We start from the raw sequence: 57671 nt of genomic DNA on the forward strand, positions 1-57671 counted from the left end.
CGGTCCTTTGCCGCTCGGATCCCAGGCCTGGCTGAACAGGAGGGCGCCTTGGCGTTCTGTCAGGGATTGCGCAGCCATGATTGAGGAACTTCCGACCGCGCACATGTATTTCACGCCGTCGCGGTTCAGCAGTGTTTGTGCGACCTTCGTGCCCTCGGCGGCGGTCATTTTGTTGTCGTAGGTCACGCAATCAATGTTGTAACTCTTGCCCTTGACTTTGATACCGCCAGCCTCCTTGATCTCCCTAGCCGCCGCTTTGCACATGAACTCAGCGCCTTTGCCCCACGGCGCGCCGGCTCCCGAAAGCGGAGCAGAGACACCGAACTTGATTGCTTCCTCGGCGTGCGCTGCGAAGGCAGCGGTGGAGGCAACCGCGAGAAATGCGCGTTTGCTGAATGATTTCATTTCGTCTCCTTACTTGTGATACCGATGATTGTTTTTGAGAGCGGATCTGTTATGTCCGCTTTTCACAGCACTCAAAATTGGTTAAAAGCTCATGAGATTCGAGTTGAATCGACACCGGTCTGTTCAAGCCGGGAAGTCAAGCAAGCGTTGAGCGTCGACATCGTCCGTCTCTCTAGATTGGGTCTCAGAATAAGAGTGGCGGAGGGCGCGAACAATATGGTCGTGCAGGAAGAACCTTTGCTCTGATCGACAAGCTCTGGACGGCTGCAATCGGTCGGACCATACGGCACCGCTCGTACACATAGGCAACCCCTTACGTTGATGAACCTAACGGTTAACCCTTATGTTGTGACACAAGAGCCGAGAGGCGGCCAATGCGAGCCAAACCGGGGATCGCGAGACGTTCGAAGTAAGGGTCGCTTATTTCGGAAATCCGGTTGACCGATGGAGCAGCCCGATAACGTTCGAGGCTCAGTCGCAGCAAGGTCACTTCATGTGGACCCAAAGTCCATCGTCTATTCGGAGCCTCGTTTCGCACGGTGACCCGCCCACGTACCCGGGTGAAGACGGCTGCGTGGGCCTATGCCACTCGGCGCGCTTGATCGCCGGTATCTGGCCCACCATTCGTCGCCTCGGGTATACATCGGCCACGGTTATGACAGAACAACCGCTGGCTTTCTAGTTCGGCCGGTCAAGTCGACAAGGCGACAGAAGCACGCGGCTCTACCCGATTTTTGCGAAATCCGGGAAGGACCTTGTCCGGGATATGGGCTCGGGGAGTTCGACGAAATTGCACCGGCTTGATACGCTTAGCTCAAAGTCCGAGCAGACCTCGGAAAGAAATATCTGGAGACGAGACGCAAATGAACATGCTCGAAGAGTGTGCAGTTAAGAAGGCGATGAGGCGCCTCGTGCCCCTCGTAGTGATCTGTTACTTCGTCGCCTGTCTCGACCGAGTAAACGTTGGCTTTGCCGCGCTTGAGATGAACAAGGACTTGGGGCTCACGGCCGCCGCCTTTGGCTTCGGATCGGGCCTTTTCTTCCTCACGTATTTTGCCCTCGAGGTGCCCTCAAACCTGCTCCTCGCACGGTTCGGAGCACGACGCTGGATTGCGCGAATCATGTTCACGTGGGGACTGATGTCGGGTGGAATGGCGTTCGTTACAAACGAGACCAGCTTTTACACATTGCGCCTGTTGCTCGGCGCAGCCGAAGCAGGCTTCTTCCCTGGGATTGCGTTCTTCCTGACCTTATGGTTCCCGGCCGCATACCGAGCCCGCGTAATGGGGTATTTCCTTGCTGCGGCTCCGCTCGCCCTAGTATTTGGAGGACCGGTTTCCGGCGCGCTCCTCGGCCTGGACGGATTTCTAGGCCTGGCCGGGTGGCGCTGGATGTTTATCATCGAGGCGGTTCCAGCGTTAGTATTGGCGGGCGTCGTCCTCGTGTATCTCACGGACCGTCCCGCCGTCGCGGCTTGGCTAACGGACGAAGAACGCAAGGCACTAGCCGAGCGTCTTGCGATCGAAGAGCAGGATCGGCCGGTAGTCCAGCACGACCGCCTTTTCAAAGCGTTGTTTAATGCTCGCGTATTGTTCCTTAGCCTCGCTCATTTCGCGATCGTTCTATCCATTTACGGCGTCAGCTTCTTCATGCCGCGGATTATCAAAGAGTTCGGGCTAACCAACTTACAGACCGGGTTCGTATCATCGACGCCATACATAATTGCCGTGATCAGCCTCGTCTGGTGGGGACGACGTTCTGACGCAAAACTGGAGCGACGCTTCCACACTGCGGTGCCGGTCCTGTTCGCAGGCGCCGGCTTGGCAGCAGCGGCGCTGCTGGTCGATCCAACCGCCAAGATGATCGCATTCGGTGTGGCAGCAATGGGTAGTTTTGGCGCACTGCCGGCGTTCTGGTCTTTGTCCATGAACGCGCTTTCGACCAAAGAGGCGCCAGGTGCTATCGCGGTCATCGGTGCGGTGGGCAATCTGGGCGGCTTTGTCGGACCGTCCGTCATGGGTTTGGCGAAAGATCACACTGGTAGTTTCACTGCCGGTTTACTCTTGCTCGCTGGAACGGCCCTCGTGGCGGCTGTCATTGTGCTGGTTATCGGCAGCGGGCACCCGCCTCCCGGCGCGTACCGCCAACATGTTTCGCCGTCGAAGTGAAGCTCCGTATCGTGGCGACGTTGAGGCGAGGGCGTTGGATGCCGCAGTCTCATCACATCACCGTCCGTACCGTTGAACCGAACAATTGACGCCAGTATGCGTGTCTAAACGTGGTCCTGCCCAGCGCTCATCGGCCGGGTCTGCCGCGAGGTCGCGATGGGGTCGGCAGCGCGCTGACCTCGGCGTCCGTGTGAAGGTGATCACGTTGCTTCCCTAGTAGAAGTGGGAGTCCCTGCAGTGCGCTTTGCCGTTCAAAACGGCGAGAAACAGAACTCCTACAGGAGCAAGAGAAGAATGACGATCCTTAGACAACCCGAAAAGGACGAGCCTGTTCTCGATCCTGAAATTCCGATCATCGATGCACACCAACATCTACTTGATCGACCGGCGCTGCGCTATATGCTCGACGACTATCTAGCGGACGCTAACAGTGGTCACAAGATTGTTGCTTCGGTCTACGTCGAAACTCAAGCGTTCGCTCGCTCGGGTGGCCCGGAACTGCTGCGTCCAATTGGTGAGATCGAGTTTGCCAATGGCGTTGCGGCAATGTGCGAAAGCGGTACATACGGAAGATGCCTTGTCGGAGCGGCGATCGTCGGGCACGCCGATTTGAGGTATGGGGATGCGGTCGCTGACCTCCTCGATCGCGCGCAGGAGACCGCTCCTCAGCGCTTGCGTGCCATACGTCAGATCACAATTGAACATTCGAGCGACGCACCTTTTCGCTATATGACAAACCGCCCACCCGTCGGCGCACTGCAGGATCCGCAATTTCTTAAAGGCTTTGGTCAGCTTGCCCGGCGAGGACTGGCGTTTGACGCAGCGGTGTTTCATCAACAACTTCCAGATATTTGCAGTCTTGCGAGCAAGTTTCCAGATACCACTATAGTGCTCAACCACCTTGGCATGCCAATGCAGTTGGAATTGGATCAAGCCGGACGCATGCGTGTATTTTCAGAGTGGCGGGACAGTCTATTTGAACTCGCACGCCGGCCCAACGTTGTTTGCAAGGTCGGTGGGCTTGGCATGCCCTATTGGGATTTCGGGTTCGATCGCCGACCGAAACCTGTTGGGTATCGTGAACTGGCCGCCGCGTGGCGACCATATATCGAGGTAGGGATTGAGGCATTTGGGGCAGATCGATGCATGATGGAAAGCAACTTTCCTCCGGATCGACGCTCGTGCAGCTTCTCCTCGCTATGGAACGCGATGAAGTACGTCGTGAGAGATTGCACTCCGGAAGAGAAAGCTTCGCTGTTTCACGACACTGCCGCACGGATCTACCGTATGGCCATTACGAGCGGATGATGCAAGGGAGCTTACGGGGGGAAGGTACGTCTTATGCAGCGAGTCGCAACGGCCATTCAGGAGATGAGAGATCCTTATTCATCTGACCCGTTGCCGTGTGTACGAGTTCTAATTGGGGAAAGAAATGAATCGGTTTGACAGTCGCGTAGCGGTGGTGACAGGGGGTGGCAGTGGCATTGGTGAGGCGGTCGTCAAAGGCCTTTATGCCGAGGGATCTTCGGTCGTGGTGGTCGACACAAATGAAGCGAACGCCAAACGGGTGGCCGACAGTTTGGGTGACTCCAAGCGCGTCTATGCGGTGACCTTGGACGTGACGGACCGGGTCCGCGTGGAACAGGTAATATCTGATGCGGCTCTTCGATTCGGAAGACTCGACCTGCTCGTGAATTCCGCTGGCATTCGGGGAATAGGATCGGTCATGGATGTGGACGCGGAACAGTGGCGTCATGTCCACGCAGTGAATCTGGATGGGACGCTATACATGTCGCAATCGTTCACGCGGCTGGTTAGTAAGGGCGGGAAGCCCGGAGCCATCGTGAACGTCTCTTCGGTAGCCGGCATCATGGGCATTCCGAACCGCGCCAGCTATGTATCGTCGAAGCATGCCATCGTCGGTCTCACACGAGAAATGGCCATGGAAATGGGCCCGTTGGGAATCCGCGTTAATGCCGTTGCGCCGGGTATGATCCGCACCCCCATGACGGAAGCCTATTTCCAGGAGGAAGAGGGCGAGAGCCGGATTCGCGCGTACCATCCGGTTGGGCGCGCAGGTCTCCCCGAGGAAGTTGCGGCGGCGATTCTGTTTCTTGCGTCCGACGATGCAAGCTTCGTGACTGGCGTTACGCTCGCGGTGGACGGAGGCATTACGGCTGGTAGAGGCTGGTGAAGCGCCCTTCCTGGCCGCCTAAGTCAGCTAACCGCTGAGTCACCGATGACCTTTTAGGTTCCGCCTGCAATATTCGGCTGTCGCGGGCGAACGGTCTGTGGCGTGAGATGAAAAGCTAGGATGACATGGCTCGACTCCGACCGCTTTCATCGACCCGCTTTCGAATCGTTATGTCACACAGCTGGAGAGAGCGCACGCGAGCCTTCAACCTGAGGCACCTTCTAAGTGTCGAGCGAGGGATCGGATCTTGCCAAGCGTACGCGCGAAGATGGGTCGGGAGCCAAAGTCCTTACCAATACGTACAAGGGTTGAAGCTGACGATCGCGCTTAGAATGCGACGAGCCATGTCCACCAAATCACCATATTCGCTTGAATCGGAGGCAGGAAGTGACACAATCCACTCAAGAATTTACTAACACCGATACGGCTAACATGCTCAACGTCTGGAAGCCCGTTTCTTCGCTGGAGAACTGATTATGATCGATACCGGCTCTAGGTTGAGCGTTGTCCTCGGAGGGGCAAATGGCATCGGCGAGGCGTGTTGCCGCCTCATGGCAGAGCGTGGATGGCAAGTTGCTGTCGCAGATGTAGACAGCGACGCTGCGTCGAAGCTCGCCGCGGACATCGGTGGTAAAGGCTATTGTGTCGACGTACGTAGCCTAAACGCGCTCGAGCAACTAGCCTTGGACATTGAGCGCGAGCAAGGAAGCGTCTATTCACTTGTCGTCTCGTCGGGAGCATTTCAGGAGCGATTTTCGCCCGATGAGCTGCCTATTGAGCTCTGGCAAAAGGTGATGCAAGTCAACCTTGATGGAACGTTCTATGCTAATCGTGTTTTCGGAACGCGTATGGCTCGACAAGGGAAGGGTAGCATTGTCAACGTTGCATCGGCAGTTGCATATGGATCGTCGCCACTTCACGCGTACGGTCCGAGCAAGGCGGCAATCGTTAATCTCACGCGAACACTGGCAGGACAATGGGGCAAGTCCGGCGTCCGCGTAAATTCCGTATCCCCTGGCGCTACGGCGGTTGCGCGAGTGTTGGCCCGACCGACGGGTCGGTACGCGACTGATCTGAGTTCATGCATGGCATTAGGGCGTCGCGTGGAACCGCTGGAAGTCGCCGAAGGTATTGAGTTCCTTTCGTCCGACCGGGCATCTGCGATCACCGGCGTCGACCTTTTGATCGACGCCGGCCTTGTCACCGCCAATGGATGGTCACTCTATGGTGGCGTTCCAGATGCCGCGACGGATCAGTGACGGTCGAGGGGGATGGCTTTGCCTGAATGGACGAGCCGCAAAGAGGAGCGATCTGTCCGACACAGACACATAGCGGCGTTGCTCGGACGTCGCATCATGCCGCTAGTGATGGTCGCGTCAGTGGGCGGCGGGATACGTAGTATCCGCCGCGCATCGCAACCAAGCGGGATCGTTGCCGGTTAAGCGAGTCATCGCTCAGTGCATTGTTGCTCCCGAGAGAGACGACTGTGCTTCACTAGGTGCCGATCATCGGGATCAGACGCCCATTTCCTCAGAACCGTTCAAGGGTTGAGCGCCTACGCGTACCGTGCTCATAGAGATGATTCTCGATTGAAAGCGACGCGAGCGGACCGATTGATTGTTCACACACCCTCTCTCCTAACCTCTAACGCGTCCGCTAAGGACGACCTCACGGGTCGGATGCCGATTTATCTTGAGACCACCAATTTTCTATCGGAATCTTTTTCAAGGCAGGATGACAAGCGAATGCTAGAGAAGCTTAACGGTGATACACGGTTGTTCCCCATTATTGGGACACCCATTATTCATGTCAAAGCACCACAGCGCCTGACCAGCGGTATTGAGGCACGAGGCTACAATGGCATCTGCATCCCATTAGAGGTCGCCGATGAAGATCTTGAGGACGTGATGCGCGGCCTCTCTCACAGCGCAAACGTTGGTGGCGTGTTGGTTACCATGCCACACAAGTTCAATGCTTTTAAGTATTGTGGCACGAGTTCACGCACGGCGAAGCTCCTAAAGGGGGTGAGCGTAATGCGTCGTAATCAGGACAGGTCATGGCATGGTGAGATGTTGGATGGACTCGCTTTCGTCAAAGCGCAGGTCGATGCCGGAGCCCGGCCAAACGGTGCACGGGCGCTGCTGGTGGGCGCAGGTGCGGCGGGAAGCGCCATCGCCATCGCACTGCTCGAGGCGGGAGTTCGCGAACTGACCATTCACGACTCTAATGAAGCGCGCGTCGAGCAACTTATGACAATTCTTGCTGGCATCGGCGTAGGGCGGGTATCTGTCGGTTCCGCTGACCCGACCGGCTTCGATATGGTTTGCAATGCGACGCCGATGGGTATGACGGCCGGCGATCCGAGCCCAGTTGCGGTAGAACTGCTTAGCGCTTCCATGTTTGTGGGCGACGTTGTAGCAGGACATGGAGTAACTGCGCTTTTGCAGGCAGCCTTGGCCGCTGGTTGCAATACAGCCGATGGCGTACAAATGGTCGAGGCCCAACAAGAAATGATGCTCGACTTCCTGTTGGGAGGCTGAGTGCGACCGTCATGCAGCTCGCATTGGCGCGACAGTCAACTTGAAACCACAGATGTGTCGCCCAATGCAATGTGAGGTCCATTTCGGGCTGCGGTCGCGCGTTCTTGTAGCCGCTTTGGTCAAACACGGGTTTGATGGCAGTCCGAGTTTGGCCTCGGTTGGGGCGCTGTTGCCCGCCTGTGGTTGACGCCGCAAGAGCCCTTCCAACGTACCGAGCGATATGATCCGAGCGCGATCGAACGCTTGCAGAACGAGACTTTTCCCGCGATCGCGCAACAGGTCCGGCGCCGAGCACGCCGACGTATTCTTTTGGGACGAGTCTCGTTTTCGCGCCGATTCGGTACATGGCAAAACGTGGGTGCAGCGTGGCGGAACGCCGGTCGTCGAAAAAGCCGACGAGCGCCGAAGCATGAGCGCTATCTCAGCAGTGAATTCCAAGGGCGCTTGCTGGTTTGACACTTACGCCGGCGCGCTCACGAGGGAATTCGTTTCATCCTGTTTGTTGTGGATTCACAGTTACCATTTAACTAAAGATTGGCTCATGGATCGCGAGATTGCGAAGCGCTTGTACTGTCTGCTCACGTATCGGGAGACAGGCCACGCTGGTCCGGTGCGGGGGCGTTGCGGGATCTCGCGTCCGACGCTACGCAAATGGGTGACGCGGCATCGCGAGACAGGCGAGCAGGGTCTTCATTCACATAATCGAAGACCATTTAAGGTCCGAGCAGGAAAGGATCGGAGCCCGACCGGGCGACAATTCTCCGCACACGCGCGAAGGCGGAGGGACGCGGCGAAATCAGGGCGAACTGCGACTGAAAGGAAAGCCGTCACGACCCTCTGCGCGCCTAGGGTCGATTTGTTTAGCACCGCGGCGCCCCGCGCTTTCCCTGCCCATACGATGTCCACCAGTAAGACAGCGTGGCGGGCTTGAATCATCCTTGCGGCAAGGGTCGGCAACCTTGGATGTTGCAAGCGGGGGCATCCGACCACGCCACAATGAACGTGTCGAACGGCTCAAGAGTACCTTCGGCGGCTCCGTAACCCTTAGACTTTCGGTAGCATCGGAGTGGAGCTATCAAAGGTACTCCTCGGCTAGAGCGACACCGCGGATTTCTTCGACGGTGCCGCTGCGACGTATTTCCCCACTACGCATAACGTAAGCGCGATCGACGAGCTTCAACGCAGGTCTTGCCATTTGCTCGGTCATCAGGATGGTCGTGCCCCGACGCTGTAGTTCCCGGATCGCATCGCTGATTCGTTCGATCCAGATCGGCGCCAGACCGAGAAATGGCTCGTCGAGCAATAGCAACTTCGGCATCGTACTCACCGCCCGCGCCAGCGCAACAATCTGTTGTTGGCCGCCGCTCAATTGGTTTGCCGGTTGACGCGCACGTTCGACTACTAGTGGAAAAGTCTTACGTATCCACGCGAGGTTTTCCCCGACCTTCGCCACAGGATGGCCTAACGTACTTGACAGGACATTCTCAGTGACGCTAAGTGAGCTAAATACCCGGCGACCCTCCGGCGAATAACCTATTCCGAGTCGGGCACGCGCGGCACACGACATTCCCGCCAAGTCCCTCCCGTCGAACTGTATTCGACCGGAGACGTTGGGAACTAGGCCTATTACTGCATTAATAAGACTCGATTTTCCCGCGCCGTTCGATCCAACAAGCAGGACCGTTTCGCCTCGTTGAACTTCTATGGATACCTCATGCAGAGCAACTATGCCGCCGTAGCGGACTTTCAAGCTTTCGATGGTTAGCATTTTCAGTCCTCGCTTGCGCCTAAATAGGCATCGATGACGTCACGGCGCGACAATACTTCATCCGGGGGGCCCGCGGCCAACAGGCGGCCCGACTCAAGGACCACAACTTGCGGGCAGAGTCGCCGTACCAAGTCCATATCGTGCTCGACGATTAAGACACCGCAGCCGAGTGTTTGGCGCGCGTGCTCGACGAATCGATCCAATCGCGGACGTTCCCGTCGCTCAAGGCCAGCCACGGGTTCGTCCAGTAGAAGAAACCGTGGCCGGACCGCGAGCACCATAATCAAACCCAGCATCTTCTGAAGGCCATACGGCAACTTGTCACTTGGCTCATCGAAATGGCTCGAGAGTCCAAACTCTTCGAGCAGTCCGGCAAGCGCCAAATCTGGTCCTCCTTTGGAGGCGCTAAAGCGCTCCGCACGGAACAAGTTCTCCGCTACAGTGGCGCTCCGAAACGTATTGGTCTGCTGGAAACTTCGCACGACGCCGAGACGGCTAATGCTGTGGAACGGCATGTCGGTGATATCCTGATGCCCGAGAAAAACTTTGCCTGCAGACGGGGAAAGCATGCCGCAGACGACGTTGATCAATGTGGTTTTTCCTGCGCCGTTGGGACCGATTACCCCTCTTACTTCGCCTGCCGGCACTGTCAAGGAGATACCTTCGAAGACCTGCAACCCGCCGAATCGTTTCGCCATCGCTTCGACTCGAAGTGGCTCGTATGACCGACCTTCGCGACCGCACTCAGTATCGCGCGGGTAATTCATATCCGTTCTCCTTTCGCGTGGTCATTCGCGCCGCCTTTTGTCTGGTCGTCTACATCCTCCTTCAGATTACCATTCGCCCGTCCCATGAGCGTGATGAAAAGCCGCTGGCATCCGCCCACGATGCCGCCAGGCACAATCATGACGCAAACGATCAGCAGAAGCCCGAACAGCGCGGTGGAGTATTGGCCTTGGCTGCTAAACGCGTTCGACATTGAGATGAGCAGCACTCCCCCGATTACAGATCCAAGCATCGTGCGTCGACCACCGATGAACGCGTAGGCAATATAGTTAACGGCAGAGAATGACGCGAACGAACTCGCGTTCGCCGTTGATAACTGATTTACTAGCGCGAAGCCAGCTAGCCCCGACACTCCGGCCGATGTTACGAATCCGATGGTCCGATAAACGTGGACAGGAACTCCAAGACTCTGTGCCAGCGTCTCGTTTTCCTCTATCGAAGAAAACTCGGGCCGAAAGCGATCCGTCACGACAAACGTCACCAGCGCTGCGGCGACCCCGATCACAACCGTGACAAGCACCAGCATCGACTGAGACGCTAACTGCACGCCTAAGAAAGTCGCCGGCGGTAGAGCGGTTATGCCGTCGGCTCCGCCGGTCAATGTGGGTGTCTCAAAGAATGCAATCTGCAAGATTTCGTTGAAGATATAAGTAATGAAGATAAAATACGTACCTTTCAGCCTTAAAACTAGCGCCCCGAGTGGCAGTGCCAGGAGAACCGGCACGACAAAGGCGATCGCCATCAACAAAGCGAGATCAGTCGTACCCGACTTTGCGAGTATCGCCGCCGCATAACCGCCAATGGCCATAAACGCCGGCACGGTAAAAGCCAGCAGGCCTAGGCGCAGCATAATGTAGACGCCTAATGCCGCGACAATCCCGATTACCACTTGGTTGGTAAGAGAAAACGCCAGCGCGTTCGTCGTGACGAACGGTACAGCGACAAGAGGAACGAGTAATGCAACGGCCCAAAGGTCGAAAACAAACTCACTGCGTCGGTTGAGTTGCATGAGCTCAGGCCCTCCGCGCTTCACGGCCCATTAGGCCGGCTGGACGCACAAGAAGGATCAGCAACACGAGAATGAAGAGCGCAAGCGCCCCTTTCGAACCTCCGAGGTACACGCTCGAATACGCTTCAACCAAACCGACGACGAACGCTGCGATGGTCGAGCCGCCTACGCTGCCTAGTCCACCAAGAATCACCATGATAAAGGCCTTGGTGACAACCGATTCGCCTCCGTGCGGCTCTAGTGCAAGAATCGGCGTGACCAGCGCGCCGGTGAGTCCAGCGAGCGCAGTAGCGATGCCAAACGCCATCGGAAACATTCGTGCAGGAACAATTCCCTGAGCGGTCGCCACGGGTCGGTCATCCGCCATCGCACGCAATGCGATGCCGTACCGTGTCTTGAAGATGAGGTAATACACACTTGCAATTGCCAAGGTGCATATGACGAGCACGATAAGGTTCGCATAAGGGATGTAAATCCCTCCGCTGCGCATTACGCCCGACACGGGAAAAGTGAATGCAGCAGGTTCAGGCCCGTACACGGCGACGATCCCGCTGGACATAATTAGATAGATGCCGAGCGTAAGAATCATTGTTGCGATGTGATCGCTCACGTACTTGTCTACTAACACAAACTCGATAAAATAACCAAGGACGCCCGTCCCAATTGTGGCAAGCAGGACGGCAACAAAGTACGGAAAGCCGAGCGACTGCGTCAGCGTAAACGCGAAATACCCTCCGAGAATATAGAATCCGCCGTGAGCAAAGTTGATCACGCCCAGAATGCCGAAGATGAGTGTGAAGCCGATGCTAATTAAAGCATACTGAGTGCCCATACTCAGGCCGATAAGCCCCGTCGATATTAAACTTTCCATTTCCATACCTTTGGCGTAACCCGTATGTGCGGGGATCCTGATAGGTGGCCTCCTTTCCCGGCAGCCACGCGCGCATGAACCCAGCGACGAATTGGTCGGAACAAGGGCGGCGGCCGAATGGCAAGCCGCCATGAGTGGAGCGAAAGCATTCTGTCTTGACAACACTGCTGCTAGTCGAGAAGTTGTACTACTCGGCCGGAATATCGATTCTCTTGACCGGGATCTTCTTACCGTCAACTACCATACCGAATCCGATCGGAAATGCGAGTTCTTGGTTGATCCCATAATGGGCTTTACCACGCCAGCCGCCTTTCCCGAGATAGCGGGACTCTGGCGTCATCTTGCGCAACGCATCGGCGATTTTCTCGGCGTCTTGGTCGGTCCCTGCGATCGAGATGCCGTGCAACAGTTGCTCTGCCGCAACTGACATCACGGGGAAAAGCGGGTTTTCTGGTGCCGGAGATTTCATCAGCCGTTCGTAATCGACTTTCATTCTGATGACGCCGGGGTCATCCACCGGGCTGGTTTCAAGCCAATAGAAGGCTTTTAGCTTAGCTGCTCCGCCAGCACCCAGAAGGATTGGCGCAGACCCCGCACCGCCGAGATTACCGATTGCCCCAGCGTATCCGGCCTCAAGCAACTGCTTAATTAGGATAGCGGAATCCCCAGGAGGAACTGCCGAAGTCTCAATTGTATCGGGGTTGGAGTTCATCACACGCATCGCGAGCGGCGCAAAATTTGTTGTTCCTCGCTGATAGTATTCGAGAGAAGGTTTAACACCTACTTCGCCGTACATCATATTGAGAACCTTGCCGCTGTCCGAGCCGCCTTGGTCATTGGGGGCGATGATCATCACAGATTTGAATTTGAACTTGTCCTTCGCTTCTTTAATCAGCTTCCGGCCCCACGCCTCGGGTGTTTGCAACGCATGAAAGCCCATCGGGAACTCAGGGCTTATTGCCGAGTTCATATAGGTCGCGTTGAAAAAGACCTGTCCGTTGCGCTTGGCGACTGTCCGAAATCCAGTCGTGTCGGGAGAACTCGTCGGTCCGACGGTTGCGTGGACATTTTGACTAGCGAAATAATTGGAGGCGGCCGCACCGCCGGACGCTGTGTATAAGTCATCAAAGCTAAGGACTTTGACTTTGCACCTTCTGTCACCCATCTGCAAGCCATCAGCCTCGTTCGCCAACGCCGCATTAAATTCGGCCCCTGCCTTCGCTGACAGGCCCCACGATGCACCGCCGCCAGTCATTGGACCGACCGCACCGATCTTGACTTCACATTCCTGCGCCACCGCGGCTGTGGCCCCTATGCAAATTGCGAGCAGGATCGCCGGCCATGCAGCCGCATGAAGTGACTTACAACCGTTAATCATTGTCGTCTCCGAAAATTATTCTCGTTCTGTAGCATCACTAATCTCTCCGCGTCGCTCGCAAAGCGCAAATATCACGGGTGGCGGGGGAGGGAACGTGTCACGGTCTCTTCCCAACAAATTCTTCCCGGTGTTGACTCTCCTTAATTTCCGAATGGCTCCGGGTGCAGCACCGGATTGCTGAGCGCGTCTGGTGCCGCTCATCCTGTAAGGCAATATGTAGCCGCCGGTACAGCGCTCACCACTCAGTGCTTAGAGAATGTGCCGCTCCTTGGTAGAAATGCAAACCGGACTGGGCTGCGCCAGTTACCGATCATCCGGGTCATATTCCCATCTCTTCAAAGACCTTGCGAGCAACTTTAAACGAACTCATACCGGCTGGCATACCGGCGTAGACTGCAACTTGTAGCAGGCATTCGCGGACCTCCGCTTTGGTCACCCCGTTAGTGATAGCGCCACGGATATGCCCCGAGAGCTCATCCAGGCGATTCATTGCTGCGAGCATTCCTATATTCAGAATGCTACGGCTGCGGCGGTCCAGATCGGGACGTGTCCAAATTTCTCCCCATGCAAATTCGGTCACCAACTCCTGCATTGGCATGCTGAATTCGTCTGCACTCTTAAATGCTGCATCTACATAGCTCTCGCCGGCCACTTCCCGGCGCACCGCTAGGCCCTTATCGAAAAGATCCTTGTTCACTTTATCTCCATATTCGGGTGGATGAGTATCAAGCAACGCCTTGGTGGGCTCTGCTACGGTTCTTCGGTAGCAGCGTGCCTCGCGGGTGGATTCATAACCGGGACTCTGATTTTTTTGTTCAAGCTATCTTATCTAGCCAACGCGCGTGCGTCGATACCGGGCCGCATGCCAATGAAGCAAAGGTGCTTGCCAAAAACTGTGGAAGAGCTGGCCCGATCCCAGCTCTGCGTGCATGGGTCGCCGTCAGCGGGACGTGCCGATACATGCAGTACTCGGGATGGCTGAGCCACCGGGATTCGAAAAAAGACGTTAAGGTAAAGAGGTCAGGGTACGAGGATGACCTTGCTGGAATTCAACAAACTATCCTCACGACGTCCAGATGCGCAGAGTAACGCACAGTCTCGGAATGCTGCTCCCTAGGCGCCGACGTCTTCACCTGTGGTGCGGTGGGTTTCGTAGGCCATAATGAAGGGATAGGACGAGGTTTGTAAGAAGCCAAGACCCCACGAACTGGAGATCGCCTTGGGAGAGATCATTGCGCAGGCGATTCTCCACAAATCCTTGCGCAGCACCGAAGCGGGACGAACCATTGAGTCCAATTGCTTCAACCACCGGGCGGCTACTGTCGAGATACGAATGGCTCACCCGGTCAAGTCGTCATTTTCTGAGGGGGCGCGCGCCAAATATGCCCCTCATCTCGCGGCGTGCCGGATTCACGATCGATTCCGCGTAGGGCCGCCGGGCTGCAAGGTGTAAGGGGCGGCCGCAGTATGCGCCTCGTGGCAGCGCGTAATCCACAAAAGTCGCCTGCATGCGCAGTCCTCGTCAGCGCGCTCCGCTGTCGCACGCACCAAGCCGCCTCGGCAGGCTGACGTGGAATATGGCGTCGTTTTGGGCCGTTGCCTCATCATGCCGAGTCGGCCGTTGATGGCTTGTCGAGCACGATCGCTTTGGTTTCGAGGAAAGCCATCAGTCCCTCGGTGCCCCCTTCACGTCCGATACCTGACTGTTTGAAGCCGCCGAACCCGATCGAGAAGTCCGTGCGGGAGGCATTGTGACCTACGGAACCTGCACGGATCTGCCGCGCGACATGGAGCGCGCGCTGTTGGTCGTTCGTAAAGACTGCCGCATTCAGCCCAAAGATCGTGTCATTGGCCATCTCGATCGCGTGCGTCAGATCATCCGCGGGAATGACGCTCAATACGGGCCCGAAGATTTCCTCTTGCGCAATGACGGAACGGTTGTCGACATTGCCGAAGACTGTTGGCTCGAAGAAGAAACCCTTCAGCAGATGCGCTGGGCGTTTTCCTCCCGCGGCAAGCGTCGCCCCTTGTTCAATTCCTTTGGCGACATACTTCTCAACCGTTTCGCGCTGTCGTGCCGTCGCCAACGGACCAGCGGTAACAGCCGGGTCAAATGGGTCGCCCAGCACCATCGCACGTGCCACTTCGCTGAGCGCATCCACCATCGCATCATGCTTGGCGCGGGGTACGATTATGCGAGTCAGGCTGTGGCAAACCTGGCCGGAAAGATACCCGAAAAAGGATCCGCCGATGGTCTTGGCCGCTGTCGTAACATCGAAGTCGTCAAGGACGATGGCGGGGGACTTCCCACCTAATTCCAGCGTGACGCGCGCGACCCGTTCCGCGGCGGCAGCTCCGATCTTGCGCCCAGCGGCTGTTGACCCAGTGAATGTGATCTTGTCCACGCCGGGGTTGCGGATCAACTCCTCGGAGACGCCGCGGTCGGCGGTAACGACATTGACCACGCCCGGAGGAAGACCTATCTCTTCGCACATCTGTGCGAAGAGATAGGCTGAGCAGGGCGCCTCAGGGGAGGACTTGATGATTACCGTACAGCCTGCCAACAGTGCCGGCGCGATCTTGTATGCCATCAGCCCCGCCGGACCGTTCCACGGCATGATGGCCACGACTACGCCAACAGGTTCGTGAACACAATAAGCCTGGTGACCGGTTACGGACCTCCTCTCCTCTATGAACGGGAAGGTCGATGCCAAAGCGGTGTATTGCCGGAATGCTCCACTGAGGAACAAGCCGATGCGTGGCTGCGCCACCTTGAAGACGATTCCGGACTCGATTGACCAGACACGCGCGAACTCATCGTTCAACTGTTCGAAGCGTGCCGCGATCTTTTCCAGATAGCCAGCTCGTTCCACATGAGTCATGCGCGGCCATGCGCCTTTGTCAAAAGCTTCGCGAGCTGCTGTCACGGCGCGTGCGACATCGACGGATTGCGCCTCTGCCACGGTGGCAACGACCTCTTCGGTGCTGCAATTGACTACGTCGAACGACGCGGATGTCGACGGCTCCACCCATTGTCCACCAATAAACAGGCAGCCTGGATGTTTCAGGTTGATGTATGTCTCTGTCAATTATTTGCTCCCAAATCGAGGTGACAATGAGCGGTGGCGCGGCTCTGGCTTCAGAGGACGAAGAGGCCTTTCCGTCCGTCGACGTGTTGAAGGCCTGGTCGGCATCCTCCGCTTGGTCGGGCTCCCAGCGGTGAAAAACACATCCCATGAATTGGGCGACGAGTACATCGCTAGGTCCGCGCGTTGGTCATTGCGGCTCTGCGGTTCCTGGAGACGCTTCGAGCACGCTGATATCCACCGTGTGCTCGCACCGGAAGTCCACAAACCCATCGATGGGGAGATACTTCTCGCGAAGCGGGTCCAACGCGTGGTCGCGCCGATCCATGGCCCAGTGTTCGAATCGGGGCCAGCTTTTGCTTCGTAGGAAACGGTCCGGTTTCGCATTCGCATACCCGCCTGTAGTAGCAAGAATCGCCCGTTTAGACATGACGTTAGCTTTGCCGTACGCATCGGCTTGGTTGTTGCCCCGTCTTAACGCACGCAACTCTCCAACATATTGCTCGTCGAATTCATGCTGTACTTTACGGAAACGAATGGGCCACATATACCTGAGCACGGAGAAAGGAGCTTGCCGGGAAATGCAAAACACGAAGCCGTTGCTTTTGGTCCTATCGACACGGACTCAGCAAAAGGGGCGACGCAGATCCGATAACGATAGCGTTCTGGATGCGGATTCGGACAAGGCTAACGAAACGCGTATGAAACGATTGAGAGCGGAGCGCTCGCCATTTTTTGCTCGCGTAGGTGTGTTGTTCGGCCAAGATTTTGTAGAGGACGCGCTAACACCGCCGTCGCGACAGCGATCGCCCACGCGTCGTCGAGCAGGGTCGCTTTAACAGACCGTGACGCGATCTTGTAAAGTGCACGGCAGGGCACCGCCAGAAGGATTTTTGAAGTCCATTGTTCGGCCGAAGCGGTCGTTGGACGCCTTTCGCGCGAGAGACCGCAAGTCGTCCGAAAACGGAAGTCGCAGTGCGGAACACTATGCGTCATACCATTGAAATACTCAGTCTGGTTCGACCTGACTAGCAAGATATTGCTCGTCTGTTACGGGCTCCATCCAGTCTACATTCTTACCGTCGAGGAATTCGGTGATTGCCAGGTGCGACATTGCGGTTGAGGCAGTCGCGCCATGCCAATGTCGACGCTGGCACGGACACCACACAACATCCCCCGCGCGAATTTCCTTTTTAGGTCCGCCTTCGCACTGCGTCCAACCCACACCTTGCGTGACAACCAAGGTCTGACCAAGCGGGTGAGTATGCCAATTGGTACGCGCACCTGGCTCGAAGGTCACAAGGGCGCCTACAGAGCGAGCAGGCGCGTCCGCCTTGAAGGGACTGTCGATGCGTACGGAGCCAGTGAAACATTCTTTCGGAGCTATTTGTGACGGTATGCTGCCAACACGAGTGATCTTCAAGGTTTGTCTCCAAAGAAAACGATCAAGCTGAACGCTTTGCAAAGATGTCTTTCACTATCGCTGCGGCGGACATCGCGTTCGGCCATCCGGCATAAAACGCCAAATGCGTGATGGCTTCCGCGGCTTCGACCTGCGACATCCCGTTGTCCATTGCCTTGTTGACATGAAACGGAATCTGCGCGGACTGACCGACGGAAATCAGGGCAGCGACCGTACACAGGCTGCGGTCCCGGGGGGCCAGCGATGGTCGCAGCCAGAGATCATGAAATAGCGCTGTCGTAGTGTATTCGGCCAACGCCTGAAATGCCGGTCCGATCATCTGATCTACAGCCGCGGTGCGCATCGCTTCGAACGCGTTATCCACGTCGATCCTGGGCCCTTGTACTGGCGGCAACTGGTCTACCGGAATTCCGCGCTCCGCGAAGATTTCCTTCGCAATCGAGGCTGCCATCAACGCGTTCGCCCATCCAGCGTAGAACGCCAGATGCGCGATGATCTCGGAGACTTCAGCTGGTTTAACGCCATTGGAAAGCGCAAGCGACATGTGATGTTTCATCTCGATACCCTGATTGCGTGCAATCAAGGCCGAAACGGTGATGATGCTTCGGTCACGGGCCGACAGTTGCGGTCGTTGCCACATTCCCGACATCAGCAGGCTTTCTGTGTAGTGTCCAAGGACTGGCGAAGCTGCGCGAATATCGTCGATTGTCATTGCATTTTTACTGTTGAGGTTAGTCAGGAGTCAGTCGCTCACGCGACTGCTAAGCGTGAGCGACGGACCAAACGTCAAAAGCGGTCCGAGCTCTTTCATCACTTCAGCGACGTGCGGATTGTTCGCGTGTGTGTCGAGGGCATCCTGATTCGTCCAGCCATCGAAGATGAAGAACGTATTGGGATCATCTATCTTCTGGTGAAGGTCGTAATAGAGACAGCCTGCTTCGAGCCTTGCGGGCTCTACAAACTGAAGTGCGAGTTTCCGGACCTTTTCACGGTTGGCGGGTTCACACCGTAATTCGCACACGATGTGACGTTCTTCTGATTTCAGGTTTTGCATGGTCTGTGCCTCCAGTACACTCTTTTACGCTGTCACGGATTGAACGGGGGTGCTGCGCGCGCCGATCAGTTTTTGCCCGCGTAGACTCGCGTCATGCCGCCATCGACCACAAGATCGACGCCACGGATGTAGCTGCTAGCATCGGACGCCAGAAAGACGAGTGCATCGGCAATATCCTCTGCGGTCCCGACGCGGCCCGCCGGAATCTCCGTCGAAACCCGTTCGACATACGATGCGATGTGTTCATCGGTCATGTTCTGTTCATGGCTGTAGCCTTCCGTCGGCACCACGCCTGGGCTGATCGTATTGACCCGGATGTTGCGTGCCTTCAGGTCAGTGGTCCAGCTTCGGGCCAGCGACCGTACCGCTGCTTTCGTCGCGGCGTAGACTGCAAAGCCCGGAAGTCCCATGTCCGCCGTGATCGAGGCGTTCAGGACGACAGATGCGCCATGTCGAAGCACGGGAAGCAGGCTTTGCATGGTCAGGATGACGCCCTTGACGTTGATACTGAGTTCACTGTCAATCTGCTCTTCGGTCAGTTGTTCAAGTGGCGTAGCATGGCCGCCTCCGGCATTGGCGAAGAGGATGTCGAGGTGGCCATGCCCTGCCCGGATAGTCTCGGCTACACGAAGCATGTCGCTCTTGCTTGCGGCGTCAGCCTGGATCGAACGGGCGCTTGCCCCGAGCCTTGATGCTGCGACTTCGAGCGGGCCCGGCCGCCGCCCCGTGATATAGACGAATGCGCCTTGCTCGATCAGCCGTTTGGCTGCGCCGTATCCAAGGCCGGTAGTTCCGCCCGTGACGAGCGCAACGCGTCCCTTCAGAACCTGCGATTCCATGATCTGTTTCCCCGGCAAATGTCTGTTGCGTGGTGCGCGCGGCGGGAAAGCGGTTCGCTGCCGCCGTTGAACACCGGAATTCACCGGTTGACTGTCTTCATCATCTGCTCGTTATAACGGGCGCCCTGAACTGGTTGCTTCGCCAGGAGATCGCCAAGCTCCTTCAGGTCGTTATCGGTAAGCTCGACGTTAGCGCCGCCGATGTTCTCTTCAAGGCGGTGAAGCTTCGTCGTTCCGGGGATGGGGACGATCCACGGCTTTTGAGCCAGCAGCCACGCGATGGCGATCTGTGCCGATGTTGCATTCTTACGTTTCGCGATTTCCGCGATCAGACCGACCAGCCTGGCATTTGCATCGCGCGCTTCACCGTTGAAGCGCGGCAGGGTGCTCCGTACATCGCCTTCCTTGAAGGTCGTCGATTCGCCGATCTTTCCACCGAGCAGGCCTTTGCCAAGCGGGCTGAAGCAGACGAAACCAATGCCAAGCTCCTCGAGCGTCGGCAGGACTTCTGCCTCTGTGTCGCGAGTGAACATAGAATATTCGCTTTGAAGCGCGGTGACCGGTTGGATGGCATGGGCACGGCGAATGATGTCAACGCCGGCCTCCGACAGGCCGAAATGCTTCACCTTGCCTTCGGCGATGAGGTCCTTGACCGTTCCGGCAACGTCCTCGATCGGGACGTTCGGATCGACGCGATGCTGATAGAACAGATCCAGCACATCGGTCTTCAGGCGCTTGAGCGATTGTTCCGCCACCAGGCGGATGCGTTCCGGACGGCTGTCGAGGCCATCCTTCGTATTTCCGTTCCTGAATCCAAACTTCGTGGCGATTACTACCTTGCCTTTGTACGGTGCAAGTGCTTCGCCGACCATTTCCTCGTTCTCTACGCCATATGCTTCGGCTGAGTCGAAAAACGTCACGCCGCGCTCTGCAGCAGCACGAATCAGATTGATACCGTCGGACTTGTCCGTGGCCGGTCCGTACCCGAACGTAAGCCCCATGCAGCCCATACCGATGGCGGAAACTTCCAGGCTTTTTCCAAGTGTGCGCGTCTTCATGTAACCGTTCTCCAAAGTGATAGGAGAAATATATCTGCCTCGCAGTCAGTTGGTTAGATGGTATAAACTGCATACCGTTATAAGTAAAGCTAATACCGTGGCGCGCGATAACCTTCAAGACATTTCCGCATTTCTGGTAGTGGCGCGCGAGCGCAGCTTTACCCGGGCGGCGGCGAAGATCGGCATCTCCCAATCGGCGCTCAGCCAGATCGTGCGCGCATTGGAGGAGCGACTGGGCATCCGCCTTCTTACCCGCAATACGAGGGGCGTTGCACCAACTGAGGCGGGTAAGCAGCTGATTGAGACGGTCGGCCCCCATTTCGATGGGATAAACGCGGGGATCGCGGCGTTAAGCGGACTCAGGGAGAAGCCCGCCGGAACGGTGCGCATTACGGCTGATCAGCACGCTGCTGAGGATGTGCTGTGGCCCGGACTCGACAGATTCCTTCCAGAGTTTCCCGATATCAAGGTGGAGGTGATCGTTGACTATGGGCTCACCGATATCGTTACTGAGCAATACGACGCCGGGGTCCGGATCGGCGAGGTGATTGCCAAAGATATGATCGCGATTCCAATCGGGCCGGACATTCGCATGATCGTGGTTGGTTCTCCCGGTTATCTCGCGCGGAACGCGGCACCTGTCACACCTCAGGACCTGACGAAGCACAACTGCATCAATCTGCGTCTGCCGACCTATGGGGGTCTCTATGCCTGGGAGTTCAACCGGGAAGGACGTGAGCTGAAAGTACGTGTCGATGGGCAGCTGATGTTTAACAACATCGGGATGATCACGAAAGCGGCTCTTGCCGGGCACGGTCTAGCGTACGTTTCACAGGCGCGTGTCGCTGACCATCTGGCGAGCGGTGAGTTGATCCCGCTACTGGAAGACTGGTGCCCGTGGTTCTCCGGATATCACCTTTATTACCCTAGCCGGCGTCAGCCAGCACCAGCCTTTGTAGCGGTTGCCAACGCGCTTCGCTATACCGGCGTTGCGCCGGGGACATTTCCCAAGGCGAATGGCCGGAAGGTGAGCGGATGAGCGGTGGTCCGCTCTCCGCACAAGAAGAGACATCCGATCGTCTAATTGGCGGCTTGCGTGTCGTGGTGATGCGCACCCTTATGCGTTTGATCGGATTGCAGGGTATTGAGGAGTGCAGGCTCCATAAGCCGGACAAGGGAGCGGCGCAGGGTTCGCGTCAATGGGACGAAGCAGCATTGACGCAGCGCGTCGGAGAATTCATCGAGACGCGAACGCTACAACAGCCGTTTGTCTGAGTGGAGTGCTGATCGGCCGCCGTGCGTCGGTTTATATAATTTTGGTACCGCGCCTGGCCAGTCGAACTGAGGCTGGCAGACATGTCGGGAACAAGTTTGCATCAAGAGGCTTCGCAGTAAGGTTGTTCCCCACACCAACGCTTGAGGCGATTTTGTGACTTTTCCGGCAGACCCCAAGTGCAACGCCGAATTCAATACCGATGAAAGCGCGCTCGTTTGATGGCATCCATCCGCTGCGCTGACGGGGAGGCGGCTCGCGGTATCACGCGGCGCTTGTTTCACGCCTAGAGGCTAGGAACAATTTTCTGCAGAGCGGGAACAATTTTTTGCAAACCGACGACGAAACCAGAGCCATCGTGCATGCGCTAAAAATTTGACATAATTAAAGTGATCGACGTTTAATTCGCAATCCTATGTTTACCAGGCCGAAGAGGCTTCAATTTGTGCAGGAGGCTGCTGCACAAATTCTGGATTCGCCCATGCCTTCAGGTTGCACGGTGACAATTTGCGCAGGGCGGGGAGGGCTAGCTTGCGCTGGATCAGTGTGGCGAAACGCTCTTCAAGTTTCTGATAATCGAAACGTCGAAGGGGAAAGGTTGCCTGTCTCACGAGGCCACGATGAAGCGTCTCGAATTGACGATTGGTGACCTGCCAAGGTGTTGGATGCCGTGGACATGGAGGCTGGCTGGTCGCTGGAGGAGCCTGAGCAGGCGTCAACTCCGTTACCATCGCCTGGTATGTGAATCCGAAATCAGTAGCTGAAACCCGCCAGTTCTCTTCGGAGCCTGGCGGGTTTTTCTTTGCCTGCGGGGCGCGAGCTACATACGGCGGTGGAGTCGCTCAACCGTTCAGTTGCGATTCGACGTTCAGAACGATCCGTGCGACCGGGTTGCTGTCTGCGGACTGCGGCGCGAACTTGATCTGGGCGAAGGTGACGATACCGAGAGCGACGACCAGGAGTGCTCCAGACGCGGCGATGCGGGTAAGGTATTCCACAGGGACCTCATTTTGATGATGTAGACAGAAACTGGACATAGCTGACAGGCGTGTCGACTCAAGTTCAGCGGCATCTCGGTCCGCCAACCCGGCAACGCCAGACGCGATCGTCGGATCGCGCTTGCCGATCGGACGAATTTTGTGCAGTGCACTATAACACAACCATCAGGTTGCATCTACCGATCACACGGGCTTGTGCATTGCACTATAAATAGTTTATTCGTATACCCGGTGCGACATCCCGTCGCGAGCGGATGCTTAATTGCTTGAGCATTTCGTGTATGAAAGATTTCTGTAGGCCATAACGGGCCGCCATGCTCGCAGGCACGGACGATGTCGAGGAAGCCGTCTCGGCAGTCTCCCCGCTGGCGCCTACTAGTTGAAGATGGGTTTGCGGACAGTATCAATTGCGCTATGATTGGGTATCAACTGATACTTTAGTCGGGAGTCGCATGTCACTGATTACGCCTGAGGCAGTGGCCGCAGTCATGGAACTGCGGCAGGTCCCGCACACGCTCGCGGAACTCGAAGCACTTGTCCGCGACGGATTGCCCAAGTCCGCGCTGCGCGCGGGCGTCGAACATGCGACGCAGGGTGCTGACGCCCGGCGTGCGCTACTTGCCCGCATCATCCCCGAAGCGACCTATAAGCGGCGTCGCGATCGGCTGACGCCAGACGAATCGGAAAAGACTGAGCGGCTGGCCAGGATCGTCGCGACGACGGCCTACGTCTGGAACGACGAAGAGGACGCGCGGGAATTCCTGTCGACGCCGCACCCGGAGCTCGAAGGGCGGGCGCCACTCGATGTTGCGCTGACCGAGCTCGGCGCGCGCCGGGTCGAAGAGCTGCTCTGGAAACTGTTTTATGGGTTGCCGGCGTGAAGTTGTTTCGAATCGCCGACACTCGACATACGGTCTGGAGCGGCACCGGCGCGATGCTGGTGGGCGGCCGCTTCAATAGCCCGGGGCGACCGGTCATCTACGCCGCGTCGACCTTCGCCGGTGCGATGCTCGAGGTTCTTGTTCATGCCCGCATCGGCAAGGTACCGAAGACACACGGATGGGTTGAAGCAGCGGTTCCCGACGATATTCGCGTCGAACTCCAGTCGGGCGAATCGTTGCCAGGGGGATGGGATGCGCCAGCACTGCAGGCGGCAAGGGAGTTCGGCGACGCCTGGCTGACCGAGTCGCGTACCGCGCTCCTGATGGTACCTTCCGTCGTCGTCCGTGCAGAGTTCAACGTGCTGGTCAATCCCGCACACCCCGACGCGACGCGGATTGTTGTGACCGAGCCGCAACCCGTGGTGTGGGATGAACGCCTCTTTGTGATGCCGACGGTCGGACACTCCTAGATTACGATGGTGGTCGGCTAGCCTCGCCTCGACGCTTTGCTCATCAACGGAAATGACTGGGACGTGGCGTCTGGTTTAGTTCGCAATCGCCACTCGCAATGGCCAGTGCAGCGTCTTCTTGTATTCTCCATGTCCAGTTGCCAAAGCCGACACGGCCGTCAGTTTCTGTTAATTGCCCTGACAATTTGACATAAATTGCGTGGAATTGGTTGGGCCACGCGATTAATGAAGGAAAGTGTACGCTGGATACACTCCGAAACCACGTGATCTCTGTTGAAAATGGGTGCGACCATTTCCAGCACAGATTACGTGGAATATGCGATACAGATTACGTGGGAGCGTTTCCGGTGGAGAACAACTTTAGGGACGGAAAGGCTGAAAGCGTGAATGACGACGGCGGCGGAGGATGCTGTGTACTACCCATGCACCGCTCCTACCACGTGATCCCGCGCGGCCTCGATCACGGCCAAGGGGCCTGCTGCCAGGACCTCGCGAGGACGCTTCCCATGGAGCATACTGTTCGTCGACTCGAACCACGAGGCAATCCGGAACGGTGTGAAGCCTTCGAAGACCTTCAGGATCTCTGCCACTGCAGGAATCGGGTTGCCGAGATCATCAAAAATGTACCTCGGGTACAAGGTCTGGCCCGCCCGCTCGATGGCAAAAACCCTGCCTTCCTTCTTCCACCGACTCGTCACAGCATGCAGATTCGTGGCATCCGGATTCTGCCGCTTGCCGACCATCTGAGCCGTCAACCACGTGGTTCCGTCCAGCACAGTTGCAACTGCCTTAGCTTCCATCTCGGCACGCGACGGCGTCATCAGCCTGACCGGTGACGCATCGACGAGACCTTGCAGGACACTATCTTCCTGCTCGCTGATTCGCCGGCGTACCTTGCGAGTCAGCTCTACCTTGGTGTGCTCCGACATGCCACCGCCCAAGTCTTCCAACCCGTCGAGAATTGCAGTCGCAGCAGCACGTGTCGCGTCCAGCGCCATCACGATCCGGCCGATGTCACCGACGCCTCCCGCGGTCTGGGATCCGAGCGCCAACGCGGCCATGCTTGCGGGGGCCATCGTTTCGGCACTTGAACGTCCTTTAACCATTGCGTACTCGATATTGAGAAATGTGATCGTTTAAGTTTATATCACAAGTCTCACATTTCAAGTATCTGCCTCAAAATGCTGCCCACGGGGGTAACTCGCATACCACCCGCTGGGGCCACCAGAAGTCGCCACCATAGAGACTTAACGTGATTCCTTCAGAAATGCCACGAGACCATCTACGCGTTCCGTTTTCGACGTAAACCGTTTAGAAAAGACGGCGACGGCATTTCTGAACGATTTCTGTTGAATTTTTATAACAGTTTCTGTGAATGCACTACGACCGCCTCGATGATCTTCACGCGCTCGAGCTCGTGCATGCTGATCGTGATGAATCCACGTCCGTTCATGGTCTGGCTCCGGGCTGGCTGTGATGCCGCAGCATGCGCCACCGCAGCCAGCCCGGAGCCGGGAACCGGACATTTCTAATGAGCCAGAACCGGACATTTCTAAAAAGCCCTGACATCGAAAACGTTGATAAATTATGTTATGTAAAATTATGGGGTCACAAAACGAAGTGCCAAGATTCACGCCCGTTTGCAGAAATTGTTCACGGCTTTCGGTTGCCCCAGGTAAATGTGCGAACTTTCAACGGGTAATCTTGTTGGCGCCGTTGTGTCTACGGCTATTTTCGGCAACTTGTCGCCACAATTGGCCCGACTTCGGACCGGCATGGTGATCCCGTCAACACAATTGCCAAGGTGAGCAACAAGGTCAACCCATTTGCCTAAAGTGCGCCTTGGCGCGGATCTTCTGCAATTATTTCCCCGGTGCCGCTGACGCGACCAGCACGATACAGAGTCGGACGCTCGCGAAGGCCGTCCACCCTGTACCTTCCATTCAAGCCTTCGCACGCTTGCCCTTCCGCATCGCCTCGACGCGCGCATTGGCTTGTTCAATATGTAAAATCCGGGAGGTGAATTACTTTTGCGGTATCGAGACGCCAAGTGTGCTTTCCTCCCGGCTCGGCCGCGTTCTCGAGACCCGGAGTCACGTTGCCGAAATCGTGGATTTCGGTCCGAAACGGCCTGTTACGTCCGAAATGCCCGCCTGATTTATGGTTTGCCCGATAAGATGAGATTGCCGCAATCCATGACTGAGGATTTTCCCTAAGCTTTGGCCGCCTCGGCCGTGAGGCGGCACATCTGCCTACCCTTGCGGTCCGCCGCCCGCTCCGGCGTCCAACAACGCTCCGTCGCGCGGAAACAACCGCCGGCCAACGCGCTCAACGATTTACTTGTGCGCCGATGCGTACCCAAACCCACTGAGCCCGAGCCCGCCATGTTCGTAGATTGTCTAAAACGGTACCCAGTCAAAGGACTATCCCCAGAGTCTCTGCAATCTGTTCTTTTGCAAGAGGCACAAGGGTTTCCACTTGACCGCGCATATGCCATTACTGACGGTTCATTTGCGTTCGACCCGGGCAATCCTACCCCCGAGCCGAAGACGAAATTTTTGATGCTGGCCAAATACGAACGGCTGGCTCAGTTGAAAACCCGCCTGATTGCAGAGACCAGCGAACTCGAAGTCGAGCACCATGGGTCAACCGCCCGTTTTGATCTCGCCACCGACGCCGGGAAGGAGACGGCTGCGTCTTTTGTGAGTGATTTTCTTGGGGTGCCGCTTCCCGGAACTCCGAAGGTCGTTCATGCGCCTGGGCACCAGTTCACTGACGTCAGCGTTCACTCTGTTGCCTTGATGCGCAGCATCTCCTTCATCAATGTTGCGACCGTCCGCGATTTGGCTGAGCGAGTTGGTATGGAACTTGATCCCGTGCGTTTTCGCGCAAACGTCTATTTCGACGGACTTCCTGCGTGGGCCGAGATGGAGTGGCTCGACCGCCACTTCTGCATCGGTGACGCACGTCTCAAAGTGGTGAGACGCACCAAGCGCTGCGCAGCAACGAGTGTGAACCCCGCGACTGGCGAGCGCGATATCAACCTTCCGCTCCAGATCAAGGACTACGTCAACCACGGAGATCTCGGAATCTACGCAGAGGTGTTGACAGGCGGGACCATCAAGCCGGGCGACAAAATAGTCCTGGAAAATTAGTGATGAAAAGCCAATCGACACAGTCATCGGTTCTGTTGCAGCACGGCGGTCCGCTAAGATGTGTGGAACGACATGAACGGCTGACAACTCGATGAAGACGTTCAATCCGGCGGTGGCCCGAGTGCTCAACCGCCTGCATTATCCGCTCGACAGGTGTACCCGAGACGGTAACCATCGACAAAAGCGGTGCCAAGCTCGCCGCGCTCGAAGCAATCAACGCGGATCGTGACATCGCCCATCAGGATCCGCCGGTCCAAATATCTCAATAACCTGACCGTCCGGCGGCGAAGGCTGACATCCCCGAGTTCGCTCAGGTGAAGCACGTTTTTGTCAAAGCGGCTGCACGCGTGAACAACCGTGCCAAAAACAGCCATCAGCCGACTCGCAGACGCGAACGCCCGATGTGCGGCTTTCGCGATGCGCGTCGCACCAGACCGGCCAGCGATTGCGCCATGTTATTGAGCAGAATCACAACTCGAGGAATAGCAACTTTTTAAGTATAGAACTTCACCCTGTCGCGTCGTGCGACAGACGCTCCGCCGGGGGCACGGCTTTCCTACGCCAATAAACCAAAAACAATGTCAGCAGGATGCCTGCTCACAAAAATAAGCGAGAAAACAGCGCACCTCAATCCCACCGCACGTCACGCACCTGAACGATGCCCGCCTCGATCCGCACCGGAAACACAACCACATCCTCATAAGCCGGCGGCGCCAACACCTTCCCCGTCCTGATGCAAAACCGCGCGCCGTGGCGCGGACAGATAACCACGTCGCCTTCCACCACACCGCCTGTCAGGATGCCGCCGTCGTGCGGGCAGATATCCTCGATCGCATAGCAAGTGCCGTCGACATTGAACACGGCAACCTGCGCGCCATCGACCTCGACGCTGCGAACACCGCCGACCGGGAAATCCTCAATCGCGGCGACATCGACCCAGTCAGACATATCAAAGCATCCCCAATTGCAGGCGTGCCGCGTCCGACATTCGCTCTCTCGACCACGGCGGATCCCACACCAGCTCGACGTGCACGTCGTTCACGCCGTTCACGGAAAACACCGCATCCTCAACCGTCGCCGGGAAGGTCTGCGCGACCGGACAGCCAGGTGCGGTCAACGTCATGCGGATTTCGACGCGGCCTTCGGCTACGTCCACGTCAAGACCATAGACAAGCCCCAGGTCGTAGATGTTGACAGGAATCTCCGGGTCGAACACGGTGCGCAGCGCGTCGATCACGCGTTCTTCGAGACGTTCTGTTGTTGCGCCACTGCCAGGTTGTGCGGCCTCGGCGCGCTTCAGCCAGTCGAATGTACTCATCGTCTGCCTCACTCTGTCGAAACGGGGCGGTCCTCGTCGTGCAGTGCGGCATGCAGCGTATGCCACGCAAGCGTCGCACACTTTACGCGCTCGGGAAACTCGCGCACGCCGGACAGCACCGTCAGCTTGCCCAATGCCGACGCTGCTGGCGCCTGTCCTGCAGCGGGTGTTGTCACCATGTCGTGAAAACGTCCGAACAGCGCTTCGGCCTCCGCTTCCGTTTTGCCCTTCAGCGCCTCGGTCATCAGCGACGCGGACGCCGTCGCAATCGCACAGCCCGCGCCTTCGAAACTCGCCTCCCTGACGACGCCATCTTCGATTCGCAGATACAGCGTGATCCGGTCGCCGCACAACGGGTTGTAGCCCTCGGCCTTGTGATTGGCATCGGCCAGCCCATGACAGTTACGCGGCCGCCGGTAGTGGTCGAAGATGACTTCCTGATACAGATCGCGCAGATCGCTCATGAACCGAATATCTCCCTGACCCTGCCAAGCCCTTCGATCAGGGCGTCGATATCTTCGCGCGTGTTGTAGAGGGCAAGCGACGCGCGCACTGTCGCCGGTACGCCGAACCGCTGCATCACCGGCATCGCGCAGTGGTGACCCGCCCGCACCGCGACGCCGTGATGATCGAGAATTGTGCCGACATCATGCGCATGCACGTCGTCGAGCACGAATGACAGGATGCTCGCCTTGTCGCGTGCGGTACCGATGAGACGCAAGCCCGGTATCGCCTGCAATGCGTCCGTTGCATAAGCGAGCAGGCCGGCCTCGTGCGCGGCGATCACTTCCATGCCGATGCTGTCAACATAGTCAAGCGCCGTGCCCAGCGCAATCGCGCCGGCAATGTTCGGCGTGCCTGCCTCGAACTTCCACGGAATCGCGTTGTATTCCGTTTTCTCGAACGTCACCGAACGGATCATGTCGCCGCCGCCCTGCCACGGCGGCATCGCTTCAAGCAGCGCGGCCTTGGCATACAGCACGCCGATGCCTGTCGGCCCGTACACCTTATGCCCAGAAAACGCGTAGAAATCACAATCGAGCGCGCGGACGTCGACCGGCAGATGCGAGATCGCCTGTGCACCATCCAGCAGCACCGGTACGCCCTTCGCGTGCGCCGCTGCAACAATGCGCTCCACCGGATTGATGCTGCCGAGCGCGTTAGCCAGATGCGTCATCGCGACCAGCCGCGTGCGGTCGTTCAACAAGCGCTCGTACGCGTCGGCGTCGAGCGCGCCCGTATCGTCAATCGGCACGACTTTCAGCACCGCCCCAGTTTGCTCGCAGACCATCTGCCACGGCACGATATTCGAATGGTGCTCCATCGCACTGGTCAGGATTTCGTCGCCAGGCTTGAGCTGCGGGCGCGCAAAGCTCTGGGCGACGAGATTGATCGCTTCGGTCGTGCCACGTACAAACACGATCTCGTCCGGACGCTGCGCGTTGATGAAGCGTGCGATCTTCGCGCGTGCTGCTTCGAACGCTTCGGTCGCGCGCTGCGACAGCAGATGCACGCCGCGGTGCACGTTGGCGTTGCTATGCCGGTAGTAAGCGTTTTCCGCGTAGATGACCGAGGCCGGCTTTTGCGTAGTCGCGCCATTGTCGAGATAGACCAATGGCCGGCCATGTACACGCTCGCCCAGAATCGGAAAATCGGCCCGCCAGTGCTCGACATTGCGCGGATCTGGCGCCTGCATCTGTCCAATCGGCTTCATAGCAACTCCCTGATGCGCTCGCCTTCCGGAGTGCGCGCGAGCAGCAGATTTTCAAGCCGACCGCGGAGCGATTCGATGCGCACACGTTCGACAATGTCGCGTGCAAATGCGTAGGTCAGGAGCGCTCGCGCCGTGCGTTCCTCGACGCCGCGCGCACGCAGATAGAACAACTGGTTCTCGTCCAGTTGACCGACCGTCGCGCCGTGTGTGCATTTCACATCGTCGGCGTAAATCTCGAGTTGTGGCTTCGTGTCGATTTCCGCGTCGCGCGACAGCAGCAGGTTGTAATTCGCCTGATGCGTGTCCGTTTGCTGCGCATCGCGATGCACGATGACGCGCCCGTTGAACACGCCGCGCGCGGCGCCGTCGAGCACGCCACGGTAGTATTCGCGACTCGAGCCATGTGGCCCTCCGTGATCGATGCGCGTGTGGTGATCGACGTGCTGCCGGCCACCAACGAAATAGAGACCGGTCAATGTGGCTTGCGCGTTCGCGGCGTTCAGGCCCGTGTCAATGCCCGTGCGCGACAACGCGCCGCCGAACGCGAACGCATGCGAGGTAAAACAGCTGGCGCGTTGCTGCGCAGCAGCGACCGACGCGATATGAAACGCCTTCGTGCCTTCCTGCTGCAACCGGTAGTGCTGCACATCTGCCTGTTCGCCTGCGACGATGCGGGTAACCGCATTGGTCCAGTACTCGTCATCGCCAAACCCTACAAAGTGCTCGACGATCACGCAGCCTGAGCGTGCTCCCGCAAGCACGACATTGAACGGCTGCACCGCAAGTCCCGCTTCGTCGGTCAGGAACAGCATGTGCAGCGGTTGATCGATGACCTCGCCAGGCGGTAGCACGACGGCAAATCCATCCCTCAGAAACGCCGTGTTGAGCGCGGTAAAGCCGTCGGCATACGTCTGCGAAGCGATCGCAGCCTGCAGTCGTTGCGGTATTTCTCTCAACGCCCGCGTGAGCGAGCCGACAAACACATCATGCGGCAAACCAATCAGTTTCGACAGCCGCGGCACATGGTGACCGTTAACGAATACCAGTCGATGGCCAGCCGGGTCCAGCACGAGTCCATCGACGATGCGTCGCACGTCGCTATCATCGGTGCGGCCGGTGCGTTGCGGCGCGAAATGCCAAGGACGCTTGCCAATCGCCGACACGTTCGTGTACTTCCAGTCCTCGTGCCGCGTGGTCGGAAGGCTCAGCGTGTCGAACTGTTCGATGGCGCTTCGGCGCACGGCACGCAGCCACGGCAGCTCAGCGCCGGGCAACGTCTTCGCGAGTTGTTCAAAAGCCTGGTGGAAGTGGTCGAGCGACTCGTTTTTCATGGATGCCCTGCACTTGCTGAACCGGCTGATTGCACGGCCTCATCCTCGATCCAGCCATAGCCCTTGCGTTCCAGCTCTAGGGCCAGTTCGCGCGGCCCTGACTTCACGATCCGGCCGTTCGCCAGCACATGTACGCGATCCGGCACGACGTAATCCAGCAAGCGCTGATAGTGCGTGACCAGCACAATCGCCCGTTCGGGGCTGCGCATGCTGTTGACGCCCTGCGCGACGATCTGCAGCGCATCGATATCGAGTCCGGAATCCGTTTCGTCGAGAATGGCGAGCCGGGGCTCCAGCACCGCCATCTGCAGGATCTCGTTGCGCTTCTTTTCTCCGCCGGAAAAGCCTTCGTTGACTGCGCGGTACAACAGGGTCTCGTCCATCTGCATCAACGCCATTTTGTCCTTGACCAGTTGCAGAAATTCCATCGCGTCGAGTTCCGGCTCGCCACGATGCCCGCGCCGCGCGTTCAGCGCCGCCTTCAGGAGATAAACGTTGCTCACACCGGGTATCTCAACGGGATACTGAAACGCGAGAAACAGCCCGGCGTGCGCGCGCTCTTCGGGCGCGAGCACCAGCAGATCGCGGCCGAGATACGAGACCGCGCCGCCGGTGACGACGACGTCCTCACGCCCAGCCAGTACGTGGGCGAGCGTGCTCTTTCCCGAACCGTTCGGGCCCATGATCGCGTGCACCTCGCCGGCCTTCACCCTCAGATCGATGCCACGCAGAATTTTCTTGCCGTCGACTTCGGCTTGCAGATTGCTGATTTCAAGCATGGTTCGAATCCCTCGCGAATCGCCGTGGGCCAGGTGCTAACGGTTAGCCCACACTGCCTTCCAGGCTGACGCCGAGCAGCTTCTGCGCCTCGACGGCGAACTCCATCGGCAGCTCCTTGAAGACTTCCTTGCAGAAGCCGTTCACAATCATCGACACCGCATCCTCCGCAGACAGCCCGCGCTGCCGGCAATAGAACAACTGGTCTTCACCAATGCGTGATGTCGACGCTTCGTGCTCGACCTTCGCGGTCGGGTTCTTGACCTCGATATAGGGGAACGTGTGTGCGCTGCAACGGTCGCCGAGTAACAGCGAATCGCACTGCGTGTAATTGCGCGCACCTTCGGCCGCACGGCCGACCTTCACGAGGCCGCGATACGCATTCTTTCCGCCGCCCGCTGAAATGCCTTTCGACAGAATCGTGCTACGCGTATTGCGGCCGAGGTGAACCATCTTCGTCCCGGTATCGGCCTGTTGACAGTGGTTGGTCAGCGCCACCGAATAGAATTCACCGACCGAGTTATCGCCCTGCAGGATCACGCTCGGGTACTTCCACGTGATCGCCGAACCGGTTTCCACCTGAGTCCACGAAATCTTCGAATTCGCCTCGCGGCAATCGCCACGCTTGGTCACGAAGTTGTAGATGCCGCCCTTGCCCGACGCATCGCCCGGATACCAGTTCTGCACCGTCGAATAGCGGATCTGGGCCCCTTCCAGTGCAATCAGCTCGACCACCGCGGCATGCAGTTGATTTTCGTCGCGCATCGGTGCGGTGCAGCCTTCCAGATAGCTCACATACGCGCCTCTGTCCGCGACGATCAGCGTACGCTCGAACTGCCCGGTGTTCTGCGCGTTGATGCGGAAGTACGTCGATAGCTCCATCGGGCATCGCACGCCCGGCGGGATATAGCAGAACGAGCCGTCGCTGAACACGGCGGAATTCAGCGCGGCGAAGAAATTGTCGGTGTGCGGCACCACGGAGCCGAGATACTTCTGCACCAGTTCGGCATGTTGCTGCACGGCGTCCGAGAACGAACAGAACACAATGCCGAGTTCCGCGAGCTTTTCGCGGAACGTCGTGGCTACCGAGACGCTGTCGAACACCGCATCCACCGCAACGCCTGCCAGGAGTTCGCGTTCTTCCAGCGGTACACCCAGCTTTTCATAAGTACGCAACAGTTCCGGATCGACTTCATCGAGACTCTTCGGACGATTTCTCTGTGCCGTCGGCGCGGAATAATAGACGATGCCCTGGTAGTCGATCGGCGGATGCCGGATTGTCGCCCAACGTGGCTCGGTCATCGTGAGCCAGTGCCGATAGGCCACGAGACGCCATTCGAGCATGAATGCCGGCTCGTCTTTCTTTGCGGAAATGAGCCGGATCACGTCCTCGCTTAACCCGCTCGGCAACGCGTCGGCCGCCAGATCGGTCACGAAACCATGCGGGTACTCGCGACTGATCAGTTCGTCGAAACCGGTTGTAGATGCGCTCATGCATGGCCTCCGTCGGTCGTTTTGCGCGACAGTTGCGTCGCACCCGCGCGGCGGCCGGGAATGCTGCGCGCGCGGATCGCGCTGATATCAACCGCGCGCAAGGTCGGACCTGCCATGTCCGCCAGCGTGACCTGCTGTAACGCCTCGCAGATCACGCGATTGACCTTCTGCCAGTTGGCCCGCACCGCGCACGCCGCCTCCTGGACGCACAAGCCAGGCAACGTGCTGCATTCGGTCACCCCGATCGGCCCGTCGACCGCGGCGATCACCTCGGCCAGCGTGATCCGCTCGGGCGGCCGCGGCAGCAGGTAACCACCATTCGTGCCGCGCAGCGACTCCACCATACCGCCCCGCGTCAGGATTTTCAGCACCTTTGACACTGTAGGTATCGCGACGCCGGTCGCCGCCGCAATGCTGCTTGCGCTGTGGACTGCATCCGGATCGCGGGCCATCGCGGTCATGATCACTGTGCCGTAGTCGGCAAGTTTGCTCATGCGCAACATCCGAATATCTCCCGTTTTAATCAGGACCTGTTTAGTCCTGATTAGACCGAAATGGAATCGGCTCGGTTGCAGTGAAACCATCCTGCGTGGGGCCTGGCCGCGTCGCCAACCGCTTCCCGTGTGCCGGGAAACATTTCGATACACGACACGGACCTTGATTTCATTCTAGACCTGTCTGCAACACATTGTCAGGGCTATCGTCATCCGATGCCGGTACGTGCTCGGGCCGGGCCCAGCACCAGATTGGAACCGGGCGGCCGAACACTTAATGATCAGGCCAGCCGTCTTCGCCGACTAGCGGTACGAAGCTCACTTCGCCGAGCGAGCGCTCGTGATAATCGTGTTCGCTGTAGCGGACCAGTTTGATCAATCGCTGATGGTAAGGCTCGCGTCCCACCGGCATGACGATCCGGCCACCGACCGAGAGTTGCAAACGCCACGCCCGCGGGATACGCGGACCGCCGGCTCCCGCGATAATTGCATCGTACGGCGCATAGGCGCCCAAGCCGACAGTGCCGTCTCCGAGATGAACGGTCACGTTTGAAATGCCCAACCGCGCCAGCGTCTTGCGAGCGGTGCTGGCGAGCACCGGATCGCGTTCAACGGAATCAACATGCGCCACGATTGCGGCCGCAATTGCGGCGGCGTACCCCGAGCCCGTGCCGATGTCGAGAACCCGGTCGCGGGGACCCAGTTCGGCCGCCTCGATCATCTGCGCGACGATGCTGGGCTGCGAGATCGTTTGATGACTCGCGATGGGCAACGGACTATCGTCGTACGCGCTTTCACGGAGGTGCTCCGCTACGAATTCCTCGCGCGGCACATGACGCATCGCGGATAGCACGTTGGAATCGCAGATGCCGCGGGCCGCGATTTGCCATACAACCATCCATTCCCGGGCTTCACTGAAATCGATCATTGCTGCTCTCCTCTGATGGTCGTGCAGGTTTTACGGCAGGCTCCGCATACCTTCACCGAGAGATCCAGACGGGGCGCGCCGGCGGCCGCACGCACCCGGCGTCGCGACATCCTGCATTCGGCAACGCACATACCGCACACGGGATTCTCACGCCGCCGACCGCGGCGGTCGCCGATGCAGGCAGCCGCAGCGCCGCTTCTTCGCAAAGCGATACTCATACGGAGATACTCATACGGAAATTGTGCACTTCTGGCGCGCTAACTTCACTACGTATCGGTGACCGGATCGTGCAGCGACGCTTCGGCGTGGCGAACGTCTCGTCGAGGAAGACCTCGATATGCTGCTCAACAGGCGCGGTTTCCTGTCGCGCATTTTCCGTCCGCTATTCCGCCTGGTTTCGCGCAACTGGCACATGTACCCGATCGGCTTTCTGTTCGTCCTGGGCTTCGATACGGCGACGGAAGTGGTGCTGTTCGGTATTTCCGCCCCTCTGGCCGCTGATGACATGACTCTCGCGACCATCCTGATCTTCCCCGCGCTGTTTACGGCTGGCATGTGCCTCGTCGATACCGCCAACGGCGTGCTGATGCTCGGCGCTTACGCGGGGGCGTTCATGAAGCCGGTCCGCATGGTGTACTAAAACATCACGATCACGTTCGCTTCCCTAGTGGTGGCGGTGCTGATCGGCGGCATCGAGGCGCTGGCGCTCATCGCGGACGAGCTCGACCTCAAGGGCGGTTTCTGGGGTCCGATTGGCGCGGCGTCGGACAATTTCGGCCTGCTCGGCTACGCGGTGATCGGCCTTTTTGTCGTCAGCTGGCTAGTGTCCGTGCTGTTCTACAAGCTCAAGCGTTACGACGACATGCCCGTCAACCTGGGCTGATCGGAGATCGGCTCAACTGTCCGGGCGCGCAATGGGTTCGGCTCAGACACGCGGATGATCGCGTGCCGATCGGACGCGTCGCCATGATGATGTCGCGCGTTCGATCGACACGGGAATTATGTGCGGTGAATACGTGGTGCCGGAGACATCGCACTCGTCCGTTTCATTATCAGCCGCTCAAAGCGGCCGCAATGGCGCCAAGATCGGTCATTCGGTAGCCCCAGATGATCGTCGCTTCATGGCCGGGTCCGGTCCAATATTGAAACGACAAGGCTGCTCGCCGTCGATGCTTTCGGTGGTGTGATCCACTGAAGTATGCAGCACAAGACTGGTCCACGGTCCGCTGTGCAAGCGGGGGCGTCGTTGCCATCTGCCCGTTGCCCTGGAGCCGTCCCTCCCGGCGCCGTCAGCGCGTGGCTCGCGACGACACGCAGGGATATAAGCGGTGGTCAATGCGCGCTAAACTGGGTTCGTTACTGAAACGATCGGTGGATCGGGCTCAAGGCGATGAAATTCACCGGGTTGATGTTGCGTCTCACCGTTGCGTTCCTGATTGTGTTCGCTGGAGTCGCCATCTTGCAGGATCGCTTTATCTACTTCCCTGAGAAGGCTGCAACCGGGGACGTCGTTTCCAGCGTACTTCGCGCCTGGCCGACACCTGAGGCGTTCCGGGGCCTCGTGGCCGAGCCCGTCGGATCCGTGCGCGCCACCGTCATCGTCTTTCATGGCAATGCCGGGCACGCCGGACACCGTTCGTTCTACGCCGCAGCGCTCACGCGGCTCGGGCTGCGCGTGATCCTCGCCGAATATCCAGGCTACGGGCCGCGCGACGGCACGCCGGGCGAAGAGAGTCTGGTCGGTGATGCTCAACAGACCATCGCGCTGGCGCATCGGCTCTATGGCGCGCCGCTGCTGCTCATCGGCGAATCGCTCGGGGCCGGCGTGGCGGCCGCCGCCGGCTCGCGTGAACGCGACAAGACCGCTGGCTTGCTGCTCATCACGCCATGGGATCGGCTTGAGCACGTCGCTGCTTATCACTATCCGTGGCTGCCCGTGAAATGGCTGCTGCGCGACCGATACGACAGCGTGACCCATATGGCGTCGTTCAGGCGCCCTGTTCTCGTCGTGGTTGCGGAGCGCGACAGCATCGTCCCCCGGCGCTTCGGCGAAGCGCTCTACAACGCGCTGGCCGAACCGAGACGACTGATAGTGTTGAAGGCGGCTGAACATAACGACTGGATCGGCCGCGTCGACGAAACCTGGTGGCGGGAGGTGATCGGCTTCCTGCTCACGCCTTCGCATTGAAATATGAAATCACGCTCCGTCCCGTCCGGCAGGGAACGCTTCTATGTCCTCGATGCGAAGAACAGACCTGTCGAGGTGTTCGACCGCGGCGAGTGGTCGCGCTGGATGACAGAGAACGAACTGATGTTCCGCCGCACGCTGCTGGACGAATCCGGTGTGACGGTCACCACCCGTTTCCGCGGTGTGTCCGAACCGAAAACCGGGGAAGGTTCGCTGTTCGTGACGCGCGTCGCCGGAATGGAAGCGCGAGACAACAGGAGCTACGGAGCACATACGCTCGATGAGGCGCTGGAGCAGCATGAGCTCATCGTGCAGAAGATCGTCCGCATGCTGACCAGGCGGTGATCGCCACAGCACAACGATTCTCCTCGACCATAACCATCCCCCCGCGCGGACGACATTGTCTGCGCGGGCATCCGCCCGAACGTCGCCACGCCCAAAGTGACGGCTCCAACCCGTCGACCCCTGGCATCTGGAAGTCCACGATCACGCAGGCGGAGTGGCACGAAGCGCCCGACGACAGCGTGCTCAGAAATGCCTCGCCACTTGGAAAAGTCTCCGCCGCTACCCCGAAAAAAAAGAGTGCAGCACACGCTTGAGGGCACGGCGAACCGATTCGTCATCGTCGACCACCGCTACGATTCGATTGAAGTTGACCATTTAACGTCGCGATAGCCGATTGTATGTTATCGACGGCGAGTTGGGATCGGGCTATTCCGTGATGGGCCCGCTTGAAGCGCAGGTACTTTTGCAGGACATCTTGCAGAAGATGGCAGATACCTTGCGCGGCCAACTCGCGGAAAATCTGCAGTAACTAGCGGTCTCCCCACGGCCAATGCTAACGTAGCGGCCTTTCGGGTTAGGGCAGCGACGGTCGCTTCATGACCGACTACTGCCAGATACCCGCTAACGTCACCAGGTGGTCGATCGCTATTGTGCAAGGGCCCGAGAGGGATAAGGAGATAAGACCGCGAGACATTGCCAGTGGCCGCGAAGCTCTTTCTCCGTATCGATGTGCCGCTGGTCATCGCCGGCATAAAGACAGACGCTCGTTGTCTTGCTGCCCTCACGCAGAGTGAAAAGCTGCCATCCGGACTAACTACCGTTCCGATGCAATATCCGCGGCACCATTCCACGTTGGCGCTCATCACTGCATGGTTTCCTGACGCATCCCACTTCAGTTCATGTTGCCGCCGCGTCGAGGCCCCGGAACATCGCAGCGGACTGGACCACCGGCACGTGAAGTTGTATCGTTTAAAGAGGGGAGCGGAAACGTCTGCTGAATTCCGCGCTGGAACGGCACGAGTTGTTTTCATCACATTGCGAGGCCAGGGGATTGATGGCACGCACACTGACAGTCGGACGGCGGATTCTTTGGGTGCTCGTGCTCTGCATTGCCGCGACATGTCTGGCAACTGGTGCAGCGCTGCTGTTTGAGTTGTCGGTCGTCAGCCGCGCGGTGAGCGATTTCAGTCAGGACGAGACACGGGAACGGGCGCGCTTCGCCCATGGTGGGCAGGTTACGCTCGACGAGCGCCTTAATCCGGCCTACCTGAAACGCTACGATCTGGACCCGGGCCAGTACATCGACAGTCAGGGCCATTTTTCACCAACGGGCGCCGACTGGCAGCGATGGAGGCTTCGAACCAAAGCGGCCGCGACGGTAATGTGGCTTGGCCACGATCCGCCAGGCACATGGTGGACGCTACTGCAGATCAAATGTGTCGATCGGTTTCCCGAAGCCCACGCCGATAGCGAGCCGATCGTCGACGTCGCCGATGCATGCCTCGGTCAGCCGCACTGATTGGCGCAACGTTCAGCGGTCGCGCGAGGGACGGAGTGGGCGTTGGGCGATGATGCCGGCCGGCACCGTGAACAGGCACTGTCACACAAGCGGCGAAACGAGAGCAGCGAACATGAGCATCACGCTTAATCACACGATCGTGTACGCGCGGAACAGGGATGCATCGGCGGCATTTCTCGCAGAAATACTCGGACTTCCCGAGCCGAAGCCATTCGGGCCGTTCCTTGCCGTGCAACTGGATAACGGCGTCACGCTGGACTTCTACAGCGATGATCATCAAACGCGGCCGGAACACTATGCGTTTCTGGTGAGCGAGACCGAGTTCGATTGCATTCTTGCGCGAATACAGAGCCGCGGATTGCCCTACTGGGCGGATCCCTCTCACCGCCGGCAGGGCGAGATCAATACGAACGATGGCGGTCGAGGCACGTATTTCGAAGATCCGAGCGGCCACAATCTCGAGATCATCACGCAGCCGTACGGCAGCGGCACATAACGAATCCAGTCGGCGTCCAATCCGGACCGGGCAAGCGTGTTCGGCAGGATTGGCCTGCGGAGAAGCCGAGGGAATTCTCGGCTTCGCGCGCTGGTCGCTAATCGCACGTTGATCGAGCGCTGATGTTCTCGCGACAGTCAGCACGCGAGACCCACTCCGGCCGGTCGCGCGAGACCACCAATCGGCCGCTATTGGACCGACACACGACGTTTGCGACAAACGCATTGGTTATCCGCTGTTTGGCCCTTATAGCGGCCATTGGTCAAGGTGCACCCATGCGCCCTGCAAAAGATGCAAGGCTCAAAGCGGAAGACCCGGATATTTTCCGCCGGATCCCGATCTGGTGTCGAGCTCAATACTGCCGGCTGGGCAACGCGGGATGAGTTACACAGGACGTGCGGCTGGGCCATGGTACTTCAATCACTCAGCGTGGAGGATGCGGACGTTTGCTAGTTCGGAAATGGCGAGAGGCCGGCCTGATGCATGACAGGCCGCCGGACGTGTTCGACGCGAAGCCAGCCCGCGCATGAGCGTAGAATTACAGTAGGTCAGGCAACAGGGACCATTGTGAAACCGATGACGCGCTGGCTGCGCATCCTGATTCCAGCAATTGCATTGGTGTGGCTGTATTCCGGTGTTCACGCCGCCGACGATTTTGCGCTACGCCGGGCGAGAATGGTCAAGGAGATCGCAGCACTGACTGCTGACACCGGCACCGAAACCGGCAGGCATGCCATCGATGCGCGCGTCATGGCGGCCATGGAACAGGTGCCTCGCCACAAATTTGTTCCGCCCGAGCAGGAGCACAACGCATACGAGAACAGGCCGCTTCCCATCGGCTATGGCCAGACAATCTCGCAGCCTTACATTGTTGCCCTGATGACCGACCTGATGGTGATCAAGTCTACCGATATCGTGCTCGAGGTCGGCACCGGCTCCGGCTACCAGGCGGCGATCCTGGCAGGTCTGGCACGAGCGGTATATTCGATCGAGATCGTCGAACCCTTGGGCATGCAGGCGCAGGAGCGCCTGCAACGGCTCGCCTACAAGCAAGTGGAAACCAAGGTGGGCGACGGCTATTACGGGTGGGAAGCCCACGCGCCCTACGACGCCATCATCGTCACCGCCGCTGCCAGCCATGTCCCTCCCCCCCTCGTGCGGCAATTGAAGCCGGGCGGCAGAATGGTTATTCCGGTGGGCGCGCAGTTTCTGACCCAGTACCTGCTGCTGATCGAAAAATCGGACGACGGAACGATTTCCACCAAACAGATCTTGCCCGTCAGATTCGTGCCATTGGCCGGGCACTGATTCAAGGATGAGGTGTGAGAGAGCAAATGGACATGGCGATCCCGTGCACCTGCCTTGTCTCTGGTCAAGCGCATCCTTCATGCCGCATCCATTCCCATTCACGCGATCATGCCCACGGCGCCTTTGCTCGCCCTCTCCCTGCTCTCGGCCGCAGCGCTCGGCTACGAGATCCTGTTGATGCGCCTGTTTTCCATCATCCTTTGGCACCACTTCGCCTATATGATGATCAGTGTCGCCCTGCTGGGATACGGTGCAGCCGGTGCGATGGTGGCGTTAGCGCAGCGCTGGCTAGCGCCCAGGTTTACGGCCGTGTTCGTTGGCGGCGCCATTCTGTTCGGCGTTTCCGCGGTCGCCTCTTTCGCGCTTGCCCAGCGCGTCGCGTTCAACCCCCTGGAGATTCTGTGGGATCCGCAGCAGCCGCTGCGCCTGCTGCTGATTTATCTGCTCCTGTTCGTCCCTTTCTTCTGCGCCGCGACAAGTGTCTGTCTCACCTTCACACGGTTCAATGATCAGATTCCCCGCATTTACAGTTTTGATATTGTGGGAGCCGGATTAGGCAGCCTCGCCATCATCGTTGCGCTATTTGTCCTTGCTCCGCTGGATGCGCTCCGCCTCCTGGGCGGTGTGGGTCTGGCGGCAGCCGCGCTGGCATGCATCGAGTGTCGCTGGCATCGAAACTGGTTGCCGGTGCTGTTGGTGGGAGCCGCGGCCATTTCGCTGACCATCCTGCCACGCGACTGGGTCGCTCTACGGCCGTCCGAGTACAAGGAATTGAGCCAGACACTGCGCATCAAAGACGCACACGTGATCGCTGAAAGCTCGAGCCCACTGGGTCTCATCACGGTAGTGGAAAGCCCTTTGATTCCTTTCCGCCACGCACCGGGGCTGAGCCTCAACGCGACCATGGAGCCGCCGCCACAGTTGGGAGTGTTTACTGATGGTGACGGGCTCTCCGCGCTCAATCGCTATGACGGACAGCGCGAGTCACTCAGTTATCTGGACTACGTGACCTCCGCGCTTCCCTACCACTTGCTGGAGCGCCCCAGAGTCTTGGTACTTGGCAGCGGCGCCGGGGCCGATGTGTTGCAGGCGCTTTACCACCAGGCGAGCGCAATCGACGCGGTGGAACTGAATCCGCAGGTGATCGACGCGGTGGAAGGCCGCTTTGCCGACTTCTCCGGCAAGCCTTACAGCGCACCCAACGTTCACGTCTTTACCGGCGAAGCGCGAAGCTTCATCGCTGGGCACGGCGAGCGCTATGATCTCATCCAGGTCGCGCTGCTGGATTCGTTCAGCGCCACGTCCGCCGGTCTTTACGCGCTTTCCGAGAGCTATTTGTACACGGTGCAGGCGTTCCAGGATTATCTTCGCCATCTCAACCCAGGCGGCATGCTGGCGATTACGCGCTGGGTCACGCTGCCGCCACGCGACATCCTGAAATTGTTTGCGACGGGGATGCTGGCCATGGAGGGCGTCGGTGTGGCGCAACCCTCCCGCCGGCTCGTGCTGATCCGCGGCTGGAAGACTACGACGCTGCTGGTCAAGAACGGGGAGTTCAGTGGCGAGGAAATCGTCGCACTGCGAGGCTTCTGCCGTGCGCGCTCATTCGACGTCGGATACTACCCCGGGATGCACGCCGCGGAAGCGAATCGCTACAACGTGCTTGAAACGCCATACTTCTTCGAAGCCGCGCAAGCCTTGCTGAGCCCCGATCGCGACAAGTTCTGGGCACGCTACAAGTTCGATGTTCGACCCGCCACGGACGACAAACCGTACTTCTTTCACTTCTTCAAATGGCGTTCGCTGCCCGAACTCCTCGCCTTGAAGGAGCAAGGCGGGTTGCCTTTGCTGGAATGGGGCTACCCGGTGCTGATTGCGACCCTGCTTCAGGCCACATTGGCAGCTTTGATATTGATCCTCTTTCCGCTCTGGATGATAAGGCGCCGCCAACGCCTGGCTCACAGCTCGCCATCGTCAACGACAACCCTTGTCGACAACGCCACTGCATCAGCGGCCTTATCCGGGCGGCGAGTTGCTATCTATTTCCTCGCGATTGGTTTCGCCTTCATGTTCGTCGAAATCGCGTTTATCCAGAAGTTCATCCTGTTCTTGAGTCACCCGCTCTATGCTGTTGCGGTGGTGCTATGCGCGTTCCTCTCGTTTGCCGGACTGGGAAGCCGATATTCGCAGCGCCTGCAAGGGGGCGGAGCGCACTTACCCAGCCCCGCGCCAGGGTCGCGCTGGAATAGAGGTCGCCCGTCCCTGCTGACAAGGACCGTCTTCGCGATCTCCCTTATCTCCCTGCTCTACCTGGCCATCCTCCCCACCCTGTTCCGACTGCTGATTTCCCTGCCCGATCCAGCCAGGATCGCTATCTCCGTGCTGCTCGTCGCACCGCTCGCGTTTGCGATGGGAATACCCTTCCCACTGGGACTCGGGCGCGTTGGCGCCAGCGCCGAAGCGCTGGTGCCCTGGGCGTGGGGCATCAACGCCTGTGCTTCCGTGGTGGCTGCAGTTCTGGCAACGGTGTTGGCGATCCATCTTGGATTTACCGCAGTGGTAGTGATAGCGCTCTTGCTCTATGTCGCGGCGGCGGCCGTTTGTCCCTAATTCCGCTCTGAACGTGCCTACCCCGATGTCGACCGGGCCGCTGTCAAAGCCGCGCTGCGACCAAACTCCACAGCCGTCGGCGTAGCCAACGGCGCTCCGTCCCTGGCCAAAATTCAATCGACCCTCTGGGCCGCGCATGACGCGTCAGACCGTAGCCGACCGAGATGGAATGGACACCGCCCTACCTTGGGGGAGGTGGGGTTCAGCAGGAACGCGGAGGCCCTCCAGAACCGAACGGCATCAATGTGCCAGAGTGGAGTTTCGACACGTCCACTTTAGGAACGGAGGTGGGCACTGCGAGGATCGCGCCCCCCGGCCGGCCAGTCGCTTGGTTTTGCACGCGGAACGCCGCTCTCGGCAACATCGCCGTCCTGCTGGCTGCTGTGGGGGTATTCGGAGCCGGGGCGGCCTGGCCCGATCTGATCGTCGCCGCATTGCTGGCGACGCTGGCCATGACGCGGCCGTCCACGTACTTCGTCAGGCACGCACGAAACTCGGAGAGATTGGTCCGAAGCGCAAGAGCATACCGACAGTGCCTGAAAATTGAACGTCGTCGTGGGTGAGCCCCGAGACCCGGCAAAAAACATCGCGGTTGCACGCTTCCGACAGGCCGAAGTTTTCCTTCCCACGTCTCCTTTCCCCTTAGACGCTACTTCCTGGGACTGGCTACCTCGTCTGTCGTCCGCAGCGCTGCGTTGGCTGTGACCAGCAGCCTCGCATTGGGATCGCACAGTAATGCATCTACATCGCCGAAAGCTTTTTTAGCTCTTTCTCGCCCGTCTTCGCTGTCTTACCGATTTCAGCGACGGTCTCAGCTTCCTTTTACAGTCGCTTGACCAGCTTTGCGGCGCACCGGCTATCGAGCGTCCCTTCGCTGACGAACCTGCTGATCTGCGTTGTCAGCGCGGCCAGCGTCGCATCGGTCGTTTCATTCGAGAATCCGACATCGTCGGAGGAGGATTTCTTGCTCATCAGAATTCTGCCAGGTGGGCCCACCTGCACGGAGCAGGATTAAGCGTCTCGCGAAGAAAGATAGCAATCGTCTTATGTTGAAATAGCAACATTACATAAACCTTTCGGTTATCCGGTGTCAAAGGAGAGTTGAGGGTTCTCTGTCATCGCAGCCATTCAGCCGGTTTCCACAGGAGACTTGCCAGTGAAACGAATTTTGCTGTTCCTCGCCACCAACCTCGCGGTGATGGTGGTGCTTTCGATAGTATTGAACGTGTTGGGCGTCGGCGGCTTCTTGACCGGGAGCGGGCTTAACGTCAATGCGCTGCTCGTGTTCTCGCTGGTGATCGGCTTCGCCGGCTCGATCATTTCGCTTCTCATCTCCAAGCCGATGGCGAAATGGACAACCGGGGCGCGCGTCATCGACTCGCCGCGCGATGCGACTGAGCAATGGCTGGTCGACACTGTGCGGGAGCTCGCGCAGCGTGCTCGCATTGGCATGCCGGAAGTCGCAATTTTTGAAGGCGCACCAAACGCGTTCGCCACAGGGGCTTTCAAGAATTCCGCGTTGGTGGCTGTCTCCACCGGTTTGCTGCAATCGATGAACCAGGAGGAAGTGGAGGCGGTTCTTGGCCATGAGATTTCGCACGTCAGCAACGGCGACATGGTGACCTTGACGCTCATTCAAGGCGTGGTGAATACCTTTGTGGTTTTCTTCGCCCGTGTGGTCGGGTACTTTGTGGACAAGACCTTGTTTCGTACCGAACGCGGTGTCGGTCCCGGGTTTTACATAACCGTTATTGTTTGCGAGATCGTTTTCGGCATTCTCGCTTCGGTGATCGTCGCGTACTTCTCTCGCCTGCGCGAGTTCCGCGCTGATGCGGGCTCTGCACAACTGCTGGCTTCTCCGCGACCGATGATCAATGCGCTGGCCCGCCTGGGTGGACTTGCACCCGGCGAACTTCCGCAATCCTTCAAGGCGTCCGGCATCACCGACAAGCCGGGCTGGCTCGGGCTGTTCTCCACGCATCCACCGATCGACAGGCGTATTGCCGTGCTGCAAGGCCGCGGGTAGTCAGTGAGGCAGCGTTGCGCACGGCATTCCGACATGCGACGTCGACGTTTGGCAGGGGGCTCAGGCGCGCGCCGGTAACGGGCTTCCTGTGGCGACCACGGGCCACGGCGCGCGGAAGCACCGGTGCGCCCACAAATTCTCAGCGGATCTAAAGGAAAGGCGTTCATGTGCGAGAGTTATCCGAAGCCCCTGGTCAAGCGCGTCATCCTCGCCTTTCTTCTTGGCGGGCTCGTCGTGCTGAGCTACGTAGTGCTGCGCCTGTTCCTGGTGCCTGTCGCCTGGGCCACTATCCTTGCCTACGTGACCTGGCCTGTCTATCGCCGCTTGCGCTCGCTTATGCGCGGGAACGCTACCGGCAGCGCGCTGCTGATGACGATCATTCTCTCAGCGGCGTTCATTCTGCCGGCAATCTGGCTGATCATGCTGCTGCGTGGCGAACTGGTCACGGCCTACCAGACTGTCGCCGGCTACCTCGCCAATGGCCCGCACAGATTGCCGGAATTGATTGTGCGCATCCCGTGGCTTGGGCAGTGGCTGCAGGAGCTACTGAATCAGGTCTCGGCCGATCCGACGGCTTTTCGCGCGCAAATCGCTGAATGGGGCCGGCAGTGGACCGGGGAGGTCGGCCAGTTAGTCGGCGGCGTGGGTCGCAATGCGACGAAGCTGGGCTTTGCCTTGCTGACGCTGTTTTTTATGTACCGGGACGGCGAAAGCGCGTTGGATCAGGTGTGCCGCGTACTACGGGGTTTTCTGGGCGATCGCATGGACGCCTATCTCGCTTCTATCGGCGGCACGACCAAGGCGGTCGTCTACGGGCTCGTGCTGACGGCACTGGCGCAGGGCGCGCTTGCCGGCCTCGGTTACTGGGTTGCAGGGATGCAGGCGCCGGTGTTGCTGGCTGCGTTTACGGTGCTGATCGCGTTGATACCCTTTGGCACGCCATTCGTATGGGGATCGATCGGTGTATGGCTCCTCGTCACAGGAAAAACGCTAGCAGGGGTCGGCCTTTTACTCTGGGGTGCACTGGTCGTTAGCTGGGTGGACAACCTGATTCGTCCGCTCGTGATCAGCAGTGCTACCCGGATACCGTTTCTTCTGGTCGTGTTCGGTGTGCTGGGCGGGCTTGCGGCCTTCGGGCTGGTAGGGCTGTTTGTGGGCCCCGTCATCCTGGCGGTCCTGATGGCAGTGTGGCGTGGGTGGCTGGAGGAACAGGCAACCGTGGGCACTGGAACACAATCCTAGCCCGATCTACTGCTGAACCGATCAACTGCTGGTGCCGTCATGCGGATTGAGCAGGATGATTCGTTAACCTTAGAGCCTAAAGAGCTTATGGACGTCGACCTGTGGTCACTCATCGAACCGTTCCTGCCCGCGAGGACACCGCGCAATCGCCGATACGAGGATACAAAACCGGCCCGGACTGGGCGAACTGAGTTCCCGCGCTGTCGATTGATGAACGCGGAGACGCCAGCCGCCGTTGCCGCAGGGATTACAAGTTATGCGCCACTGCCCAACGCAACAGGTGCGATAAAGTCCCGTGAGGAATCTCTCATGTGCCTGTCGGCGCACTCGCAAGTGGAGCTCGACGCTAGATGCTGCAATCACTCATGGCTTGGGCAACGCGGCTAAAGCGAGACGTAGTCACGCTTATGTTCGCCAGCCACGATCCGGCCACGCCGTTGCTTGCGAAATTTCTCGCATTGGCAACGGTGGCATATGCGCTTAGCCCGGTCGACCTTATTCCCGACTTCATACCCGTCCTCGGCTATCTGGATGATCTGGTTGTCGTGCCGCTTGGAGTCTGGCTCTGCTTGCGCCTCATCCCGAAGGCAGTCATCGAAGTCAATCGGGGAAAGGCCGCAGTCTGGTTAGCTGGGAAACCGGTGAAGCAAAGTAGCATGGTCGGTCTCGCCACGATTCTGTCTATCTGGGCACTCTGCGCCTGGTTGCTGTGGCGTTGGCTTGCTCGCTGAATTGGCCGCACGACTTGCAAGTTGTGCGACAGCTGACCTGGCAATCGGTTGAATGTCCGGTCAAGCCGACGCAGCGGCCGGTCGAACGTCGCCGCAGCAAGTCGGATGAGTGCGCCTTAATGGCCGATTGTTGTCGGATGAGTGCGCGAGCCAGACCGGCGGAATTGACGATTGCTGCTATAAATAGGGAAGTTTCGCGTGCTACAGATCTGCTTCGGCAAGGGTAGCCATCCATATCTGACAGGCATTGCGCCTGTCATTCCGCCCCCTGAACTATCGCTGCCAGGAAGACCCGCAAAGTGACTTTGAGCGGCGCAGTTCGACCCGCTACAGACGGTCACCCTTCTCCGAAGCTGCCGCTCGAGCACCGCTAACTGACTGTTGTTTAAATTGTGACGAATCAATCAATGGCGCCGCCCCCCAACGGCGAGGCATGTCGCGGCTGACTCAATATAAGTTCCCGTTCGGTTTCCGCACTATCCCTTGTTGATAGAACGTAATCTGGAAGTGCTCCAGTGCTTTCCCATTCTCATATGCCGGCATCGGATCAGAGAGTTGGACCGCATCAAACGCTGCTGCGTCCCACGCGACATTACCGCTCGACTTAACGATCGCTGCCGACAACAGCTTGCCATCTGGGGCGCAATTCACCGAAATCACCGTCGGCAGACTAACGCTATCGCCATGCCATTTGAGGTGGGAGCGCACGAGGCGTGTGACCTGCTGTGGAAAGGGTAGTTTAGCTGGGTCGGCCACAAACACGAAGGTCGTCTTTACCGGGATGGATTTTCCGAACAGACCCGGGAAGGGCTTGCAGGTGGCGACCCGCGACTGGCTTAGCGCAAGCTCATCAAAAGCAGCGTTGCCGGACGTTTGCGAAATCCAGGTACTTTGTACTATTCCCTTCTCATCGAGCACTACGTCGACTGCGGCGAGTCCATTTGGCACTGTCCCGTAGGAAGCGTTTGCAGGCATGCCATACTGGCAGGGTATTTCCTTTGCCGGAACCAACCGCGCGGATGTTGGCGCAGGTTCATGTTCGGCGATCGAGCCCGAGTCGTTTGGCGTGCTTGCCTGTACAACTGCGGAGATCGCATATAGAGAAAACAGTAATCCTGTAAATCGCTTCATGGTTTGATTTTTTGCTGTATGGACGGGCACAAAGGTGACGCGAGTTTACCGATTGTCGACGATCTAGACGACCGCATCGAACGTCTCAATTTGGCCGAATCCGGAGGTCCGGCCACCGTAGGCGACCGCCCATCGCACCACTTCGTCGAACCTCCGTAGCCGGGCCGCACTGGCACATTCTCCGATGCGTTGCCAGCCCCAGACAGGATGGTTAGGAGCCGCTCGCAGTCCCACCGCAGCAAGTCGCTGTCAGACTAGCGATAGTTAATCAAGCTGATGATGTCATTAAGGAACCACGGCAGAATCAATTGCGTATCGGGATAGCTGACACCGACGCTGAGCCTCGGTGGGCTTGACGCGGAGTAACCGGGCGTCGCACCGTCGGTAGTGTGCAGAACGTACGTGTCCGCGTCGGATGGCTGGGCGGTCTGATTGTTCGGGGGCGACCATCTCGAGGCGCAGCCGGCGGTGAGCACGATGAGGGCTGCTGCGAAGCAAAAGGGCTTCATGATGGTATGAAACTTCGGCAACGTTACTTTGACAATATAGTTGATGAAGAATTCGTCCCGGCAGGTGGCTGGCTTCTGCCGAACGCAGGAGGCGCAGACCGACCCTTTTCGGCCCGTCGCCATGTCGCGAGTCGAACGGCGTGCTACGAAGTTGAAGCGGTCATTCGAATCACCGTCGAGACCTAGACTCGACCAATGCTTCTCGTCTCTTTGCCGAAAGACGGAAGCTGGCCTAGGGGTAATCGTCCGAATCGTGCAAATTCCGGCGGTTTGTCCGAAAAACGGCCGACAGATCAAAGACTTGTGTAACTCACGATACGCGACAAGTGGGAAACGTCAAACCCGTGCTGCGCAAACCTCCGCAGCCTGCAACCGCCAGATAATGCACGGAAAATACAAATACCCCTTATAGTCGCCACTGTTCTTCCCCTTGCCTTGCTCTAATCCACCGGCAGTACCGAACTCGTATGTCCGTCTCTGAAGACCTGAATAAGCCGCCTTGGAGCGCTCGAAGAAGGGCAGTTGCATCCATGTTTACGGCCGGAATCCCCATGCGTGAGATTGCCCGTCGATTGCAACTGGGCCCGGCCGCCGCACGGAGGTATGAATCGCTCTTTGCCACGGCGGAGCCGAAGCAATCCTTCGGTTGAACGACGTTGGGCGACCGTCTGTTCTCGATGTGCGGGCTCCCAGTTGGCTCACGAGCGCCATCAAACATTCGCCGCGCCTACACGGGTTCGGGACTGATGTCTGGAACCGCGAGCAACTGCGGATCGTTATCGAGCGGGAGTTCGGTATCGCCTATTCTCTCTCGCACTTGAACAGGATTGTCCGCGACCTTGGATTGTCCGATCGCCTTGCGGTCGTCCGGGGCCGCCGAGGAACGAAAAGGTGATCGACCACGGGGGTGGATGCCCGTTGTGCGGCTGATTTCTGCTGAATGCGGTGCCGCCAAATAGTTCAGTCTAGCCGCACCGAACCCGACGATAACTGGCTCAAGTCGACTCGTTTGATCACTTAGGGCGATTCTCCTTCGCATTCCGCTCTATCTGAGACGGTCACTGGCGATGCGATAGCTTTTAACCGCGCCATGCTTCAGACAGGACGTAAGCCTCGTGTGAATGTGACCAGTACACCGAGGAGCGCATCTAGAGCTCAGAACTGCTCAGTACCTTGTCCAGCTCGTCCAGGGTATAGGGCTTTCGCAACGCCTTCCAGGCGAACGGCAGCGCTGGAACATCGGGCATCTCGTTGCCCGAGGCGAAGATGACGCGCAGCGCTGGCCTCAACCGGAACGCTTTTTCGGCGAATTCAAGTCCGGACATGCCAGGCATCGCGAGATCGGCGACCACTACGTCAAATGCCTCGTCCCCAACCCAACGCAGCGCCTCTTCCGGCGAGCCAGTCACTGCCGGAGCGTGTCCCAGCATTTTTACCAGTTCGCTCGTAGCTTCCAGCAACCCAAGATCGTCATCGACCAGCAGAACCCGGAGACCTGTCGTGCCGGCATTTTCTGCTGGCAGCGCTGCGCTCCGGTTCCTATCGGTCGCGCCCGTAGTGCCGAGTATCTGTCGAATCTTGTAGGCCAGCTGTTCCCGGCTGTACGGCTTGCTCAACAGTTCAACGCCCGGATCAAGCCGTCCGCCGTGAATTATCGCGTTCTGCGTATAGCCGGAAGTGAAAAGCACTTTGAGGCGCGGCAGAAGCTGCACGGCCTGGGCGGCCATGTCGGGACTGCGCAGTGTCCCGGGCATGACGACATCCGTAAAAAGCAGGTCGATATGGATGCCGCTTCGAATCACGGTTAGCGCCTCCTCCGCGGCGTCCGCCTTCAGCACGCTGTAGCCAAGTCCAGAGAGCATATCGACAACGGTTGACTGCACCTTCAGGTCGTCTTCGACTACGAGGATGGTCTCAGTCCCACCCAGCAACCTGACGTTCGGTCTCGCAGGAGGCTCGACTGCCTTCTCCGTGGACCGCGGCAGGTATATCTTGACGGTCGTGCCGTGGCCAATCTCGCTGTAGATGCGGGTGTGTCCGCCGCTCTGCTTGACGAAACCATACGCCATGCTTAATCCGAGTCCGGTCCCCGAGCCTTCGGGTTTCGTCGTAAAGAACGGGTCGAAGGCCCGCTCAAGTACATCTGGAGGCATCCCGGTGCCAGTGTCGGTGACGGCAAGCATGACGTACTGGCCCGCCGCCACATCGGGGAGGCCGGCAACATATTGATCGTCGAGCATTGCATTGGCCAGTTCCATGGTCAGCTTTCCGCCGCCCGGCATCGCATCGCGTGCGTTGATCGCCAGATTGAGGATGACGTTCTCCAGCTGATGAATGTCGACAATGGTGTTCCATAGACCGCCAGCGACGACCGTTTCCACTTCAATGGTCTCGCCAAGTGCGCGCCGCAGCAGATCATCCATACCCCGTATTGCGGGTGCGAGGTTAATCACAGCCGGTCGCAAGGGCTGCCGGCGTCCAAAAGCAAGCAACTGGGACGCGAGCTTTGCGCCGCGATCGACCGCGTCGATCGCCTTGTCGAGCCGCTCCCGGGTCCATCCGTCGCTGGCATGACGGTTTCCCAGCAGTTCCAGGTTACCGCGTAATACCTGCAGTACGTTATTGAAATCGTGCGCAACGCCTCCCGTCAGCTTACCGATGGCCTCCATCTTCTGAGACTGAAACAGCGCCGTCCGGGTCTCTTCGAGAACTCGGCTCGCTTCCATCCGCTCCGTGATGTCACGGGTAATCTTCGCGAATCCAGCAAGCGTTCCTTCCTCGTCACGGATGGCATCGATCACGACGTGTGCCCAGAAACGGCTGCCATCCTTCCTCACCCGCCATCCTTCCGCTTCAAACCGGCCGTCCCTTGCGGCAGCGGTTAGCCCGCGCTGTGGCAGTCCTGACGCAGCGTCTTCCGGCATGTAAAAGCGTGAAAAATGCGAACCGATGATTTCTTCTGAAGCGTAGCCCTTGATGCGCCGTGCGCCGGAGTTCCAGTTTGTGACCACGCCTTCCGGCGATAACGTGAAAATTGCGTAATCGGTCACCCCATTCACCAGCATGCGGAAGCGTCGTTCGCTTTCGAGCACTGCCTCATGCGCGGCCTTTTTCTCCGTGATATCGCGCACAATGTTCACATAACCGGCAAGGCGGCCGCCCTCCGCATGCAATGCGGTAGTCACGTCGCTGGCCCAAAACGTCGAGCCGCCCTTCCGGACCCGCCAGCCTTCGGTTTCGTGACGCCCTGTCCGCCGGGCTGTTTCCAGGCCAACCGCAGGCGCCCCTTTTTGGCGGTCATCCTCTGTGTAGAGGATGTCCAGCAACTGGCCAATAATCTCGTCCGGCTGGTAGCCGTGGATCACTATGCCACCGGAATTCCACGTCAGAATCCGGCCTTCCACCGAGATCGCACAAATTGAATAATCAAGAACCGATGCAACCCACTTGTCCGCCCAGTTCTGGATCGTATCGCCTGGTTGCCGTTTTTTCGGCATATTCAACTCCCGATTTGGCTGCCCTTCAAGCCGTTGTGGTCGCCCAATATATTACCCCGTCGTTCGATGAGATCAGGGTGGCCGGCCCGCGCGTTCCTTTCGTCCCTGGCTCGGCCGCGAGATCGAGTCTTTTGCTGCGGCCGAAGTCGACGGGTAGCTTAGCGAAAAAGACGCTTCCGCAAGAGAGCGAATTCGAGAGTTATGGCGAAGCGAAGAAGGCGCTAACGATGCGTTGTCCGCCTGTCCTGCGATGGTCCGCTGACCGAAACGAAACGCTAACCGGCCAATCGGCGGTTTAACCAAACTATTGCATCCACCGGTTGAATCCGCCGCCCGACTACTGCCAGATAGCCAGTGCGTCACGAAGCGGCCGAATCTCCAACTGAAATATCGGCGTGGGCAACGACGACACTTTGAGCGCCAACTTGACGGGTTGCCCTACCGCTCACCAGGTAGACCATGGCGGGCGTCCCCGTGCTGACGCCCTTGAGTTCGGTCTCGCGAAAGTTCGCGACCACACACCTGTGGCGCGTGTCGATCAGTGTCAAGACGGTTTGAGCGCCGTTGCAAACTGGCCTCACGCGCAATATCGGTTCCGCTATCCACCCCGACAGATCTTCCGCCCCAGTCTCTCCAGATGCCCTTGTCAAGATCACAGTGCTCGTCGATCAGGCGGTATCGTCATTCAGATTGCGGCAGACGATCCGGCCGGCGTCCGCCCGATAGGTAGCACCGCCGAAGCAACACTGCCAACAGCGTTTCGAACTGGTCGACGGCCATTGCATGCTCCCTCCTGTAGAGCGGAAGAGAACAAATCGCAATCAGCGCGCCTGACGGAGCGCCGACGGCCGGCCGCGTTTCCTGGGTTTCAGCTCCCCTTCGCGCTACCGGCGCGTCCAGCACACCCAGGCAATGCGTCAATGGTAATCGTCGCATCATAGAAGATCAGTTGCTCGAAGTTGTTCGGGTTGGCGTAGGCGCCCTCTTTCGGTAAGAAGCCCACGCTCGTGTGCGGGTCGCTGTGGAGCCCGAGAAGTCCTTCGATACCATGCTCTGGAAAGCCCGCCGTCCTGCGTTTGGCAACTCACTTGCCCTGAACGACGACCTTGCCCTCGAAAGGACTTGGCCGCCTCCTCAGTTTTCGTTAAGTTTTCGCCGTCGACGGTCTTCACTGTGCCCGAATTTCGATGGAGACTCGCCTGTCCGGTTGCAGGCAAGCGATGAGCGACTTGCTCCCGCCGTCCGGACATTGCGTTGTTGAATCGCCGGAGCCCACGCCCGTCGCATGAATCACCTCACCGTTCAGTCCATGATCGATCATGTACTCCCGCACCGTCTGGGCACGCGCCAGGGACAACGGCTGGTTGACCGTTTCAGGCCCAAGACGGTCGGTATGGCCTACGACCGAAATGGACTGAACGCCACTGCGCTGCCTGATACGCTTAATGACCTGATCGAGACTTGCCACCCCGCCCGGCAGCATTGAAGCGCGGCTTGATTTGCCGAAGGCAAACAACGCATCGCTTTGGATCACGAACTGATCAACCGTTTGCGCCGCAGGTGCGACCGGCTGCGAGGACGCTGCAGCCGGCGTGACCGGCGCGTCGCCGCAGGCAAAGGTAAGCCGCCGCGTGACATCGGCCTGGTCATTGTCCGGCAGCAGGCGCCCGACTTTCTGCACCGGGCGAACCGGTTCTCCGTGACATATCTGCTGAGCCACCTTCATACAGGTAGCAGGTCCCTCGAAGATCCCATGACATTCGACCTGATGAAGCGTGGAACCGTCGGCGGCCGTAATCGTATAAGCGTTAAACGTCGGCCCCGAGGCAGTCGAACATCCTGCAAGCAACACCAGGCTCAGCGACAAACCCCATCCAGAAAGCTGCTTCATTGTGTTCTCCATACTGTTTTTCGTACGTCAGGTTCTGAGCACGATCATGTTGTCCGCACTTGAGCGAAGGCGTCTGCGCCCTACCATTGCATGGCCGCACCCATGCCGAAGGTAGTGCCGCCGGGGCTCATGCCGACGCCTGCCTTCATCTTGATGTTTTCGGTGACACGGGCGGTCCCCCCCAGCGCGACGGCCTGATAGCCACGAAAGCCCGCCGTGCCGATGCCAAACGACAAGGTCTTGTCCTTGTCGACCTCCGGAATCATCGTCAATGCGGTCGCTGCGGCGATGCCGGAATAGGCATTGCGCGCGACGGAGTTGATGCCCGATTGCAGCTGATCCACCCGTTGATCGGTATAGGAATTGGCCTGCGCGAGCCCGGCATTGAGCTGGTCCACGTTGACTGCGTCCGTCCCCTGGGTTCCCGCAGCCACATTCGCCACCTGCCGCGTATCGGCAAGCGAGCCAACGGATACCACGTTGCTGCGGCCTCCGTCCGTGCTACCAGCCCCGAGCGCCACCGAGTTATTCCCGCTCGCGGCCGCGCCGACCCCCACTGCGGTCGCGCCCGTCGCGCTGGCTTGCGAACTGTTGCCGACCGCCGTGCTATTCGACCCGGATGCCGATGCGCCTTGCCCGCCCGCCGACGAATTCGATCCCGTGGACGCCGGTGGCGTCGGCGTGCCGGGCGAGGACGAGAAGCTGCCGCCGCTGTTCGTGGTCCGTTGGTTGATCAGCGTGGTCAACTGGGTTGACACCGCGTCCAGTTGCGAGACGTTCACCGCGTCGGTTCCGGCCTTGCCGGCTGCCACGCCGGTGATCTGCCGATTACCGATATTGACCTCACCCGCGGACGACTGCGGACTGCTCAACCCGTATGCGATGTAGTTGCTCAACGCGCCAACCGTCGTCACCGAACCCGCGCCTAGCGCAACGCTGTTTGCCATCGACGCGCTCGCGCCTGAGCCCATCGCGACCGCATCGATGGCGCTGCTTTGCGCCCCCGAACCGATAGCAATGCCGCCTGCATTCGCAGCCTTTGCGTTCGCCCCTTGTGCGATCGACTGGGCGCCACTGGCGATGGCGCCGCTGCCGAGCGCGATCGCATCGGCCTGTGCCGCGTTCGAGCTCTCGCCAATCGCGACGCCGCCCGGTGCCGTGGCATCGACGACGGCGCCGTTGCCGATGCCCACACCGTTGTCACCGTTGACCACGGTGGTCGGTCCGACCGCAATCGACTGCGCGCCGACCGCGAGCGAATCCGCCGCCGTCGAATTCGCGTGAAAGTACATCTGTCCGGTAACGGCGAACGACGATAGCGCGCCCGCAAGCTGCCTGATGGTGACCGCATCCTGTGCCTGCGTGCCGTCCGCGACGTTGGTCAACTGGCGATAGGTGTTGCCGGCCGCGCTGCCGAAAGACACTGCGCCGAGCAAGGTTTGATCCGACGTGTTGAAAGGAATCGCATGGGTGCCATTCGCAATTGAACCGATCCCGGACAGGACCGCGCGATCGGACACGGATCCCGAGCCGATCGCGACTCCGCCGGCCACCGTTGCGCTCGACAGGGCACCCAGCGCAAGCGCGTTGTCCGCCTGCGCGGCAGCGCCGTTGCCGCCAGCAAAGCTGCTCACGCCGGCGGCCGTTGCCCCCACGCCCGCCGCCAGCGCATTGACGCCGGTGGCGCCGTCGTTGTTGTAGTTGCCGCCCTGTGTGCCGCCATCGTTCACGCTGTAGTAGTGCGTCTTGCTGGCGGTCACTACGCTGGCGAGGCTGTCCACCGCCTGATCCGTCGCGTACAGCTGCGAACCGTTCACCGCGTCGGTGCTTGTCGCGCTCACCCGGCCTGCCGCCACGTTGGTCACCGTGCGCTCGTTACCGGCGCTGCCCACGCTGACCGTGCTCGTCGGGGCGGCACCCGCGTAGGTGTAGGCCGTGCCGTTGATCGTGTCGCCGGTCGTTGCCACTGCCGCAGCCGTGGTCGACCCGCTGCCCAGCGCAACGGCATCGGCGTTATTGGCCACCGCGCCCTGACCCAGGGCCGTGCTGTTGGCGCCGGCCGCGGTGGCGGCCACACCCGCCGCAAGCGCGTTGGTGCCGGTGGCGCCATCGTCGGCGTAGTTGGCACTCTGAGTACCGCCGTCGTTGACGCTGTAGTAGTGCGTCTTGTTGGCGGTTACCGTCGTGGACAGACTGCTGACTGCCTGATCGGTTGCATACAGCTGCGAGCCATTCACTGCGTCGGTGCTGGTCGCGCTCACCCGGCCTGCCGCCACGTTGGTCACCGTGCGCTCGTTGCCTGCGCTGCCCACGCTCACCGTGCTCGTCGGCGCAGTCCCGGCGTACGTGTAGGCTGTGCCGTTGATCGTGACACCCGGCGTCGCCACCGCCGCGGCGGTTGTCGATGCGCTGCCCAGCGCCACGCTATTGGCGAACGTCGAGCTGGCCCCGGCGCCGAGCGCTACGGCGTCCGTGGCGCTACTCTGCGCGCCTGAGCCCACCGCCACGCCGCCCTGGTTAGCGGCATTCGCGTTGGCGCCCTGCGCAATCGACTGCGCACCGCTCGCGACCGCGCCGCTGCCGAGCGCCATTGCGTCGGCCGCGGCCGAATGCGATTGCTGGCCGATCGCGACACCGCCCGGCGCCGTTGCATCGACCACCGCCCCGTTGCCGACACCGACGCCGCTGTCGCCGTTGACAACGGTCGTCGGTCCGACCGCGATTGACTCCGCGCCCACGGCCAGCGAATCGGCCGCCGTCGAATTCGCGTGGAAATAGTTCGTGCCCGTCACCGAAAACGACGACAATGCGCCCGCCAGTTGCCTG

At 59.0% G+C, this 57671-nt stretch carries 51 protein-coding genes and 4 pseudogenes (2 of these 55 only partly in view); 24 read left to right on the top strand and 31 right to left on the bottom strand.

The genetic code is table 11. The features are described from left to right. Window positions 1-405, bottom strand: partial view of an ABC transporter substrate-binding protein gene (locus ACQKRQ_RS27105; protein ID WP_427480693.1) — the start only. 762 nt of this gene lie to the left of the window's left edge; only the first 405 of its 1167 coding nucleotides appear in the window; the start codon lies at window positions 403-405; its stop codon lies beyond the left edge, outside the window. Window positions 406-1268: 863 nt separating this feature from the next. On the opposite strand from ACQKRQ_RS27105, the gene ACQKRQ_RS27110 reads away from it, so the two are divergent. From ACQKRQ_RS27110 to ACQKRQ_RS27135, 6 genes are all read left to right on the top strand, one after another. After that, on the top strand, window positions 1269-2573 hold the full coding sequence (locus ACQKRQ_RS27110) for an MFS transporter (RefSeq protein ID WP_427480695.1): 1305 nt from the start codon (window positions 1269-1271) through the stop codon (window positions 2571-2573). 294 nt (window positions 2574-2867) lie between these two features. Then, window positions 2868-3881, top strand: coding sequence for an amidohydrolase family protein (locus ACQKRQ_RS27115; RefSeq protein ID WP_427480697.1), 1014 nt, complete (start codon window positions 2868-2870; stop codon window positions 3879-3881). Between the two features lie 124 nt (window positions 3882-4005). Beyond that, entirely contained in the window at window positions 4006-4767 is a 762-nt protein-coding gene (locus ACQKRQ_RS27120; RefSeq protein ID WP_427480699.1) for an SDR family NAD(P)-dependent oxidoreductase, read from the top strand. A gap of 476 nt (window positions 4768-5243) precedes the next feature. Beyond that, a complete protein-coding gene (locus ACQKRQ_RS27125; RefSeq protein ID WP_427480701.1) occupies window positions 5244-6026 on the top strand; it encodes an SDR family NAD(P)-dependent oxidoreductase in 783 nt (260 codons plus the stop codon). Window positions 6027-6446: 420 nt separating this feature from the next. After that, window positions 6447-7307, top strand: coding sequence for a shikimate dehydrogenase family protein (locus ACQKRQ_RS27130; protein ID WP_427480703.1), 861 nt, complete (start codon window positions 6447-6449; stop codon window positions 7305-7307). Between the two features lie 220 nt (window positions 7308-7527). Then, window positions 7528-8238 carry a transposase gene (locus ACQKRQ_RS27135; protein ID WP_427480705.1) on the top strand — a complete coding sequence of 237 codons (711 nt, stop codon included), beginning with the start codon at window positions 7528-7530 and terminating at the stop codon, window positions 8236-8238. 144 nt (window positions 8239-8382) lie between these two features. Here ACQKRQ_RS27135 and ACQKRQ_RS27140 read toward each other — a convergent pair whose 3' ends face one another. The 12 genes from ACQKRQ_RS27140 to ACQKRQ_RS27195 all read right to left on the bottom strand — a co-directional run bounded on the left by ACQKRQ_RS27140 (window position 8383) and on the right by ACQKRQ_RS27195 (window position 20579). After that, window positions 8383-9075 (bottom strand): ABC transporter ATP-binding protein, encoded by a 693-nt coding sequence (locus ACQKRQ_RS27140; RefSeq protein WP_427480707.1) that lies wholly within the window; start codon window positions 9073-9075, stop codon window positions 8383-8385. A 2-nt stretch (window positions 9076-9077) separates the two neighbouring features. Further along, on the bottom strand, window positions 9078-9842 hold the full coding sequence (locus tag ACQKRQ_RS27145; protein ID WP_427480709.1) for an ABC transporter ATP-binding protein: 765 nt from the start codon (window positions 9840-9842) through the stop codon (window positions 9078-9080). Beyond that, window positions 9839-10870, bottom strand: a complete 1032-nt coding sequence (locus tag ACQKRQ_RS27150) for a branched-chain amino acid ABC transporter permease (protein ID WP_427480711.1) — start codon at window positions 10868-10870, stop codon at window positions 9839-9841. Before ACQKRQ_RS27150 ends, ACQKRQ_RS27145 begins: the two co-directional genes overlap by 4 nt. Window positions 10871-10874: 4 nt before the next feature. Continuing rightward, on the bottom strand, window positions 10875-11747 hold the full coding sequence (locus ACQKRQ_RS27155; protein ID WP_427480713.1) for a branched-chain amino acid ABC transporter permease: 873 nt from the start codon (window positions 11745-11747) through the stop codon (window positions 10875-10877). Between the two features lie 181 nt (window positions 11748-11928). Then, window positions 11929-13119 (bottom strand): ABC transporter substrate-binding protein, encoded by a 1191-nt coding sequence (locus tag ACQKRQ_RS27160; RefSeq protein WP_427480715.1) that lies wholly within the window; start codon window positions 13117-13119, stop codon window positions 11929-11931. Between the two features lie 319 nt (window positions 13120-13438). After that, window positions 13439-13816 carry a carboxymuconolactone decarboxylase family protein gene (locus tag ACQKRQ_RS27165; protein ID WP_427480717.1) on the bottom strand — a complete coding sequence of 126 codons (378 nt, stop codon included), beginning with the start codon at window positions 13814-13816 and terminating at the stop codon, window positions 13439-13441. Between the two features lie 907 nt (window positions 13817-14723). Beyond that, the gene (locus ACQKRQ_RS27170) at window positions 14724-16208 is read right to left on the bottom strand and encodes an aldehyde dehydrogenase (RefSeq protein ID WP_427480719.1); all 1485 of its coding nucleotides are present in this window, start codon (window positions 16206-16208) and stop codon (window positions 14724-14726) included. 1006 nt (window positions 16209-17214) lie between these two features. Then, window positions 17215-17628 (bottom strand): (R)-mandelonitrile lyase, encoded by a 414-nt coding sequence (locus ACQKRQ_RS27175; RefSeq protein WP_427480721.1) that lies wholly within the window; start codon window positions 17626-17628, stop codon window positions 17215-17217. 22 nt (window positions 17629-17650) lie between these two features. After that, the gene (locus ACQKRQ_RS27180) at window positions 17651-18340 is read right to left on the bottom strand and encodes a carboxymuconolactone decarboxylase family protein (protein ID WP_427480722.1); all 690 of its coding nucleotides are present in this window, start codon (window positions 18338-18340) and stop codon (window positions 17651-17653) included. 30 nt (window positions 18341-18370) lie between these two features. Beyond that, window positions 18371-18682 (bottom strand): putative quinol monooxygenase, encoded by a 312-nt coding sequence (locus ACQKRQ_RS27185; protein ID WP_427480724.1) that lies wholly within the window; start codon window positions 18680-18682, stop codon window positions 18371-18373. Between the two features lie 65 nt (window positions 18683-18747). Then, window positions 18748-19521 carry an SDR family oxidoreductase gene (locus tag ACQKRQ_RS27190; RefSeq protein ID WP_427480726.1) on the bottom strand — a complete coding sequence of 258 codons (774 nt, stop codon included), beginning with the start codon at window positions 19519-19521 and terminating at the stop codon, window positions 18748-18750. Between the two features lie 80 nt (window positions 19522-19601). After that, window positions 19602-20579: an aldo/keto reductase gene (locus ACQKRQ_RS27195; protein WP_427480728.1), complete on the bottom strand. Its 978-nt coding sequence runs from the start codon at window positions 20577-20579 to the stop codon at window positions 19602-19604. Between the two features lie 97 nt (window positions 20580-20676). On the opposite strand from ACQKRQ_RS27195, the gene ACQKRQ_RS27200 reads away from it, so the two are divergent. Further along, window positions 20677-21618: a LysR family transcriptional regulator gene (locus tag ACQKRQ_RS27200; protein WP_427480730.1), complete on the top strand. Its 942-nt coding sequence runs from the start codon at window positions 20677-20679 to the stop codon at window positions 21616-21618. Beyond that, the gene (locus ACQKRQ_RS27205; RefSeq protein WP_427480732.1) at window positions 21615-21854 is read left to right on the top strand and encodes a hypothetical protein; all 240 of its coding nucleotides are present in this window, start codon (window positions 21615-21617) and stop codon (window positions 21852-21854) included. The genes ACQKRQ_RS27200 and ACQKRQ_RS27205 overlap by 4 nt, the downstream gene beginning before the upstream one ends. Window positions 21855-22694: 840 nt before the next feature. Here ACQKRQ_RS27205 and ACQKRQ_RS27210 read toward each other — a convergent pair. Next, a complete protein-coding gene (locus ACQKRQ_RS27210) occupies window positions 22695-22850 on the bottom strand; it encodes a hypothetical protein (protein WP_427480733.1) in 156 nt (51 codons plus the stop codon). A gap of 452 nt (window positions 22851-23302) precedes the next feature. On the opposite strand from ACQKRQ_RS27210, the gene ACQKRQ_RS27215 reads away from it, so the two are divergent. Both ACQKRQ_RS27215 and ACQKRQ_RS27220 read left to right on the top strand, forming a co-directional pair. Then, window positions 23303-23731 carry an antitoxin Xre/MbcA/ParS toxin-binding domain-containing protein gene (locus ACQKRQ_RS27215; protein WP_046565320.1) on the top strand — a complete coding sequence of 143 codons (429 nt, stop codon included), beginning with the start codon at window positions 23303-23305 and terminating at the stop codon, window positions 23729-23731. Further along, window positions 23728-24201, top strand: a complete 474-nt coding sequence (locus ACQKRQ_RS27220; RefSeq protein ID WP_427480735.1) for an RES family NAD+ phosphorylase — start codon at window positions 23728-23730, stop codon at window positions 24199-24201. Before ACQKRQ_RS27215 ends, ACQKRQ_RS27220 begins: the two co-directional genes overlap by 4 nt. 416 nt (window positions 24202-24617) lie before the next feature. On the opposite strand, the gene ACQKRQ_RS27225 is transcribed toward ACQKRQ_RS27220, so the two are convergent. Next, the gene (locus ACQKRQ_RS27225) at window positions 24618-25307 is read right to left on the bottom strand and encodes a hypothetical protein (protein WP_427480737.1); all 690 of its coding nucleotides are present in this window, start codon (window positions 25305-25307) and stop codon (window positions 24618-24620) included. Between the two features lie 1278 nt (window positions 25308-26585). On the opposite strand from ACQKRQ_RS27225, the gene ACQKRQ_RS27230 reads away from it, so the two are divergent. The 3 genes and pseudogenes from ACQKRQ_RS27230 to ACQKRQ_RS27240 form a co-directional block, all read left to right on the top strand. Further along, a complete protein-coding gene (locus ACQKRQ_RS27230) occupies window positions 26586-27356 on the top strand; it encodes an MOSC domain-containing protein (protein WP_132380247.1) in 771 nt (256 codons plus the stop codon). Window positions 27357-27496: 140 nt separating this feature from the next. Then, a pseudogene (locus tag ACQKRQ_RS27235) lies at window positions 27497-27647 on the top strand (IS6 family transposase); the annotation flags it as partial. Further along, a pseudogene (locus ACQKRQ_RS27240) lies at window positions 27635-27790 on the top strand (IS6 family transposase); the annotation flags it as partial. The pseudogenes ACQKRQ_RS27235 and ACQKRQ_RS27240, both read left to right, overlap by 13 nt. Window positions 27791-27983: 193 nt before the next feature. On the opposite strand, the gene ACQKRQ_RS27245 reads toward ACQKRQ_RS27240, so the two are convergent. The 9 genes from ACQKRQ_RS27245 to ACQKRQ_RS27285 all read right to left on the bottom strand — a co-directional run bounded on the left by ACQKRQ_RS27245 (window position 27984) and on the right by ACQKRQ_RS27285 (window position 35412). Next, window positions 27984-28304, bottom strand: coding sequence for a Rieske (2Fe-2S) protein (locus ACQKRQ_RS27245; RefSeq protein WP_427480738.1), 321 nt, complete (start codon window positions 28302-28304; stop codon window positions 27984-27986). A 1-nt stretch (window position 28305) separates the two neighbouring features. Then, window positions 28306-28674 (bottom strand): SUF system Fe-S cluster assembly protein, encoded by a 369-nt coding sequence (locus ACQKRQ_RS27250; protein ID WP_427480740.1) that lies wholly within the window; start codon window positions 28672-28674, stop codon window positions 28306-28308. A gap of 8 nt (window positions 28675-28682) precedes the next feature. Beyond that, complete coding sequence (gene sufU, locus ACQKRQ_RS27255; RefSeq protein WP_132380238.1) at window positions 28683-29138, bottom strand: Fe-S cluster assembly sulfur transfer protein SufU; 456 nt, start codon at window positions 29136-29138, stop codon at window positions 28683-28685. Then, entirely contained in the window at window positions 29135-30388 is a 1254-nt protein-coding gene (locus ACQKRQ_RS27260) for a SufS family cysteine desulfurase (protein ID WP_427480742.1), read from the bottom strand. The genes sufU and ACQKRQ_RS27260 overlap by 4 nt, the downstream gene beginning before the upstream one ends. Continuing rightward, window positions 30385-31719, bottom strand: coding sequence for a Fe-S cluster assembly protein SufD (gene sufD, locus ACQKRQ_RS27265; protein WP_427480744.1), 1335 nt, complete (start codon window positions 31717-31719; stop codon window positions 30385-30387). The genes ACQKRQ_RS27260 and sufD overlap by 4 nt, the downstream gene beginning before the upstream one ends. Beyond that, on the bottom strand, window positions 31716-32498 hold the full coding sequence (gene sufC / locus ACQKRQ_RS27270; protein WP_427480746.1) for a Fe-S cluster assembly ATPase SufC: 783 nt from the start codon (window positions 32496-32498) through the stop codon (window positions 31716-31718). Before sufC ends, sufD begins: the two co-directional genes overlap by 4 nt. Window positions 32499-32541: 43 nt before the next feature. Beyond that, complete coding sequence (gene sufB / locus ACQKRQ_RS27275) at window positions 32542-33990, bottom strand: Fe-S cluster assembly protein SufB (protein ID WP_427480748.1); 1449 nt, start codon at window positions 33988-33990, stop codon at window positions 32542-32544. Further along, the gene (locus ACQKRQ_RS27280) at window positions 33987-34493 is read right to left on the bottom strand and encodes an SUF system Fe-S cluster assembly regulator (protein ID WP_427480906.1); all 507 of its coding nucleotides are present in this window, start codon (window positions 34491-34493) and stop codon (window positions 33987-33989) included. Before ACQKRQ_RS27280 ends, sufB begins: the two co-directional genes overlap by 4 nt. A gap of 265 nt (window positions 34494-34758) precedes the next feature. Next, window positions 34759-35412 carry a protein-L-isoaspartate(D-aspartate) O-methyltransferase gene (locus ACQKRQ_RS27285; protein ID WP_132380220.1) on the bottom strand — a complete coding sequence of 218 codons (654 nt, stop codon included), beginning with the start codon at window positions 35410-35412 and terminating at the stop codon, window positions 34759-34761. 298 nt (window positions 35413-35710) lie between these two features. Between ACQKRQ_RS27285 and ACQKRQ_RS27290 the strand changes: the two are divergent. The 7 genes and pseudogenes from ACQKRQ_RS27290 to ACQKRQ_RS27320 form a co-directional block, all read left to right on the top strand. Then, window positions 35711-36295: pseudogene (locus ACQKRQ_RS27290) on the top strand (HoxN/HupN/NixA family nickel/cobalt transporter); the annotation flags it as partial. A gap of 507 nt (window positions 36296-36802) precedes the next feature. After that, window positions 36803-37600, top strand: a complete 798-nt coding sequence (locus ACQKRQ_RS27295) for an alpha/beta hydrolase (RefSeq protein WP_427480750.1) — start codon at window positions 36803-36805, stop codon at window positions 37598-37600. Window positions 37601-37603: 3 nt separating this feature from the next. After that, window positions 37604-37945 carry a hypothetical protein gene (locus ACQKRQ_RS27300; RefSeq protein WP_427480752.1) on the top strand — a complete coding sequence of 114 codons (342 nt, stop codon included), beginning with the start codon at window positions 37604-37606 and terminating at the stop codon, window positions 37943-37945. A 994-nt stretch (window positions 37946-38939) separates the two neighbouring features. Continuing rightward, window positions 38940-39404, top strand: a complete 465-nt coding sequence (locus tag ACQKRQ_RS27305) for a hypothetical protein (protein ID WP_427480754.1) — start codon at window positions 38940-38942, stop codon at window positions 39402-39404. Between the two features lie 112 nt (window positions 39405-39516). Beyond that, window positions 39517-39900, top strand: coding sequence for a VOC family protein (locus ACQKRQ_RS27310; RefSeq protein WP_427480755.1), 384 nt, complete (start codon window positions 39517-39519; stop codon window positions 39898-39900). A 537-nt stretch (window positions 39901-40437) separates the two neighbouring features. Continuing rightward, window positions 40438-41208, top strand: a complete 771-nt coding sequence (locus tag ACQKRQ_RS27315; RefSeq protein ID WP_427480908.1) for a protein-L-isoaspartate(D-aspartate) O-methyltransferase — start codon at window positions 40438-40440, stop codon at window positions 41206-41208. A 108-nt stretch (window positions 41209-41316) separates the two neighbouring features. Continuing rightward, the gene (locus tag ACQKRQ_RS27320; RefSeq protein ID WP_427480910.1) at window positions 41317-43818 is read left to right on the top strand and encodes a spermidine synthase; all 2502 of its coding nucleotides are present in this window, start codon (window positions 41317-41319) and stop codon (window positions 43816-43818) included. 822 nt (window positions 43819-44640) lie between these two features. Here the strand turns inward: ACQKRQ_RS27320 and ACQKRQ_RS27325 are convergent. After that, the gene (locus ACQKRQ_RS27325; RefSeq protein ID WP_427480757.1) at window positions 44641-44790 is read right to left on the bottom strand and encodes a hypothetical protein; all 150 of its coding nucleotides are present in this window, start codon (window positions 44788-44790) and stop codon (window positions 44641-44643) included. A gap of 184 nt (window positions 44791-44974) precedes the next feature. Here ACQKRQ_RS27325 and htpX point away from each other — a divergent pair, with 184 nt between their 5' ends. The 3 genes from htpX to ACQKRQ_RS27340 all read left to right on the top strand — a co-directional run bounded on the left by htpX (window position 44975) and on the right by ACQKRQ_RS27340 (window position 47817). Continuing rightward, on the top strand, window positions 44975-45844 hold the full coding sequence (htpX, locus tag ACQKRQ_RS27330; protein WP_427480759.1) for a protease HtpX: 870 nt from the start codon (window positions 44975-44977) through the stop codon (window positions 45842-45844). A 165-nt stretch (window positions 45845-46009) separates the two neighbouring features. After that, window positions 46010-47086 (top strand): AI-2E family transporter, encoded by a 1077-nt coding sequence (locus ACQKRQ_RS27335; RefSeq protein ID WP_427480760.1) that lies wholly within the window; start codon window positions 46010-46012, stop codon window positions 47084-47086. A gap of 350 nt (window positions 47087-47436) precedes the next feature. Continuing rightward, on the top strand, window positions 47437-47817 hold the full coding sequence (locus ACQKRQ_RS27340; protein WP_427480762.1) for a YkvA family protein: 381 nt from the start codon (window positions 47437-47439) through the stop codon (window positions 47815-47817). A 447-nt stretch (window positions 47818-48264) separates the two neighbouring features. Here ACQKRQ_RS27340 and ACQKRQ_RS27345 read toward each other — a convergent pair whose 3' ends face one another. Continuing rightward, a complete protein-coding gene (locus tag ACQKRQ_RS27345) occupies window positions 48265-48948 on the bottom strand; it encodes a TonB C-terminal domain-containing protein (protein WP_427480763.1) in 684 nt (227 codons plus the stop codon). 254 nt (window positions 48949-49202) lie between these two features. Continuing rightward, a complete protein-coding gene (locus tag ACQKRQ_RS27350) occupies window positions 49203-49580 on the bottom strand; it encodes a hypothetical protein (RefSeq protein WP_427480765.1) in 378 nt (125 codons plus the stop codon). A 556-nt stretch (window positions 49581-50136) separates the two neighbouring features. On the opposite strand from ACQKRQ_RS27350, the gene ACQKRQ_RS27355 reads away from it, so the two are divergent. Next, complete coding sequence (locus tag ACQKRQ_RS27355) at window positions 50137-50352, top strand: winged helix-turn-helix domain-containing protein (protein ID WP_427480912.1); 216 nt, start codon at window positions 50137-50139, stop codon at window positions 50350-50352. Window positions 50353-50605: 253 nt separating this feature from the next. Here ACQKRQ_RS27355 and ACQKRQ_RS27360 read toward each other — a convergent pair whose 3' ends face one another. The 4 genes and pseudogenes from ACQKRQ_RS27360 to ACQKRQ_RS27375 all read right to left on the bottom strand — a co-directional run. Further along, window positions 50606-52954: a PAS domain S-box protein gene (locus tag ACQKRQ_RS27360; protein ID WP_427480767.1), complete on the bottom strand. Its 2349-nt coding sequence runs from the start codon at window positions 52952-52954 to the stop codon at window positions 50606-50608. 419 nt (window positions 52955-53373) lie between these two features. Further along, window positions 53374-53531, bottom strand: a pseudogene (locus ACQKRQ_RS27365) (multidrug transporter subunit MdtN); the annotation flags it as partial. 591 nt (window positions 53532-54122) lie between these two features. Beyond that, window positions 54123-54845 carry an OmpA family protein gene (locus tag ACQKRQ_RS27370; RefSeq protein WP_427480769.1) on the bottom strand — a complete coding sequence of 241 codons (723 nt, stop codon included), beginning with the start codon at window positions 54843-54845 and terminating at the stop codon, window positions 54123-54125. Between the two features lie 80 nt (window positions 54846-54925). Then, window positions 54926-57671: the end of an ESPR-type extended signal peptide-containing protein gene (locus ACQKRQ_RS27375; protein ID WP_427480771.1), read on the bottom strand. The gene runs 3689 nt beyond the window's last position; the window shows 2746 of its 6435 coding nt (coding positions 3690-6435); its start codon lies off the right edge, out of view — the gene reads right to left on this strand; its stop codon occupies window positions 54926-54928.

Origin of the sequence: Paraburkholderia sp. NPDC080076, assembly GCF_050281145.1 — a bacterium.
Classification (GTDB): Bacteria; Pseudomonadota; Gammaproteobacteria; order Burkholderiales; family Burkholderiaceae; genus Paraburkholderia.

Excerpts from the sequence above, each read along its gene's own strand:
- sufD (WP_427480744.1), bottom strand. The coding sequence starts at position 31,719 with ATGAAAAACGAGTCGCTCGACCACTTCCACCAGGCTTTTGAACAACTC.
- ACQKRQ_RS27160 (WP_427480715.1), bottom strand. The coding sequence starts at position 13,119 with ATGATTAACGGTTGTAAGTCACTTCATGCGGCTGCATGGCCGGCGATC.
- ACQKRQ_RS27310 (WP_427480755.1), top strand. The coding sequence starts at position 39,517 with ATGAGCATCACGCTTAATCACACGATCGTGTACGCGCGGAACAGGGAT.
- ACQKRQ_RS27190 (WP_427480726.1), bottom strand. The coding sequence starts at position 19,521 with ATGGAATCGCAGGTTCTGAAGGGACGCGTTGCGCTCGTCACGGGCGGA.
- ACQKRQ_RS27140 (WP_427480707.1), bottom strand. The coding sequence starts at position 9,075 with ATGCTAACCATCGAAAGCTTGAAAGTCCGCTACGGCGGCATAGTTGCT.
- ACQKRQ_RS27260 (WP_427480742.1), bottom strand. The coding sequence starts at position 30,388 with ATGAAGCCGATTGGACAGATGCAGGCGCCAGATCCGCGCAATGTCGAG.
- ACQKRQ_RS27135 (WP_427480705.1), top strand. The coding sequence starts at position 7,528 with ATGATCCGAGCGCGATCGAACGCTTGCAGAACGAGACTTTTCCCGCGA.
- ACQKRQ_RS27185 (WP_427480724.1), bottom strand. The coding sequence starts at position 18,682 with ATGCAAAACCTGAAATCAGAAGAACGTCACATCGTGTGCGAATTACGG.
- ACQKRQ_RS27150 (WP_427480711.1), bottom strand. The coding sequence starts at position 10,870 with ATGCAACTCAACCGACGCAGTGAGTTTGTTTTCGACCTTTGGGCCGTT.
- sufC (WP_427480746.1), bottom strand. The coding sequence starts at position 32,498 with ATGCTTGAAATCAGCAATCTGCAAGCCGAAGTCGACGGCAAGAAAATT.
- ACQKRQ_RS27120 (WP_427480699.1), top strand. The coding sequence starts at position 4,006 with ATGAATCGGTTTGACAGTCGCGTAGCGGTGGTGACAGGGGGTGGCAGT.
- ACQKRQ_RS27370 (WP_427480769.1), bottom strand. The coding sequence starts at position 54,845 with ATGAAGCAGCTTTCTGGATGGGGTTTGTCGCTGAGCCTGGTGTTGCTT.
- sufB (WP_427480748.1), bottom strand. The coding sequence starts at position 33,990 with ATGAGCGCATCTACAACCGGTTTCGACGAACTGATCAGTCGCGAGTAC.
- ACQKRQ_RS27180 (WP_427480722.1), bottom strand. The coding sequence starts at position 18,340 with ATGACAATCGACGATATTCGCGCAGCTTCGCCAGTCCTTGGACACTAC.
- ACQKRQ_RS27250 (WP_427480740.1), bottom strand. The coding sequence starts at position 28,674 with ATGAGTACATTCGACTGGCTGAAGCGCGCCGAGGCCGCACAACCTGGC.
- ACQKRQ_RS27325 (WP_427480757.1), bottom strand. The coding sequence starts at position 44,790 with ATGAGCAAGAAATCCTCCTCCGACGATGTCGGATTCTCGAATGAAACG.
- ACQKRQ_RS27285 (WP_132380220.1), bottom strand. The coding sequence starts at position 35,412 with ATGATCGATTTCAGTGAAGCCCGGGAATGGATGGTTGTATGGCAAATC.
- ACQKRQ_RS27335 (WP_427480760.1), top strand. The coding sequence starts at position 46,010 with ATGTGCGAGAGTTATCCGAAGCCCCTGGTCAAGCGCGTCATCCTCGCC.
- ACQKRQ_RS27305 (WP_427480754.1), top strand. The coding sequence starts at position 38,940 with ATGGCACGCACACTGACAGTCGGACGGCGGATTCTTTGGGTGCTCGTG.
- ACQKRQ_RS27280 (WP_427480906.1), bottom strand. The coding sequence starts at position 34,493 with ATGTTGCGCATGAGCAAACTTGCCGACTACGGCACAGTGATCATGACC.
- ACQKRQ_RS27350 (WP_427480765.1), bottom strand. The coding sequence starts at position 49,580 with ATGGCGACGGGCCGAAAAGGGTCGGTCTGCGCCTCCTGCGTTCGGCAG.
- sufU (WP_132380238.1), bottom strand. The coding sequence starts at position 29,138 with ATGAGCGATCTGCGCGATCTGTATCAGGAAGTCATCTTCGACCACTAC.
- ACQKRQ_RS27125 (WP_427480701.1), top strand. The coding sequence starts at position 5,244 with ATGATCGATACCGGCTCTAGGTTGAGCGTTGTCCTCGGAGGGGCAAAT.
- ACQKRQ_RS27215 (WP_046565320.1), top strand. The coding sequence starts at position 23,303 with ATGTCACTGATTACGCCTGAGGCAGTGGCCGCAGTCATGGAACTGCGG.
- ACQKRQ_RS27195 (WP_427480728.1), bottom strand. The coding sequence starts at position 20,579 with ATGAAGACGCGCACACTTGGAAAAAGCCTGGAAGTTTCCGCCATCGGT.
- ACQKRQ_RS27130 (WP_427480703.1), top strand. The coding sequence starts at position 6,447 with ATGCCGATTTATCTTGAGACCACCAATTTTCTATCGGAATCTTTTTCA.
- ACQKRQ_RS27230 (WP_132380247.1), top strand. The coding sequence starts at position 26,586 with ATGTTCGTAGATTGTCTAAAACGGTACCCAGTCAAAGGACTATCCCCA.
- ACQKRQ_RS27300 (WP_427480752.1), top strand. The coding sequence starts at position 37,604 with ATGAAATCACGCTCCGTCCCGTCCGGCAGGGAACGCTTCTATGTCCTC.
- ACQKRQ_RS27110 (WP_427480695.1), top strand. The coding sequence starts at position 1,269 with ATGAACATGCTCGAAGAGTGTGCAGTTAAGAAGGCGATGAGGCGCCTC.
- ACQKRQ_RS27115 (WP_427480697.1), top strand. The coding sequence starts at position 2,868 with ATGACGATCCTTAGACAACCCGAAAAGGACGAGCCTGTTCTCGATCCT.
- ACQKRQ_RS27155 (WP_427480713.1), bottom strand. The coding sequence starts at position 11,747 with ATGGAAATGGAAAGTTTAATATCGACGGGGCTTATCGGCCTGAGTATG.
- ACQKRQ_RS27360 (WP_427480767.1), bottom strand. The coding sequence starts at position 52,954 with ATGCCGAAAAAACGGCAACCAGGCGATACGATCCAGAACTGGGCGGAC.
- ACQKRQ_RS27345 (WP_427480763.1), bottom strand. The coding sequence starts at position 48,948 with ATGAAGCGATTTACAGGATTACTGTTTTCTCTATATGCGATCTCCGCA.
- ACQKRQ_RS27225 (WP_427480737.1), bottom strand. The coding sequence starts at position 25,307 with ATGGTTAAAGGACGTTCAAGTGCCGAAACGATGGCCCCCGCAAGCATG.
- ACQKRQ_RS27320 (WP_427480910.1), top strand. The coding sequence starts at position 41,317 with ATGCCCACGGCGCCTTTGCTCGCCCTCTCCCTGCTCTCGGCCGCAGCG.
- ACQKRQ_RS27245 (WP_427480738.1), bottom strand. The coding sequence starts at position 28,304 with ATGTCTGACTGGGTCGATGTCGCCGCGATTGAGGATTTCCCGGTCGGC.
- ACQKRQ_RS27340 (WP_427480762.1), top strand. The coding sequence starts at position 47,437 with ATGCTGCAATCACTCATGGCTTGGGCAACGCGGCTAAAGCGAGACGTA.
- ACQKRQ_RS27295 (WP_427480750.1), top strand. The coding sequence starts at position 36,803 with ATGAAATTCACCGGGTTGATGTTGCGTCTCACCGTTGCGTTCCTGATT.
- ACQKRQ_RS27205 (WP_427480732.1), top strand. The coding sequence starts at position 21,615 with ATGAGCGGTGGTCCGCTCTCCGCACAAGAAGAGACATCCGATCGTCTA.
- ACQKRQ_RS27145 (WP_427480709.1), bottom strand. The coding sequence starts at position 9,842 with ATGAATTACCCGCGCGATACTGAGTGCGGTCGCGAAGGTCGGTCATAC.